Annotated in this window: 56 protein-coding genes and 4 pseudogenes (1 of these 60 only partly in view); 29 read left to right on the top strand and 31 right to left on the bottom strand. The window is 40.6% G+C overall.

Annotated features, from left to right (window positions below; genetic code table 11):
• A pseudogene (locus tag F944_RS17270) lies at window positions 1-179 on the top strand (hypothetical protein); its annotated part reaches 108 nt to the left of the window's first position; the annotation flags it as partial.
• A gap of 5 nt (window positions 180-184) precedes the next feature.
• Here the strand turns inward: F944_RS17270 and F944_RS07500 are convergent.
• A protein-coding gene (locus tag F944_RS07500; protein ID WP_104794772.1) for an IS3 family transposase occupies window positions 185-1344 on the bottom strand; the annotation gives its coding sequence in 2 pieces (ribosomal slippage) (window positions 185-1098 and window positions 1098-1344; 1161 coding nt in all).
• 71 nt (window positions 1345-1415) lie between these two features.
• Here F944_RS07500 and F944_RS07490 point away from each other — a divergent pair.
• Both F944_RS07490 and F944_RS07485 read left to right on the top strand, forming a co-directional pair.
• The gene (locus tag F944_RS07490; protein WP_004988869.1) at window positions 1416-1862 is read left to right on the top strand and encodes a hypothetical protein; all 447 of its coding nucleotides are present in this window, start codon (window positions 1416-1418) and stop codon (window positions 1860-1862) included.
• 6 nt (window positions 1863-1868) lie between these two features.
• Window positions 1869-2372, top strand: a complete 504-nt coding sequence (locus F944_RS07485; RefSeq protein ID WP_010588881.1) for a hypothetical protein — start codon at window positions 1869-1871, stop codon at window positions 2370-2372.
• Between the two features lie 148 nt (window positions 2373-2520).
• Here F944_RS07485 and F944_RS07480 read toward each other — a convergent pair whose 3' ends face one another.
• The 4 genes from F944_RS07480 to ribF form a co-directional block, all read right to left on the bottom strand.
• Window positions 2521-3003, bottom strand: coding sequence for an FKBP-type peptidyl-prolyl cis-trans isomerase (locus F944_RS07480; RefSeq protein WP_004988866.1), 483 nt, complete (start codon window positions 3001-3003; stop codon window positions 2521-2523).
• Window positions 2996-3535: a signal peptidase II gene (lspA, locus tag F944_RS07475; protein WP_004988863.1), complete on the bottom strand. Its 540-nt coding sequence runs from the start codon at window positions 3533-3535 to the stop codon at window positions 2996-2998. The genes F944_RS07480 and lspA overlap by 8 nt, the downstream gene beginning before the upstream one ends.
• Complete coding sequence (gene ileS / locus F944_RS07470; RefSeq protein WP_004988862.1) at window positions 3528-6365, bottom strand: isoleucine--tRNA ligase; 2838 nt, start codon at window positions 6363-6365, stop codon at window positions 3528-3530. The genes lspA and ileS overlap by 8 nt, the downstream gene beginning before the upstream one ends.
• Before the next feature lie 65 nt (window positions 6366-6430).
• Entirely contained in the window at window positions 6431-7432 is a 1002-nt protein-coding gene (gene ribF, locus F944_RS07465; RefSeq protein WP_004988860.1) for a riboflavin biosynthesis protein RibF, read from the bottom strand.
• A 204-nt stretch (window positions 7433-7636) separates the two neighbouring features.
• Here ribF and F944_RS07460 point away from each other — a divergent pair, with 204 nt between their 5' ends.
• From F944_RS07460 to rutD, 3 genes are all read left to right on the top strand, one after another.
• Window positions 7637-8776 (top strand): TDT family transporter, encoded by a 1140-nt coding sequence (locus tag F944_RS07460; RefSeq protein ID WP_004988858.1) that lies wholly within the window; start codon window positions 7637-7639, stop codon window positions 8774-8776.
• A 53-nt stretch (window positions 8777-8829) separates the two neighbouring features.
• A complete protein-coding gene (locus tag F944_RS07455; RefSeq protein ID WP_372463886.1) occupies window positions 8830-9411 on the top strand; it encodes a 5'-methylthioadenosine/S-adenosylhomocysteine nucleosidase family protein in 582 nt (193 codons plus the stop codon).
• A gap of 78 nt (window positions 9412-9489) precedes the next feature.
• Window positions 9490-10281, top strand: a complete 792-nt coding sequence (gene rutD / locus F944_RS07450) for a pyrimidine utilization protein D (protein ID WP_004988852.1) — start codon at window positions 9490-9492, stop codon at window positions 10279-10281.
• A gap of 92 nt (window positions 10282-10373) precedes the next feature.
• Here rutD and F944_RS07445 read toward each other — a convergent pair whose 3' ends face one another.
• Window positions 10374-10994, bottom strand: a complete 621-nt coding sequence (locus F944_RS07445; RefSeq protein WP_010588879.1) for a TetR/AcrR family transcriptional regulator — start codon at window positions 10992-10994, stop codon at window positions 10374-10376.
• Window positions 10995-11447: 453 nt separating this feature from the next.
• On the opposite strand from F944_RS07445, the gene rutA reads away from it, so the two are divergent.
• The 6 genes from rutA (at window position 11448) to F944_RS07415 (ending at window position 16608) form a co-directional block, all read left to right on the top strand.
• Window positions 11448-12557, top strand: a complete 1110-nt coding sequence (rutA, locus tag F944_RS07440; protein WP_004988849.1) for a pyrimidine utilization protein A — start codon at window positions 11448-11450, stop codon at window positions 12555-12557.
• Complete coding sequence (gene rutB, locus F944_RS07435; protein ID WP_004988846.1) at window positions 12554-13291, top strand: pyrimidine utilization protein B; 738 nt, start codon at window positions 12554-12556, stop codon at window positions 13289-13291. Before rutA ends, rutB begins: the two co-directional genes overlap by 4 nt.
• Before the next feature lie 12 nt (window positions 13292-13303).
• Window positions 13304-13684 (top strand): pyrimidine utilization protein C, encoded by a 381-nt coding sequence (rutC, locus tag F944_RS07430; RefSeq protein ID WP_004988842.1) that lies wholly within the window; start codon window positions 13304-13306, stop codon window positions 13682-13684.
• Between the two features lie 82 nt (window positions 13685-13766).
• Complete coding sequence (rutF, locus tag F944_RS07425) at window positions 13767-14333, top strand: NADH-dependent FMN reductase RutF (protein WP_004988841.1); 567 nt, start codon at window positions 13767-13769, stop codon at window positions 14331-14333.
• A 28-nt stretch (window positions 14334-14361) separates the two neighbouring features.
• On the top strand, window positions 14362-15726 hold the full coding sequence (rutG, locus tag F944_RS07420; protein WP_004988840.1) for a pyrimidine utilization transport protein G: 1365 nt from the start codon (window positions 14362-14364) through the stop codon (window positions 15724-15726).
• Window positions 15727-15741: 15 nt separating this feature from the next.
• Entirely contained in the window at window positions 15742-16608 is an 867-nt protein-coding gene (locus F944_RS07415; RefSeq protein ID WP_004988839.1) for an NAD(P)-dependent oxidoreductase, read from the top strand.
• A gap of 46 nt (window positions 16609-16654) precedes the next feature.
• Here F944_RS07415 and F944_RS07410 read toward each other — a convergent pair whose 3' ends face one another.
• The 12 genes from F944_RS07410 to ubiG all read right to left on the bottom strand — a co-directional run bounded on the left by F944_RS07410 (window position 16655) and on the right by ubiG (window position 27131).
• Entirely contained in the window at window positions 16655-17458 is an 804-nt protein-coding gene (locus F944_RS07410) for an ABC transporter ATP-binding protein (RefSeq protein WP_004988838.1), read from the bottom strand.
• An 18-nt stretch (window positions 17459-17476) separates the two neighbouring features.
• Window positions 17477-18280 (bottom strand): aliphatic sulfonate ABC transporter permease SsuC, encoded by an 804-nt coding sequence (gene ssuC, locus F944_RS07405; RefSeq protein ID WP_004988837.1) that lies wholly within the window; start codon window positions 18278-18280, stop codon window positions 17477-17479.
• Window positions 18277-19452 carry an FMNH2-dependent alkanesulfonate monooxygenase gene (ssuD, locus tag F944_RS07400; protein WP_004988836.1) on the bottom strand — a complete coding sequence of 392 codons (1176 nt, stop codon included), beginning with the start codon at window positions 19450-19452 and terminating at the stop codon, window positions 18277-18279. Before ssuD ends, ssuC begins: the two co-directional genes overlap by 4 nt.
• Window positions 19453-19526: 74 nt before the next feature.
• Window positions 19527-20534, bottom strand: a complete 1008-nt coding sequence (locus F944_RS07395) for an aliphatic sulfonate ABC transporter substrate-binding protein (protein ID WP_004988835.1) — start codon at window positions 20532-20534, stop codon at window positions 19527-19529.
• A gap of 24 nt (window positions 20535-20558) precedes the next feature.
• Window positions 20559-21533, bottom strand: coding sequence for a sulfonate ABC transporter substrate-binding protein (locus F944_RS07390; RefSeq protein ID WP_010588878.1), 975 nt, complete (start codon window positions 21531-21533; stop codon window positions 20559-20561).
• A 361-nt stretch (window positions 21534-21894) separates the two neighbouring features.
• Entirely contained in the window at window positions 21895-23250 is a 1356-nt protein-coding gene (gene argA / locus F944_RS07385) for an amino-acid N-acetyltransferase (RefSeq protein WP_004988831.1), read from the bottom strand.
• Window positions 23251-23370: 120 nt separating this feature from the next.
• Window positions 23371-23715, bottom strand: coding sequence for an RcnB family protein (locus tag F944_RS07380; RefSeq protein ID WP_004988829.1), 345 nt, complete (start codon window positions 23713-23715; stop codon window positions 23371-23373).
• Between the two features lie 198 nt (window positions 23716-23913).
• Window positions 23914-24309 carry an RcnB family protein gene (locus F944_RS07375; protein WP_004988827.1) on the bottom strand — a complete coding sequence of 132 codons (396 nt, stop codon included), beginning with the start codon at window positions 24307-24309 and terminating at the stop codon, window positions 23914-23916.
• Window positions 24310-24604: 295 nt separating this feature from the next.
• On the bottom strand, window positions 24605-24760 hold the full coding sequence (locus tag F944_RS17080) for a hypothetical protein (RefSeq protein ID WP_004988825.1): 156 nt from the start codon (window positions 24758-24760) through the stop codon (window positions 24605-24607).
• Between the two features lie 160 nt (window positions 24761-24920).
• Complete coding sequence (locus F944_RS07370; RefSeq protein ID WP_004988824.1) at window positions 24921-25667, bottom strand: YciK family oxidoreductase; 747 nt, start codon at window positions 25665-25667, stop codon at window positions 24921-24923.
• 43 nt (window positions 25668-25710) lie between these two features.
• On the bottom strand, window positions 25711-26406 hold the full coding sequence (locus F944_RS07365; protein WP_026039966.1) for an HAD family hydrolase: 696 nt from the start codon (window positions 26404-26406) through the stop codon (window positions 25711-25713).
• Window positions 26407-26414: 8 nt separating this feature from the next.
• Complete coding sequence (gene ubiG / locus F944_RS07360; RefSeq protein ID WP_004988822.1) at window positions 26415-27131, bottom strand: bifunctional 2-polyprenyl-6-hydroxyphenol methylase/3-demethylubiquinol 3-O-methyltransferase UbiG; 717 nt, start codon at window positions 27129-27131, stop codon at window positions 26415-26417.
• A gap of 199 nt (window positions 27132-27330) precedes the next feature.
• Here ubiG and F944_RS07355 point away from each other — a divergent pair, with 199 nt between their 5' ends.
• Window positions 27331-27948, top strand: coding sequence for a thiol:disulfide interchange protein DsbA/DsbL (locus F944_RS07355; RefSeq protein ID WP_004988821.1), 618 nt, complete (start codon window positions 27331-27333; stop codon window positions 27946-27948).
• Between the two features lie 63 nt (window positions 27949-28011).
• Here F944_RS07355 and F944_RS07350 read toward each other — a convergent pair whose 3' ends face one another.
• Window positions 28012-28659, bottom strand: a complete 648-nt coding sequence (locus F944_RS07350; RefSeq protein WP_004988820.1) for a TetR/AcrR family transcriptional regulator — start codon at window positions 28657-28659, stop codon at window positions 28012-28014.
• Between the two features lie 124 nt (window positions 28660-28783).
• Complete coding sequence (locus F944_RS07345; protein ID WP_004988819.1) at window positions 28784-29419, bottom strand: TetR family transcriptional regulator; 636 nt, start codon at window positions 29417-29419, stop codon at window positions 28784-28786.
• Window positions 29420-29608: 189 nt separating this feature from the next.
• Here F944_RS07345 and F944_RS07340 point away from each other — a divergent pair, with 189 nt between their 5' ends.
• From F944_RS07340 to F944_RS07320, 5 genes are all read left to right on the top strand, one after another.
• Window positions 29609-30631: a flavin reductase family protein gene (locus F944_RS07340; RefSeq protein ID WP_004988816.1), complete on the top strand. Its 1023-nt coding sequence runs from the start codon at window positions 29609-29611 to the stop codon at window positions 30629-30631.
• Window positions 30632-30669: 38 nt separating this feature from the next.
• Complete coding sequence (locus F944_RS07335) at window positions 30670-31821, top strand: fatty acid desaturase family protein (protein ID WP_004988813.1); 1152 nt, start codon at window positions 30670-30672, stop codon at window positions 31819-31821.
• A gap of 105 nt (window positions 31822-31926) precedes the next feature.
• Window positions 31927-32643, top strand: coding sequence for a ribonuclease PH (gene rph / locus F944_RS07330; protein ID WP_004988810.1), 717 nt, complete (start codon window positions 31927-31929; stop codon window positions 32641-32643).
• 297 nt (window positions 32644-32940) lie between these two features.
• The gene (locus tag F944_RS07325) at window positions 32941-35106 is read left to right on the top strand and encodes a phosphocholine-specific phospholipase C (protein ID WP_004988800.1); all 2166 of its coding nucleotides are present in this window, start codon (window positions 32941-32943) and stop codon (window positions 35104-35106) included.
• A gap of 183 nt (window positions 35107-35289) precedes the next feature.
• Entirely contained in the window at window positions 35290-35490 is a 201-nt protein-coding gene (locus F944_RS07320; protein WP_004988797.1) for an ABZJ_00068 family colistin stress protein, read from the top strand.
• Here the strand turns inward: F944_RS07320 and nadC are convergent.
• Window positions 35487-36332, bottom strand: a complete 846-nt coding sequence (nadC, locus tag F944_RS07315; protein WP_004988796.1) for a carboxylating nicotinate-nucleotide diphosphorylase — start codon at window positions 36330-36332, stop codon at window positions 35487-35489. The two genes, F944_RS07320 and nadC, sit on opposite strands and share 4 nt — an antisense overlap.
• Before the next feature lie 161 nt (window positions 36333-36493).
• Between nadC and ampD the strand changes: the two genes are divergently transcribed.
• Window positions 36494-37063 carry a 1,6-anhydro-N-acetylmuramyl-L-alanine amidase AmpD gene (gene ampD, locus F944_RS07310; RefSeq protein WP_004988793.1) on the top strand — a complete coding sequence of 190 codons (570 nt, stop codon included), beginning with the start codon at window positions 36494-36496 and terminating at the stop codon, window positions 37061-37063.
• Window positions 37064-37133: 70 nt separating this feature from the next.
• On the top strand, window positions 37134-38687 hold the full coding sequence (gene murJ / locus F944_RS07305) for a murein biosynthesis integral membrane protein MurJ (RefSeq protein WP_171063258.1): 1554 nt from the start codon (window positions 37134-37136) through the stop codon (window positions 38685-38687).
• A gap of 135 nt (window positions 38688-38822) precedes the next feature.
• On the opposite strand, the gene F944_RS07300 is transcribed toward murJ, so the two are convergent.
• From F944_RS07300 to F944_RS07280, 5 genes are all read right to left on the bottom strand, one after another.
• On the bottom strand, window positions 38823-39512 hold the full coding sequence (locus F944_RS07300) for a BamJ family beta-barrel-assembly machinery protein (protein ID WP_004988787.1): 690 nt from the start codon (window positions 39510-39512) through the stop codon (window positions 38823-38825).
• A 318-nt stretch (window positions 39513-39830) separates the two neighbouring features.
• Window positions 39831-40538: a BamJ family beta-barrel-assembly machinery protein gene (locus F944_RS07295; RefSeq protein ID WP_004988785.1), complete on the bottom strand. Its 708-nt coding sequence runs from the start codon at window positions 40536-40538 to the stop codon at window positions 39831-39833.
• Window positions 40539-40728: 190 nt separating this feature from the next.
• Window positions 40729-42921 (bottom strand): polysaccharide biosynthesis tyrosine autokinase, encoded by a 2193-nt coding sequence (locus tag F944_RS07290; RefSeq protein WP_004988781.1) that lies wholly within the window; start codon window positions 42919-42921, stop codon window positions 40729-40731.
• Between the two features lie 21 nt (window positions 42922-42942).
• Entirely contained in the window at window positions 42943-43371 is a 429-nt protein-coding gene (locus F944_RS07285; protein ID WP_004988779.1) for a low molecular weight protein-tyrosine-phosphatase, read from the bottom strand.
• A gap of 12 nt (window positions 43372-43383) precedes the next feature.
• Window positions 43384-44487 (bottom strand): polysaccharide biosynthesis/export family protein, encoded by a 1104-nt coding sequence (locus F944_RS07280; RefSeq protein ID WP_026039965.1) that lies wholly within the window; start codon window positions 44485-44487, stop codon window positions 43384-43386.
• A 208-nt stretch (window positions 44488-44695) separates the two neighbouring features.
• On the opposite strand from F944_RS07280, the gene tviB reads away from it, so the two are divergent.
• The 9 genes from tviB (at window position 44696) to F944_RS07235 (ending at window position 53992) form a co-directional block, all read left to right on the top strand.
• Complete coding sequence (gene tviB, locus F944_RS07275; RefSeq protein ID WP_004988771.1) at window positions 44696-45973, top strand: Vi polysaccharide biosynthesis UDP-N-acetylglucosamine C-6 dehydrogenase TviB; 1278 nt, start codon at window positions 44696-44698, stop codon at window positions 45971-45973.
• Window positions 45974-45994: 21 nt separating this feature from the next.
• A complete protein-coding gene (gene rfbB / locus F944_RS07270; RefSeq protein WP_004988769.1) occupies window positions 45995-47065 on the top strand; it encodes a dTDP-glucose 4,6-dehydratase in 1071 nt (356 codons plus the stop codon).
• A gap of 18 nt (window positions 47066-47083) precedes the next feature.
• Complete coding sequence (gene rfbD / locus F944_RS07265; protein WP_004988768.1) at window positions 47084-47989, top strand: dTDP-4-dehydrorhamnose reductase; 906 nt, start codon at window positions 47084-47086, stop codon at window positions 47987-47989.
• A gap of 1 nt (window position 47990) precedes the next feature.
• Complete coding sequence (rfbA, locus tag F944_RS07260) at window positions 47991-48884, top strand: glucose-1-phosphate thymidylyltransferase RfbA (RefSeq protein WP_004988767.1); 894 nt, start codon at window positions 47991-47993, stop codon at window positions 48882-48884.
• 67 nt (window positions 48885-48951) lie between these two features.
• A complete protein-coding gene (rfbC, locus tag F944_RS07255) occupies window positions 48952-49515 on the top strand; it encodes a dTDP-4-dehydrorhamnose 3,5-epimerase (RefSeq protein ID WP_004988766.1) in 564 nt (187 codons plus the stop codon).
• 6 nt (window positions 49516-49521) lie between these two features.
• Window positions 49522-50814, top strand: a complete 1293-nt coding sequence (locus tag F944_RS07250) for an oligosaccharide flippase family protein (RefSeq protein WP_004988764.1) — start codon at window positions 49522-49524, stop codon at window positions 50812-50814.
• Window positions 50815-50822: 8 nt separating this feature from the next.
• Complete coding sequence (gene glf / locus F944_RS07245) at window positions 50823-51968, top strand: UDP-galactopyranose mutase (RefSeq protein ID WP_004988763.1); 1146 nt, start codon at window positions 50823-50825, stop codon at window positions 51966-51968.
• 1 nt (window position 51969) lies between these two features.
• A complete protein-coding gene (locus tag F944_RS07240; RefSeq protein ID WP_004988762.1) occupies window positions 51970-52968 on the top strand; it encodes a hypothetical protein in 999 nt (332 codons plus the stop codon).
• Between the two features lie 97 nt (window positions 52969-53065).
• Window positions 53066-53992, top strand: coding sequence for a glycosyltransferase family 2 protein (locus F944_RS07235; RefSeq protein ID WP_004988761.1), 927 nt, complete (start codon window positions 53066-53068; stop codon window positions 53990-53992).
• Window positions 53993-54161: 169 nt separating this feature from the next.
• On the opposite strand, the pseudogene F944_RS07230 reads toward F944_RS07235, so the two are convergent.
• The 5 genes and pseudogenes from F944_RS07230 to F944_RS16730 form a co-directional block, all read right to left on the bottom strand.
• Window positions 54162-54917: pseudogene (locus F944_RS07230) on the bottom strand (IS5 family transposase); the annotation flags it as partial.
• Between the two features lie 73 nt (window positions 54918-54990).
• Complete coding sequence (gene istB, locus F944_RS07225) at window positions 54991-55764, bottom strand: IS21-like element ISAba8 family helper ATPase IstB (protein WP_001053379.1); 774 nt, start codon at window positions 55762-55764, stop codon at window positions 54991-54993.
• Complete coding sequence (gene istA, locus F944_RS07220) at window positions 55764-56783, bottom strand: IS21-like element ISAba8 family transposase (protein WP_004988759.1); 1020 nt, start codon at window positions 56781-56783, stop codon at window positions 55764-55766. The genes istB and istA overlap by 1 nt, the downstream gene beginning before the upstream one ends.
• A gap of 63 nt (window positions 56784-56846) precedes the next feature.
• Window positions 56847-57053: pseudogene (locus F944_RS16735) on the bottom strand (transposase); the annotation flags it as partial.
• Window positions 57054-57178: 125 nt separating this feature from the next.
• Window positions 57179-57605: pseudogene (locus F944_RS16730) on the bottom strand (transposase); the annotation flags it as partial.
• Between the last annotated feature and the right edge of the window lie 66 nt (window positions 57606-57671).

Below are 57671 nucleotides of genomic sequence, written 5' to 3'. Positions count from 1 at the left end.
AGCAGAACGTATAAATTTAAAAAACAACCAATCTTTGTAGAGCCGATGATGGTTATTTAACGGTATGTAGTGGATGGGAAAATTTAATCAAAGTGAAGAAAACAGTCCCGTATACTTTTTGTATTCCTCAACATCTTTGGGACCATATTAAAAATAGGCAACCCTTTGAATATGATATGTGATCCTAGACAGTATCGTGGACAACATATCCCTCTAAATTCTTAAAATATTTATGTTCAAAGGTTTCAGGACTTAACCAGCCGTTTGCAGAATGTCGTCTGATTCGATTGTAGTAAACTTCAATATATTCAAACAAGACAGCATTGGCTTCTTTTCGAGTGGCAAATACACTGCCATGTATCACATGACCTTTCAATGTATGAAAGAAGCTTTCAGTCACCGCATTATCCCAACAATTCCCCCTACGTGACATGCTTTGAATACAGTTATTCGCCAATAATAGTGCTCTAAAATCACGACTACAGTACTGTGAGCCTTGGTCCGAATGCACCATGACACCTGTTGGATACCCCTGACGTGCCATTGCATAATTAAATGCATCACATACCAATTGACGATCTATCCGATGGCTGGTTTGCCAACCTATAATACGACGACTAAATAAATCTAGCATCACACATAAATACAGCCAACCTTCTTTGGTTCGGATATAGGTGATGTCTGTTGTCCAAACTTTATTTGGCAGAGTGACTGTAAACTGGCGATCTAATAAATTCGGTGCCGTCGGCAAATGATGATTTGAATCAGTCGTATGCTTATATTTACGTCCAATCTTGCTGCGTAAACTGAGCTTTTTCAGCATCCTTCCAACTGTACGTTCACTCATGCAGTAACCTAAATCATGCATGTCGTGCACCAATGAAGGTGCTCCTAAGCGAGCATGGTGTTGCCAATATACAGCTTTTAAATCAGTGTACTTCTGATTGACGTAAATCTGTCTCTTTCGCCAAGCATAGTAGCCCGAAGTGCTGACACCTAGGCATTTACAGGCAGAAGAAACCGTAATTTCAGTCACAGCTAGGCCTTGGATTACCGTGTACTTTTCTTGGCATGATCTGTCAGGAAGTACACATGCGCCTTTTTTAAAATATCATTAGCTTCCCTGAGTTGTTTGACTTCTTTTTCTAAATCGAGAATACGCTGTTGTTCTGGCGAGAGCTGTCTTTTGCTGGAACCAGTGGGGTTGGTCTCACGAATCCATTTATCTAATGTTGAATAACCCACACCTAATTTCTGGGCGATAGCAGCCACAGATTCGTGCGAGTTTGAAAGTGCATAATCAATTGCTTGTTGTTTAAATTCTGGACTAAAGCGTTTAGCCATTTTTACATCTCCAAAGTTAATGTTACGTTATCTTTAGAGGGAATCATTGTCCATTATTTTGGCTAGGATCAATGGCTTTACGATTTGGTCTTGAATTTGATTTGAAAGAAATTGAAAAAAATAGTCCAGGGTTAATCTATACTGAATATTTTCATACAATGATGTATTTAAGATTTGCTAGCTATTTATATAGAATTTCAAGAGATAAGGCTCTTATTGTGGCGACAGAACTTTTGAAGGATAGTTTTAGTATTAGAGTGGCAGCTCACTATAAGAATCTGGAAGATATTATACAGCTTAGTCCTACTGGATACGGTATTTTTGATAGTGCTAGATACACAGCATTGGCTATGAATACTAGAAGAAATAGAGGCCCATTTATGATTGGACAAAGGCTTTATCAAATGATTTTTAATAAAAAATGGAATACGCAAGCTTATGAACTTTGCCGAACAAAATACAGTTATCAAGTGCCAATTTCGGAAGAGGAAGCAACCTTTGATAGCACTGAATGGTGAATATCGATGAAAAATTTAATTATTTTATTTATGAGCATGCTAATGGTCGGTTGTAGTCATGCAGATAGTGGAAATCAGCAAAAACGAAAAATTGAAATAAGTAATGAACTTAGATCAAGAACTATCAGTATTGCTGATGATATAAGCCAGTCAAGAAAATTATATATAGCGGCATATAATACTGTTAATAGTAAGTCTGAAATGAATAATGAGTTATTTGTTTATACAGTTCGTAAAGTAGAAAATTTAATAGGTACTTATGAAGTAGATAATGATAATTTTGAAAATGATATTAAACACAATAAGAAAATAACTCTGGAAGCCGTTGATGGTCTTTGTATAATGAATAAATTTATTCAGAAGTATTCAATATTTATAGATTTGGAAAAAATTCCAGAAAGTCTTCAGAAAGATACAAAAAAAATACTAAAATACCAAAATCTTTATATTCAACGTCTTAATGAAGATAAAGACTATTTAAATCAATTAAAATGTTTGAATCTAAAATAATTTAAAATTTTACCTATTTATTCGAAGAAAGTTATTTAAAATTTTAGATACAGATGATTATCGTCAATAAAAACCTCATTTATTAACCTTCCTCCTAAAGTTGGACGTTGTTAGTCCAACTAGAAGGTTCAAATCATTTACATGGGTATCACATCAACTTGATCCCTTGCTGACCAGCAGGGGTGACTTTAAAGATTTCAACTTCAAAACTAATATTTTTACCTGCAAGCGGATGATTAAAATCCACTTCGGTAATATCATCATTGACTGATGCCACAACACCAAATAATGATGCTTTGGCTTTATCTTCAAATTCAATCATATGACCAACGATAGGACGCTGTTCAAATTTAACTGTATCAAACTTTTGAACATTTTCAGGGTTCCACGGACCAAAAGCATCTTCTGGTGGCAAATGCACGGTACGACGGTCGCCTGCACGTAAACCAAATAAAGCCTTTTCAAAACCCGGTAATAAATTACCATCACCAATGGTTAAGCTGACTGGTTGTTCGCGACTACGCGTATTATCAATCTCGACGCCATTTTCCAGCGCTACAGAAAAATGTAACTCGACCTGAGCGCCTTCTTGAATACGAATTTCTTCATTTGGTTGAATAATTTCAGTCATGTTTCACTTCTGCACGTTGGATACGTTTCTTTTCAAGAAAAAAAGTATCAATTAACAAGAGGATGGTTCCTAGCGTAATGGCACTGTCGGCAATATTGAATGCAGGAAAATGGTGGTCTTTATAGTAGACATGAATAAAATCGACCACATAACCCAAGGTCATACGATCAATTAAATTGCCTAAAGCACCGCCTAGAATCAGAGCAATGGCCGCAGGCAAGATGATACTGTGTTTAGGCATACGCATCAGCCAAAACACAAAAATAATCGAGACAATACCTGCTAGCCCTGTAAATAAATAGTGCTGCCAACCGCCTGCATCCGAGAGAAAACTGAATGCTGCGCCATAGTTATGCAACAGCGTCCAGTTTAAAAATGGTAAGACAGGTACAGGATCGGCATAATTCAGATGAGTACTGGCGATCCATTTGGTCCATTGATCTAAAATGATGGCAAGGACAGCCAGTCCAAGCCAAATCAGATTATGTGGATAAAACTGGAATAAGCCTTGTTTTGTTTGGGTCTTAGGCATATTTTCTCACTTCGCCACGACCTGTGACGTTTACGATACAACGACCACATAAACCCGGATGATCAGTATGGGTATTCACATCTGGCAATACATGCCAGCAACGCACACATTTTTCACCTTCTGCTGCCGAAATTTGCACGCGTAAGCCATCCATCTCGGTTGCTTCACCTTGTTCAGCGAATGGATAGACATTGACTTGAGACGTAATGAGAACAAAACGTAATTCATCACCTAATTGGTTCAATACTGTTTGCAGTTCATCTTTGGCCCAAATCTCAACTTTGGCAGACAAATTACTTCCGACCAGCTTGGCATTACGTGCCGCTTCAATCTGCTTGTTGACTGCTGATTTAACCTGAATCAAGGTTTGCCAATCGGCTTCAGAAATCAGGTTTGCTGTGGATGCGACAGGCAAATCATACCATTCAGCCGTAAACACATATTGTTCGGTTTGCTCTGGGATCAATGGCCATGCTTCTTGTGCAGTAAAGCTCAAGATCGGTGCCATCCAGCGAGCAAAGGCTTGAACTAAGTGATACAGTGCAGTTTGTGCAGAATGACGCGCCTGTGAATCCGCTTTGGTGGTGTACTGACGATCTTTAATGATATCGAGATAAAAACCACCCAAGTCATTGATACAGAAATTGGTCAAAGCGCTACATACGATATGGAAGTTCATATCTTCATAGGCTTGTTGAATCGTTTTTTGAACCTCAACAGCACGTTGCAGGATGTATTGATCCAATGCAATCAGTTGATCAACTGGCAGGGCATCGGTTGATGGTTTAAAGCCATTGAGGTTGGCCAACAAGAAACGCAAGGTATTACGGATACGACGATAACCGTCTGATGCACGACTGAAAATTTCTTTACCCGCAGTCATTTCATAACGATAGTCGCTCGAAGCAATCCAGAAACGAAGACCATCGGCACCCATGTCTTTGATGATGTCTTGTGGCGTGATGATATTGCCCAAAGACTTCGACATTTTGCGACCTTTTTCATCGACCACGAAACCGTGTGTGAGTAGACCTTTATATGGCGCGCGTTCGTTGATGGCAATCGAAGTCAATAAAGATGACTGGAACCAGCCACGATGTTGATCTGACCCTTCTAAATACAAATCGGCAGGATCGGTGAGTTCTTCACGTTGACGTAATACGGCATAGTGGGTTGTACCTGAATCGAACCAGACATCGAGCGTATCACGTACCGCATTGTACTGTTCGGCATCTGCACCGATAAAGTCTTTGGCTTCACGATTGAACCAAGCATCAATGCCTTCTTTCTCAATCAACTCCGCTACTTCTTCGATCAGTTCAGCCGTACGTGGATGCAGTTCATGCGTATCTTTATGCACAAAGAACGGAATTGGAACACCCCAAGTTCGTTGACGTGAGATACACCAGTCTGGACGACCTTCGATCATCGACTCAATTCGGTTTTTACCCCAGTCAGGCACGAAGCTGATGTCATTTTCAATCGCATTTAAGGCACATTCACGTAAACCCTTGGCATCCATGCTGATAAACCATTGCGGTGTGGCACGGAAGATAATTGGGGTTTTGTGACGCCAACAATGTGGATAGCTGTGTACGATCGGTTGATGCGCCCATAAACGGCCTACAGCGCCTAATGCTTCAATAATTTGCGGATTGGCTTTATAGATATGTTCGCCTGAAAAAATGGGCGCAGTCGGTAAATACACGCCATTGCCACCGACAGGATTATCCACTTTTAGGTTATAGATCAGACCCACTTTATAGTCGTCTGCACCATGACCCGGCGCGGTATGTACAGCACCCGTACCACTGGTCGCAATGACGTGTTCACCTAAAATCACAGGCACTTGACGATCAGCCAACAGGGGATGCTGTAAGCTCAGATGCTCAAGCACGGCACCTTTGAAATCTGCCAAAACAACAGGATTTTCTAGTTTATAACGGGCAATCGCAGATTCAACCAAGTCTTTGGCTAAGATAAAGTTCTGAGTACCGCGGTCACTCTGTACCTGTACCAATTGATAGTCAATTTCGGCATGTAATGCAACCGCTTGGTTGGCAGGTAATGTCCATGGCGTCGTCGTCCAGATCACGATATCGGTTGGTGCAGTCACCTCTACATTCAAGCGTTGACCAAGATCATTTAGATCAACCACACCAAAACCGACATCAATTGCATCGGACTTTTTATCTTCATATTCAACTTCGGCTTCTGCCAGTGCCGAACCACAATCGATACACCAATTGACAGGTTTTAAGCCGGGCTCGATATGACCTGCTTTTTGAATTTCACCTAGAGCACGGACGATATCCGCTTCTTGTTTAAAATTCATAGTCAGGTACGGATCTTGCCAATCCCCAAACACACCCATACGGATAAAGTCTTTGCGCTGTAAATCGACCTGACTCATGGCGTATTCACGGCAAGCTTTACGGAAAGTTGAAGCATCGACCTTTACACCAACCTTACCGACTTTTTCTTCGACTTTGAGTTCGATGGGTAAACCGTGACAGTCCCAACCCGGTACATAAGGCGAATCAAAACCATCCATCACACGGCTTTTAACAATAATGTCCTTTAAGACTTTATTGACCGCATGACCCAAGTGGATCTGACCATTAGCGTAAGGAGGGCCATCATGTAAAACATATTTTTTCTTGCCAATACGCGCTGCACGAATCTTCTGATAAATGTTGTCGGCATACCACTCTTCTAACCATTTGACTTCGCGCACAGCCAGATTGGCTTTCATGGCAAATTCGGTGCCCGGCAGGTTGAGTGTGGCTTTATAATCCACGGCATTTTCAGGAGTTTGCTTATCGCTCATGCAAGTTGTCTTCCAGTTCGATCAGCGTTAAAGCTGACGTGTTTTAGCATCAAAAAAATTCAAGATTAAAAAGGGAATTGTGGGTGTTGCTCTCGAAATTCAAGTAAATCTTCCACATCTTGGTCAATTCCAGCTTTCAGCGCGTCCAGCGATGGATAGTTTCGTTCACCATGTAAAAAGTTTAGAAACGTCACTCGCATTAACAGGCCATACAGATTAGCAGAAACTTGCGGGAAATGTACTTCCAATCGCCATTCGGGATGTTCCTGTTGAATCGCAGGGCGTGTTCCGACATGACCTGCACCAAATAAACTGTCGAGATGATAGCCCTCAATGCCTTTTTGTGTAGGATCATCACTTTGCACTTTATCGCGTAGAGACCTGCTTTCACAGACCACATCTACCCCATAAATACCGCTTAAACACGGTTTATGCCGATTTAAACGCACATTAATGGTCGGGAAGTTAATAGTGCGACCAATCTGATCGCCATATTGCACTCGACCTATAATGCTGTAAGGACGACCCAACAGCTGTGCTGCCAGAGCTAAATTACCTTCGGCCAAAACCTGACGAATACGAGTAGAACTCACCCGTTCTCCATGGTATTCAATGGTGTCTAAATTGGTGACTTGAAAGCCATAATCACGTAAAAACGCGCTATTGCCCTGACGGTTTTTACCAAAATGAAAATCATCGCCCAAAATCAGTTGCTGTGCATTGAGTTTAAAATGTAGTAAATCTGCAAATTGTTGTGCGCTTAGACCGCGAAATTGTTCATCAAATTTGGCAATAGCAATATAGTCCACGCCTAATTCAGTCAAATATTCGACTTTTTCTCGAAGCGAACTAATCCGTGGTGGCGCGTCAAAGCCTTTAAAATATTCAAGGGGTTGGGGCTCAAAGACCATCACCAGCGTTTTTAAGCCGTTTGATTGTGCAATTTTTTTGAGTTGCGCGATCATCGCCTGATGCCCCAAATGGACACCGTCAAAGTTGCCAATCGTCACCGCAGTCGCAGGCAACTTAAAATTTGGCGATAAGGCATTCAGGCGGAGCAGTTTCATGGATGTCAATGAAGCTAATTTTTGAAAGTCCTCTATATTGCCATAAACTGAGGGCTTGGTGCTATTGTTGCGTTTTTATGCAGGCAAAAAGCACGATCTTTTTTCTTATTATAGATAATACTTATAATTAAATTAAAAATAAATCAATTTTTCTTATTTTAAACTTTGATTATGATGCTTCTATCAGACGATGAGATAAATTGAATGAATATTCTATTTGATCAAATGCAATTGAAGCAAAAATTGATTCGGGAATTTACCCCAAATTGGTTTGCGGTGGTCATGGGTACTGGTGTGGTCGCCTTGATTTTGGCGCATTTTCCTTTCGCGTCCAGTTTATTTTATCGTCTTGGCATGATGTTATGGATATTCAATAGCGCATTGTTCATTGTTTTTAGTGTGCTGTATCTGGCGCGCTGGTTTTTTTACCCTGAAGAAGCCAAGCAGATTTTGAGTCATCCGACGATGAGTTTGTTTCTGGGTACGATTCCCATGGCATTGGCCACGGTTCTCAATGGTTTTTTGAGCTATGGCGTGCCTCTTTTCGGTGAATTGGCTGTGCTGATTGCGCTTAAACTTTGGTATCTGGATGTGCTATTGGCGATTTTGGTGGGATGGATTGTGCCATTTTGTATGTTTAGTCGTCAGCAACATACACTACCGAGCATGACCGCAATGTGGTTGCTTCCTATTGTCGCCGCAGAAGTTGCCGCAAGCTCTGGGGGCTTAATTTTGAATGTTGCGCCAGATTTACCCAATGCTGTTGCAATCTTGTGGGGCAGTTACATTCTCTGGGGCACGTCTGTATTACCTGCTTTTTTAGTTTTGGCCATTTTGATATTGCGATTGGCTTTACATCAAATCCCCCCAAAAGAATTGGCGATTTCAAGCTGGTTATCGATTGGCCCGATTGGAACGGGAGCACTGGCAATGCTGTTACTTGGACAGGCTGCTCCACAGGTTTTGCAACAGCATAATTTACAACTGCTTGGGCCTTTTTTGCAGCATAGCGGTCTATTCATTGCTCTGGTGTTTGTGGGAGTCGGTATTTGGTGGTTAGGCATTGCGATTTTTGCAAGTTTGCATCATTTGCGACAGGGCATTCCATTTAATTTGGGCTGGTGGGGATTGACCTTTCCTTTAGGAGTGTTCATCTTGGCACTGCAACAATTGGCGTTACAATTACAATGGAGTAGTTTGACGGTGATTGTCCACGGTTTGATGATGTTGTTATTGGGTTTATGGGTGTTGGTCACTTTAAAAACCATTCGTGGGGCATATTCAGGACAATTATTTTTTTCTCCTTGCTTACAGATTTGGAAACAGCAGCAGGAAAATCATTAATTCTTTTTAGATAAAGTTGTATATGTAAAATTGATCAGCTTAAATGCGCTGTAATGAAACGGAGAGAATACAACATGAAAGTTGCGCTGATCATGGCAATTCCTGATGAATCCAAAGGTCTATTTGAGCAGGCGGGTATTCGTGTTCACTATAGCGGTATTGGCAAAATCAATGCCGCCTTTAGTGCATTTGACGTGATTCAAAAAACGGGCTGTGATGTGCTGTTGAATTTGGGGAGTGCAGGCAGTGCTACGTTTGATGCACATACATTGGTTGAAGTCAGTCAGGTGGTGCAACGTGATATGGACGTTTCTCCTTTGGGCTTTGCGATTGGAACTACGCCTTTGGATCAGGACTTTCCTGCTGCAATTGAACTTGAACCCTTTTTTTCAGAATTGCCAAAAGGCATTTGTGGTACAGGTGATTCTTTTGAAACCGGTGTACCCAAGCTCACCTGTGATCTGGTGGATATGGAAGCGTATGCGATCGCCAAGGTGTGTAAAAAACTAGGTGTTCGCTGTATTTCCGTTAAATACATTAGTGATGGTGCCAATGATACGGCGCATTTGGATTGGGAAGCCAATTTACTTTTGGGCGCACAGAAGTTACTGGCCTTATATCAGCGCCATTTCTAAAATAGTGAATTAGGTTTGAAGAAAAAGGCATAAATCTTGCTGGGTGATTGATAACTTAATTTGACCAAATGGTTTAAAATGAACTATCAGCTTTATCCTGCTTTCAATGCCAGTCAGGAATATGTGGTTTTTTCTTCGGGTCTGGGTGGACACGGCCAGTTTTGGCAGCCACAGATTGCTGCTTTTCAGCAAGCTTATAATGTTTTGATTTATGATCATGAAGGCTGTCATGCTGATAGTGCCTTATTGTCAGAAACTTATTCTTTTCAGGATTTAGCCGAGCAAATTAAAAATCTATTGCTACAACTGAATATTCACCAGTTCCATTTTGTTGGTCATGCGATAGGCGGATTTATTGGGCTGGAATTAACTCAGTTGCTTGCTACATCTGGATTAAACATGCAAAGCTTAACCGTGATTAATGGGTGGGCAGCGCTAGATCCACACACTTTAAAATCTTTCCAAACCCGATTGGCTTTACTCGAACATGCGGGAGTTGCGGCGTATATTGCTGCACAGGCTTTATTTTTATATCCGCCAAGCTGGATTTCTCAGTATCATCTTGAAATTGAGCAACAAGAACAAAAACAGCAAAAAGATTTTCCACCAATTCAAAATGTTATACGACGTATTTCAGCATTAATGCATTTTCAGATCACACCACAGCATTTGACTGAGCTTGCGCAAAGGCCCGTTCTTTTGATTGCAAATCAAGATGATATGTTGGTGCCATATCATCAAAGTTTAAAACTGTGGAAATTAGTAGCTCAAGCCGAACTCTATTTGATGGCAGATGGAGGGCACGCTTCAACGGTAACGCAAGCGGCTTTGGTCAATCAGCGGATTTTAAGATTTTTACAGCAGATTTGATCGATCTTTATCACCATTCAGATGGTAGTAAAATGCGCTGTGACGAGTCTCGTCAATTTTAATCTTCTAAAGCTGATTAACACCGATAAAGATCAAGCTGAAGGACGTGGCAATACGCCGTAAAGCATCATATGTACCGTATGCTCAATGGCACGTTGCTGCATACTACGATTACGCAGGGTTTTGCCTGTGACCATTTCCATTTGAATACTAAAGTCAGCATAATTTTGAGTGACCGCCCAGATGTTTAAAATCAATAATTCTGGATCAATGTCGGCAGAAATCTTGCCTTGTTCCTGCCATATTTGAATCACTTTGGCCTTGCGTTTAAACAGTTTTTTTAATGGCCCTTTTAAAATTTCCAAAATATGCGGTGCACCTTGAATAATCTCTAAAGCAAAAAGCTTAGAGGCTTTAGGTTGAGTCCGTGATACTTCTATTTTTTGAATCAAATAATGCGCCAGTGCTTCTGTCGGTTCGAGTTCAACTTCCAGTGTTTGTAAAGGTGCCAGCCATTTTTGTAAAACCGTGGTCAGCACTTCCACATAAAGCGCTTCTTTATTTTCATAATAATAGAAAATATTGGACTTATGCATATTTGCCAGTTGAGCAATTTCATCCAGACTTGCCCCGCTAAAACCGTAAGTTGAAAAGACATCCAGTGCAGCACTGAGCAACTGATTTCGTTTTTGCGTACTCTTTTTTTGTTCCATTGGCATAACTAGTCTAGACGGTTCAGAAGGATTGTAAGGTAAACCGCGCGATTTGTGCACAGCCTAAATTTATTTTTCTGCCCGAGAAGAAAAAATAAGTACTTCATCTTGCGGGAGTTGTTTGAAATTCCAGCATCTTTTTGTTCAAAAAGCAAACAAATTATATAAATTTTAGTCGAATGTCATGATGATGGTTTTGCTGTTTTTTTGCACGTTATTGACTCGCGTTTCACTCAAATAGTGCATTGTTGTGCGCCATAATTTTACTAAACGGTAAAAACAATTTGACCATATGTTTTATTCAAATGCTTATAAATTATGAATAAAACAAAGTTGGCATGGCATATGCATTAGAAAATAACAAGAAATGGCCATTCTTAAAAATTGAATCGATGAGTTTTAGCGATTGCTCAAGTCATCCATGCATTACATCTTCCCAAGAGGATTGACCAAATGAAAATAGGTGTTTTTTGTCCCATCGGAAACAATGGCTGGCTGCTTTCAGAAAATGCGCCACAATATATGCCCACTTTTGAACTCAACAAGCAAATTGTACAACGCGCTGAACATTATGGTTTCGATTTTGCCCTGTCCATGATCAAGTTGCGTGGATTTGGTGGAAAAACTGAATTTTGGGATCATAACCTCGAAACTTTTACCCTGATGGCAGGATTGGCTGCGGTTACCAGCAAAATTAAGATTTATGCAACTGCGGCAACATTGGTCATGCCGCCAGCGATTGTGGCTCGGATGGCTTCGACCATTGATTCAATCTCCAATGGACGCTTTGGTCTGAATGTCGTGACAGGTTGGCAAGCCCCTGAATATAGCCAAATGGGGATGTGGCCAGGCGATGAATATTTCGGTAAGCGTTATGAATACTTATCTGAGTACGTTCAAATTTTGAAAGAACTTTGGGCGACAGGGCAGTCGGATTTTAAGGGCGAACATTTTCAGATGGATGATTGCAGGGTGAGCCCGCAACCACAAAGTGAGATGAAAATTATCTGCGCAGGACAATCCGATACAGGGCTCGAATTTTCCGCCCAACATGCCGACTATAACTTTGTATTTGGTAAAGGATTGAATACACCAACGGCATACGCAGAAATTAATGATCGTTTAAAACATTTTACCGACCAAACAGGTCGTGATGTTCAGACCTATGTGTTGTTTATGGTGATTGCGGCAGAAAACGATGCAAAAGCAATGGCGAAATGGCAAAGCTATAACGACGGTGCCGATGTAGAGGCGATCAATTGGCTGATGAATCAGGGCGGCAAAGATACTAAATCAGGCACAGATACCAATATTCGTCAAATGGCATCCAGTGTTTCACCCGTCAATATCAACATGGGAACGCTAGTTGGTTCGTATGAGAAGGTCGCCGCCATGCTGGATGAAATTGCTGAAATTCAGGGGACAGAAGGCATCTTGCTGACTTTTGATGACTTTGTACAAGGCGTTGAAGACTTTGGCGAACGGATCCAACCGCTGATGAAATCGCGTCAGGAGGTGGTTGCTGAGTATCAACCCACTCAAACTTTGGAGAAAAGCGCATGAATACCGTGATTGCAGATTTTACCGAACGCGCAGGTACAGGTCGTGTGTTGAAAGCAGAACCTGAAGCGATCCAACTTGTGCCAGAACAGACCGCTCTCATCGTAATTGATATGCAAAATGCCTATACCTCGATCGGAGGTTATCTGGATCTGGCAGGTTTTGATGTGTCCAAAACCAAACCTGTGGTTGCCAATATTCAAAAAGCGATTACAGCAGCCCATGCTGCGGGCATTCAAGTGATTTACTTTAAAAATGGTTGGGATGATCAATATGTCGAAGCGGGCGGTGCAGGTTCGCCTAATTTTCATAAATCCAATGCGCTGAAAACCATGCGTAAGCAGCCTGAGCTACAGGGTAAATTACTGGCAAAGGGCGGTTGGGATTTTGAACTCATTGATGAGTTACAACCTACAACACAAGATATTGTGATTGAAAAACCACGATATAGCGGTTTCTTCAATACCGCACTGGATAGCATGTTACGCGCTCGCGGGATTCGCAATTTGGTGTTTGTCGGGATTGCCACCAATGTCTGTGTGGAATCGACTCTGCGCGATGGTTTCTTCCTCGAATATTTTGGGGTGGCTCTGGATGATGCCTGTTATCAAGCAGGTCCGCCAGAAATGCATACGGCCAGTATGTACAACATCAAAACCTTTTTTGGCTGGGTGTCAGATACGCAAAGTTTTGTCGACACATTTCAACATAACCCAGAGTTTGCCAAGACCGCTTAAGGGAGTATCGTCATGCCTAAACAGATTATTTTACCAGCAGGAACACCACCGCCTTTAGCACCGTATGTGCCTGCAACCAAAGCCGATAATATCGTATATGTCTCAGGCATTTTAGCGCTGGATGAAAACAACGATGTGGTGCATGTAGGCGATGCTGCTGCACAAACCCGGCATGTGCTGGAGACCATCAAGAGCATCTTGAGCAATGCAGGTGGCAGTTTAAAAGATGTCACCTTTAATCACATCTTTTTGCGTGACTGGGTCGATTATGCTGCGATCAATCAGGTTTATGCGGAATATTTTCCAGATGAACGTCCCGCCCGTTACTGCATTCAGGTGGGATTGGTCAAACCCGATGCGCTGGTTGAAATCGCCTCAGTGGCGCACGTTTAACTACACCAAAACCAATTTCTTATGCTGTTAAATAGCATACGTGAATCCTCATGACGTTGATGTTTTGAGGGGGAGATCAGCAATGACTGTATTAACACACACCACAAATCAGCTTAAAAGCTTGCTTGAAAAAATTACACCGTCTCATCGTTCTACGCATTTGCAGGTCGATCAACAGGCCTTTCGACAGGGGATGTCCAATCTGGGCGCTGCGGTTAATGTGATTACCACCGATGGTGTCGCTGGGAAATCAGGTTTTACGGCTTCCGCCGTGTGCAGTGTTACCGATAGCCCACCGACATTATTGGTGTGTTTAAACCGTTCTGCTTCTGTATTTGAAACTTTTCAGAAAAATCAGGTGCTCTGTGTCAATACGCTGGCGGCGCATCAGACCACCCTATCTAATCTTTTTGGTGGCAAAACACCAATGCCTGAACGCTTTGCTCAGGGAGAATGGCAAACATTGGTCACACAGGCGCCTGTTTTAGAAGATGCCTTGGTGTCGTTTGATTGTGAAGTGGTGCAGAGCCTATCCGTCGGTAGCCACGATGTTTTTTTCTGCGAGGTCAAGGCGATCCAGTATGGTCAGGGGCAAAACCCCCTAATGTATTTTAACCGCAACTATTGTGAACCCCATTATGTAGCTTAAATCTCATGTGAAATGAGGAGAAATAGCGATGTCGAGTCAAGAACCGTGGTTTGTCAAATTTAAACCTTATCAAGGCAATCTGGATCAAAATCCTGTTCAGATTGATGAATATCTTCCCGCAGGAAAAAGTGTTGTACTGGGTTTACAACATGCTTTTGCCATGTTTGGGGCAACCGTGCTGGCACCGTTATTGATGGGTTTTGATCCCAATCTGACGATTTTTATTACTGGTTTTGGCACCATTTTATTCTTTTTAATTACAGGTGGGCGTTTACCCAGCTATTTAGGTTCAAGTTTTGCGTTTATTGCAGCAGTTGCCGCGGCAACGGGCTACAACGGTATTGGAGCAAACCCAAATCTGGCTTTGGCTTTGGGAGGAACAGTTGTCTGCGGAATAATTTATGCGCTGATTGGTTTGGTGGTGATGCGTACAGGTACGGCATGGATTGAAAAATTGATGCCACCGATTGTCACAGGTGCCATCGTCATGATCATCGGATTAAATCTTGCTCCAGTGACGATTAAAGGCGTTTCTAGCAATGGTTTTGATACATGGATGGCGGTTCTCACTATTCTATGTATTAGCGCAGTAGCAGTATTCACCAAAGGCATGCTTCGACGTTTGCTATTACTGGTCGGGTTATGTGTGGCTTATTTTGCCTATTTTATCTTCGCCAATGTATTGGGATGGGGCAAACCCATTGATTTTACCCCCATTGCGCAAGCGGCTTGGTTTGGCTTACCGACCTTCCATACGCCCGTTTTTCAAGCCAATGCGATTTTGCTGATAGCCCCTGTTGCCTTGATTTTAGTAGCAGAAAATCTGGGGCACTTTAAGGCGGTTTCTGCCATGACTGGACGCAATCTTTCGCCGTATATGGGGCGTGGATTTTTTGCTGATGGCGTGTGTACCACCATGTCTGCCTCAATTGGCGGGACAGGGATGACCACCTATGCTGAAAATATTGGCGTGATGGCGGTAACCAAAGTTTATTCGACGACCGTATTCGTTGTTGCGGGAATATTTGCCATTTTACTGGGTCTTTCACCTAAATTTGGTGCCGTGATTCATACCATTCCGGTTGCTTTACTGGGCGGCGCTTCGATCGTGGTCTTTGGTTTGATTACCGTGGCAGGGGCTAAAATCTGGATTGATAATCGGGTTGATTTTAGTCAAAACAGTACCCTGATTATTGCCGCAGTGAGTTTGATCATGGGGGCAGGAAATTTCAGTTTACATATCGGTTCGTTTGATCTGGGCGGGATTGGAACTGCGACGCTGGCTGCGATTGTACTGAATTTATTACTGAATCGAAATCAAAAGACTTTAAACCAGACAGACACTTCAGCACATGATGATCAAAATATTCAACCGCTTAGCCCGCGGTCTTAAGGAGTAAATCTGCTGATGCGTATCGGATTTATAGGTCTAGGCGCGATGGGATGGCATATGGCGGGGCATTTAACTCAGCTCGATGCCACGGTCATGGTATGGAATCGAACTCAACGTAAAGCAGAGGCACATGCAGCCCAATTTGCAACAGTTGCAGTTGATCTGGATGTGTTAGTACAGGCCGATTTTATTTTTTCCTCCCTTCCAACAAGTGCAGAGGTGGAAGCGATGATTGCTGCACATCCACCTCAATCTGGCAGTATCTGGATAGATTGTACCAGTGGTGTTCCTTGCTCGGCACAACACTTGAGCCATTCGTTAAAACAGCGGAATATCGAGTTTTTGGATGCGCCAGTTTCAGGACAAACCATTGGTGCAGAACAGGGAACATTGACTGTAATGATTGGGGGTGATGCCACTGCTTTTGAACGAGCCAAAGCTGTGATTCAGGCCTTTGCGGGAAAGATTGAACATGTCGGAGAAAGTGGAGCTGGCTTTGCGGTCAAGGCGATTAATAATAGCTTGATGGCTGCTAATCTTTGGGCATTAAGTGAGGGGTTGTCGGTACTCAAGGCGCGTGGGGTCAATTTAGAAGCTGCTTTGGCATGTATTAATCACTCCAGTGGTAAAAGTACCATGTCTGAGACGGTGATGCCGCAAAAAATCATGAATCGGCGCTTTAATAAAACGTTTGCGCTGCATTTATTGCAAAAAGATATCGGAATCGCGCTTGATCTGATCGCAGAGACTCAGCAGCAGGGACGTTTATTATATGCTGTACAACAGTTGTATGCTCAAACCGATCGACAAACAGCAGAGCACGTCGATTTTTCAGCGGCTATTCAAGTGCTTGAGCAATCTCATCAAGTATTGTTGAATTAAATAGGTAAATTCTTGAATGAATAAAAGCCGCAGATTGCGGCTTTATTTATGTGGCCAAAACAGCCTCTAATACACGTTGTTCTAATTCTGCAAATTCAGCCCCTTTTTTGCGTGGTCGAGGTAGATTGACCTCAAAACTATGCGCAATATGACCTTTATCCAGCAAAATAATTTTGTCCGCGAGTTGGACTGCTTCACTGACATCATGTGTGACCAAAATGGCGGTAAAACCTTGTTCTTTCCACAAGCGCTCAATCAGATTTTGCATTTCCAGACGGGTCAAAGCATCCAGTGCGCCTAAAGGTTCATCTAAAAGCAGGATACGTGGTGAATGCGATAAAGCCCGAGCCAGCGCTGTACGTTGGCGTTGACCTCCCGATAGCTGTGATGGCCATTGATCTGCTTTGTCTTTGAGTCCGACTTTTTCCAAGAGTTGTTCAGCAATATCACGTTTATCTTTGGCTAATCCTAGCTGTACATTCTGTAAAATACTTTTCCAGGGCAAAAGACGTGGATCCTGAAACATCACCCGAATATCATCACTGGTAATGCCTTCACGAAAATTTCGTGCAGATTTAAACTTAATCTCGCCATAACTGGGTTGTTCCAAATCTGCAATTAAGCGCAGCAGCGTACTTTTGCCACAGCCACTTCGACCTACAATCGCAACAAACTCACCCGGTCGAATATGCAGATCAAGATCTTCTAGAACCTTCACCTGCCCATAAAATTTATGCAGCTGTTCAATACTGATTTCGGCACCTATCGGTGCATCTTCAACCTGAACAGACGTTTCAAGAGGTCGGTTCGCTGGTTTATCTGGATATAACGGTAAATTTAAATTGGTCATGATCAAAGCCCTCGAAATTTATGGTTGATAGCCTGCATGCCAGCGCAAGAAATAGCGCTCAAGCCCCTGTGCCAGAACATCAGCAAGTTTGCCCAATAAGGCGTAAAGTAAAATCCCGACCAGCACCACATCGGTCTGTAAAAATTCACGTGCATTCATAGTCATATAACCAATACCAGACTGTGCCGAAATCGTTTCTGCCACAATCAACAGTACCCACACCAGACCCAGTGCAAAGCGTAATCCGACCAGAATGGACGGCATCGCACCCGGTAAAATGATGTCTTTATACAGTTGCCAGCGGGTCAAACCATAGCTTTTTCCCATTTCGATCAATTGTGGATCAACTGAACGAATACCATGATAGGTATTGATATACATTGGGAAAAAAACACCGACTGCGACCAGAAATAATTTGGCAGATTCATCGATGCCAAACCACAGGATCACCAAAGGAATTAGCGCCAATGCAGGAATATTACGAATCATCTGTAAGGTCGTGTCGAGTAGCGTCGAGGCGGTTTTGGATGAGCCATTGAGTAATCCTAACAGCAGTCCTAATCCGCCCCCAATTAACAGACCGAGCAGTGCTCGACCTGCACTGACTTTGACATGATGCCAAAGTTCACCACTGACCAGCAGATGCCAGAATGCACTAATCACCGCCGTTGGCGCAGGTAAGACGCGGCTTTGCAGGATTCCTGTGCTGGACGCGAGTTGCCAGATCAGGATCAATGCGATTGGAAACAGCCACGGTAAGCTGCGTTTAAAAATCGCTATTGTTCCACGTGAAACAATAGAGGAGGCTGTATTGAAACTCATACAGGCTCCTTGACCACTTTTTCTTTCTTGGTCTGATCAGGTGCATAGTTATTGGCAATAATTTCACCGAAAGGTCCTGTAAGGTTCGGTTGCGCCAGTTTTTCACGGGTTTTGAGTGGAAGTAGTGGAAACACCAGTTCAGCAAAACGAATCGATTCTTCCAGATGAGGGTAACCAGAGAAGATAAAGGTGTCGATCCCTAAGTCGGCATATTCCTGAATGCGCGCAGCAACCGTTTCTGGATCACCCACCAGCGCGGTACCTGCTCCACCACGAACCAGTCCAATGCCTGCCCATAAGTTTGGCGAAACTTCAAGTTTGTCACGTTGACCACCGTGTAGAGCCGCCATGCGTTGCTGACCAACCGAATCCATTTGTGCAAATTTCTTTTGTGCTGCGGCAATGGTGTCATCATCCAGATATTGAATCAGTTCGTTGGCTGCTGCCCAAGCCTGTTCATTGGTTTCACGCACAATCACATGCAAACGGATCCCATAGTTCAGAGTGCGTCCTTTGGCAGCAGCTTTTGCTTTCATACCTTCAACTTTCTCTTTAACCGCCGCAGGAGGTTCACCCCAAGTCAAATAGGTATCGACTTGTTCAGCCGCCAGTTCTGAAGCAGCATCGGATGAACCACCAAACCATAAGGGTGGATAAGGTTTTTGAATCGGTGGATAGAGCAGTTTGGCTTCATCGACGCTCAAACGATCACCATGAAAGGTAAATGCTTCGCCTGTATGTGAGCGCGTCAGGATTTCACGCCAGATTTTAACGTATTCACTGGCGGTCTGATAACGGGTTGAATGGTCTTCATACAAGCCATCACCTTTAAGTTCTTGTTCATCACCGCCTGTCACCAGATTAAGCAATACGCGACCGCCAGATAAACGATCAAAGGTGGCGGCCATACGGGCTGCCAGTGCAGGGGTGGTAATCCCCGGACGTAGCGCCACCAGAAATTTCAAATGCTTGGTTGCATCAATCAGGCTGGCCGCAGTAATCCAAGGATCTTCACATGAACGTCCCGTTGGAATCAAAACACCGCTATAACCCAGATTATCCACCGCCACCGCAATTTGTTTCATATACGCATGATCCACCTGACGCGCACCTTTGCTGGTTCCTAAATAGCGACTGTCACCGTGAGTGGGAATAAACCAGAAAATATTCATATTAACCTTCCTTTAAATGCGTTTTCATCAAATTGCGTGAGTGTTAAGAAACTCAGTATTCATTAACTTAAAAATTAAGAAGCCTTGGGTGATTTGGCTGTCCAGATGGTTTGACTCACCTGAATACTTTTAGGAATCAGTTGAACTTGCAGAAATAGATCGGCAATATTCTGTTGGGCTTGGGTGACTTCAGGCGTCACAGGTTGTACAGGTGATGGCTTAAGTCGCTTGTCTAGTACTGCTTTGGCGACTTGGGTATCCAGTCCAGTGCTTTGTGCATAAATACTTAAACCTTCATCTTGATGTTTCACAAACCATTGATCTGCTTGGTTTAAGCCAGTTAATACTTTTTGCGCAGCATCAGGATGCTGTTGGATAAATTTTGGATTACCAATATAGAAAGAATAGGTAGTTGGGAAAGCTGTGCCATCGATCAGCGATTTAGCATGACCTTTAAGCTCAGTGGTACTTAAGTACGGTTCCCAGATTGACCAAGCATCGATGGCACCTTTGTCAAAGGCGGCACGGGCATCGGCAGGGGGGAGCCAGACGGGTTGAATGTCCTGCCAGCTTAAACCTGCTTTTTGTAGCACCTTGGCAAGCAATTCATGCGCACTTGAACCCTTTTGTACCGCGATACGTTTTCCTTTAAGGTCTTGAATCGATTTGATTGTGCTATTGGCTGGAATCAGCAAGGCTTGAGAATTGGCAGGGACCACTTCATAACCGACATAGCTCAGATCTTTATCAGCGGCTTGCGCAAAGATGGGCGGTGTATTGCCGACTGCACCAAAATCTACGGCACCTACAGCCAACGCTTCAAGCATTTGTGGGCCAGCTGGAAATTCACGCCATTCAATTTTGGCATTTGGAAATTCCTGCTCAAATATTTTTTGCTGTTTAGCAATCAAAAAATTCAGTGAAGATTTTTGAAAACCGATGGTTAAGGTTTTCACTGGCGCGGTCTGGGTTGTGCCTGCCTCTTTTTGTGCTTGCGCATGAGATTCGGTTTTCTGGCAAGCACTGAGCCCCAATCCAAGACTTATAGCGCCAATCGCACTCCACTGTTTTAAGCTAATCATCAGTTATTATCCTATTGGTTTTATTTATTTAATTTCGCCAGTTAAGATGGCATCTTGAATTTTTAATGGCTGTGGAATTAACTTTTGTTGATAAAAAGCATCGGCCACTTGTTGCTGTTCGTTAATCACTTGTGGCGACAATGGCGTCACGCCAAAGCCCATGCGGGAAATTGAGGTTTTTAGAATATTGAAATCCAGTGCAGTCGGTTTTTCTAGGAGTTTGGCAGCATCATCCTGATGAGTCTTAACCCATTCCGTACTTTGATTCAGTTCATTGACCAATGTTTTCAACACATCTGGGTGGTTCTGGGCAAATTTACGATCTGCCAGATAAAATTGATGGTTGCTGACCAGATTTTGTCCAGTGGCAAGGACACGTGCACCAATTTGTTGTTCTGCCGCAGCAAAGAATGGATCCCAGATCACCCATGCATCGACGGCACCTTTTTCAAAGGCAGCACGGGCATCGGCAGGCGGTAAGTACACCACTTGGATGTCATTCAGGCTTAGTTGGTTCTTTTCTAGGACTCTAAGTAATAGATAATGCACATTGGAGCCTTTATTGAAGGCGATGCGTTTACCTTTTAAGTCCTGAACGGATTGAATTGTAGAATTTTTAGGCACAATCAGCGCTTCAGCATTGGGTGCAGCAGGCTGATTGGCGACATAGACCAAATTCGAATTGGCTGCTTGAGCAAAAATAGGAGGCGCTTCACCTGCCTCGCCAAACACCACACTTCCGACATTTAAACCTTCCATAAGCTGTGGACCCGCAGGAAATTCCACCCACTTGACCGTAATCCCCTGATCTTTTAACGCTTTATCTAGTACGCCACGCTCTTTGACTATCGGCAATAAACCATATTTTTGAAAACCGATATTTAAGGTGGTGAGATCCTGAGCTTCTTTTTTGGCACAGCCACTGAGCATCATGATTCCTGCGATACTCGCCGTCATCACTGAAAATTTGAACCACGAAGAAGAAAGGATGCGTGTCATGAGGTGTATTGCCCTAAATCTAAAAGTAAGCTTTGAGGGCACACCTTAAAACCATTTCTATTGCATAAAAAATAAGTTTTTTGACATTAGTTATGAAAAAAATGGATAAATAAAAAAGTGCTAAGGATATGCAAAAAGGAATATTTAAAAGAAATAGCAAAGATCAAAACATATCTATTAAATATTTGATCTTAAATATTTTATTGAATAAGAATAAGTTTATGAAAATAATTAATAATCTTGTTAAAGCGCAACAGAAGTTTTATGACTAAGCTTAGTTAGAATAAAGATATACACCGTTATGCTAAAGCCAGCCCATTATGCTCAATGGACTGGCCGCTCAAAAAAAGAACATCAGGATTTACATCAACATTTTTTTAAATACCAATGAATTTCGTTGATAGTTATACAACTCTTGCCGTGCATTGGGGAGATCGTCGACACTGGCAGTCTGAAAACCTTGTTCCAAGAACCAGTGCGCGGTGCGCGTGGTGAGTACAAATAATTGTAAGATGCCGTTTTGTCGGGCTTTTTCTTCTAAGAAATGTAGGATTTGACTGCCACGGTTCGACTTGCGATAAGCAGGATCCACTGCGACACAGGCGATTTCAGCAGAACGGATTTCATTTTTTGCTGTTGGAATTGGATAGAGCGCAGCACAGGCTAGAATCATGCCATCGCGTTCGATCACGGCAAATTGTCCAATTTCACTTTCTAATCGTTCGCGGGAGCGATAGACCAAAATACCATCTTGTTCCAGTGGACGTAGTAGATTGATCAGTCCACCAACATCCTGAATGGTTGCCATACGGACTTCTTCATAATGTGCATCGGTAATCATGGTGCCGATACCATCACGAGTAAATAACTCCTCAATTAAAGCACCATCGTAGGCATAAGAGATCAAATGCACCCGATGTACACCTGACAGTGAGGCGCGCTGCGCTCCCTGTAAATGCAAGGCCATTTCATCATCATCTTGCTGAAATTGCTCAATATAATGGTCTAACTGATGTGAATTGAGTTCCCGTAATACTTTGCCCTGATCATCCAGTAAGCCTTGTTTATTACCCAAAAAAATCAGTTTGTCGGCTTGTAGGGCGATTGCAGTTTTGGTGGCAACTTCTTCTGCCAACAGGTTAAAGACTTCGCCTGTGGTGGAATAGCCTGTTGGCCCTAGAACCACAATATTATGATTATCCAAATGGCGCTGAATGGCATCGGTGTCGATACTGCGAACTTCTCCCGTGAGTTGAAAATCCACGCCATCACGAATTCCATAAGGTTTAGCGGTGACAAAGTTGCCAGAAACAGCATCAATACGCGCACCAAACATGGGTGAGTTAGCCAGTCCCATTGATAACAGGGCTTCAATTTCCAGTCGGATAGAACCCACCGCATTCATGACACAACTTAATGATTCACGCGTGGTCACACGACGATGCAGGTGAATCGGGGTTTGAATCTGTTTTTCTTGCAGATTTTGATTAATTTGTGGACGTGCGCCGTGGACTAAAATCAGTCGGATACCCAACGAATGCAATAACGCAATATCATGAATAATATGTTGAAAATTAGGGTGTTGAACGGCTTCACCGCCGAACATTAAAACGAAAGTTTTATTTCGATGTGCATTGATATACGGTGCTGAGTGACGAAACCAACGCACATAATCTTGCGTGGTGCTAGAAGTAGACTCAGTCTCGTGTAATTGCATAATCGACTCAAAAATAGAGAAATATAGACTGATTTTAAACAAAATTCGTTAAAGGGGAATGCCTGATGCAAAAAAACACCCTAATCATCATCAGGGTGCTTTAAAAAAGCTTAGACGTGATCAAAGCATTTTTAGAATTTTATGATCATGTTGAGAGACGAGAACATAGTGTCCATTCAACTGATACCATTGCTGACCACGTTTGGGCTGCGCCAAGTGTTTGTGGCTACGGTAATCAACCTGATAGCGCGATGACTGGTACTGACGTGGTAGGGTATGACCAATCCGCCAGTCACGGCTCGGATCCAGCTTTTTATCCATCTCATGTTTGGGTTGATGAAGTTCTGCCTGATTTTGATGGACATAATGTTTTGAATGCGGATCTTGTGGAGCGGCCATGGCGCTGGTTGCCAGTAATCCACTCATGCCCAAAACCATTGTACTGATCCATTTATTCATCTGCATAATGTACCTCTATCATGTTTCAACTTATCTTTGATGGTTTTAACTTAACGTCAAATTTGAGAGAAAACGTGAAGAGTGCATAGCAAATTGTGAAAGATCGGGATGGATTAAGAAGAGCATGTGAACATAGGGTTAAAAAAAGCCCAGATTTGGAATCTGGGCTAGAAAAAAGTAATATTTTTAATAAAAGTAAATCGTTTAAAAACCTACAATCCGAATAATATCATTGGTATCTGAGTTGACTAAGATATAGTCATTGTTGATTTTATACCATTGCTGATTTCGGTCAGGTTTCGGCAGATTATGATCCCGATATTCAACTTTATAGCCATTGCTGCGATAGTGTTGAGGCATGACATAACCAGGTTGCCAGCGATGCTGTTTTAAGCGTTGTACGCCACGTTCTTCACGCATACGGCGTTGTTCTGAGCGCATCTGTTCATTGTCATCATTATGATTGCGATCATAACCACGCTCTTTACGTGCCTGAGGAAAATCATGGCTATTATCGCGATCAAAATACGGTCCAGCCACTGCAACCGTACTCATTAGTGCAGTCAAAGATAATGCCAGAACTGTCAAAATCTTTTTCATCATGCTTCCTCGGTGACGTACTTCTTTTTCATGGTTTTAATGTACAAAAAAAATGCAGAGAAACTGTGAAGATTGCGCAATAATTCAATTAAAAATATGAAGATAAGACTGATCTTTTTGCCTAGGCATTTTGCACTGTTTTAATTTGTTTTGTCCAGTCGGATAAGTCTTAAGTCTGAGGGATTTGAAGCTTAATACATCTATAAATAGCAGATATAGCAATAACAGAGCTTGAGTAATGTATTTCAAAGCGAATTTTCCATACGTTTCACATCCTTAGCGAAGTGAAACGGGTTTAATGCCATTGTTCAGAAAAACGCTGCAAGGAATCTAGCATGACGATGATGTCTGTTGCCTGTTGAGCATCATCTAGTGCAATCACAAGGGTTTCTGAAAGTTGTAAATGACGAATCGATTGAATAATTTGTTTCTTATGAATGGAATCCCGCATGACTGTTCTCCTTAAGGATCAATGAAAATATGAAGGCAGTTTAAATGGGGTTGTATAATTTGTAAAAACGAATAATTTTCTTATTTTAATTTAAAAATACGATTATTGTGTTAGAAAAAAGCATCCCGAAGAATGCTGATCTTTTTCTTTAAGAGTAGGTTCAGTCTTGCGCATCGATACTTTGACCATCCAGATGCAAACTATCATCACCCATCAGATATAAATAGGCCGGCATAATCGATTCTGGAGTAGGTAAGCTTAATGGATCTTCATCAGGATAGGCTTTTGCACGCATGGCGGTGCGGGTTGCACCCGGATTAATACAATTAAAACGAATATTGGGATGGATATGCTCTGCGGCAAAAATTTTACTGACCGCTTCGATGGCGACTTTGGAAACAGAATACGCCCCCCAAAGCGCTCGTGCTTCACGTCCGACACCAGAACTGGTAAATACCACCGAAGCATGTTCTGACTTTTGTAAAAGGGGTAATAAAGCCTGAGTCAGCATAAAGGGCGCACGTACATTGACGGCCATGACATCATCCCAGATTTGGGGTGAATAATCGGCTAGAGGAACACGTTCACCTAACATTCCTGCATTATGCAAGATTCCATCCAAACGACCAAATTGCGATTCAAGGGTATTCACCAACAATTCATAATCACGCACCGATGCGCTGGAAAGTTGTAGCGGTAAAATCGCAGGTTGCGGTGCGCCTAGACTTTCGATTTCATCATAAATCACTTCAAGTTTATTCAGGGTTCGACCATGTAATACCACAGTTGCGCCATGTAGCGCATAGCTCATGGCAGCAGCACGACCAATGCCATCACCCGCACCAGTAATTAAAATAATACGGTCTTTTAATAAATCGGTACGAGGCTGATATTCTGAATATTTCATGGTGAACCTCCCTAAAATTTGATTCAAATTATAATGATACTGCTCACATGCTAACGGGTTTTTGTGAACTTAACTGTAGTAATTGGCGTAACATGCAGTGTAATTCAGTAACATCCTGCACGATGGCATCGGCTTGCCAAGCGTCCAGATCATCCTGATATTCCAGCGGCAAATACCCATAGGCGGCCAAAATCGTATACATCTTGGCAGCGCGACCTGCATCGATATCACGTGGATGATCGCCCACATAAACGATGTGTTCGCTAGGCAAATTTAACTGTCTGGCAGCCAGATACATCGGCTCAGGGTCGGGCTTGGTCTTGCTGACATCTTCAGGACACACCAGTACACTGCATCGTTCAGTTAAATTCAGTTCAGCCAGTAACAACTCACTTAAGCCACGCGGTTTATTGGTGACAATGCCCCATGGAATTTGATGTGCCTCTAGTTCTTCAAGTAATGGATACATGCCTGAAAATAAATCGGTATCCACCACAATTTGCTGGGCATACATATCCAAAAAACGCTGACGATGCTGTAAAAATACAGGGTCATCTAGTTCTAACTCTGGATAGACCAATTTCACCATCGCACGTGCGCCTTCAGATACCTGAGTACGAATCAGATCAGCCTCAACGACTGGGCGTTGTTCTTCACGGCACATGGCCTGAATAATCCGAATAAAATCAGCAGCGGTATCGATTAAGGTACCATCCAGATCAAACAGAACGGCTTTCATGTCTGCACTCATACTGCGACAGCCTTGACGGTATGTACCATATAGTTGACATCCACATTCGGTGCAAGCCAATAATGTTTGGTCAATGGATTGTAATGTAAGCCCGTCATTTCTTTTAAGGTCAGACCTGCTTCACGGATATCCTGTGCCATTTCTGAGGGACGGATAAATTTGTGATAGTCATGCGTGCCTTTTGGCAATAAGCGTAAAACGTATTCGGCCCCAAGAATGGCAAACAAATACGATTTTGGATTACGGTTAATGGTTGAAAAAAACACATGACCGCCGGGTTTGACCAAAGTCTGACAAGCCTTAACGATAGAGGCTGGATCAGGCACGTGCTCCATCATTTCCATACACGTTACCACATCGTATTGTCCTGCTTGCTCCAGAGCCAATTGTTCAACAGGAATTTGACGATATTCGATATTCTTAACATTGTCCTGCTGTGCGTGTAAACGCGCGACGTTCAGCGGCGCTTCACCCATATCAATCCCCAACACATTTGCGCCGCGACGTGCCATGCTTTCGGCTAAAATACCGCCGCCACAACCGACATCCAACACTTTCTTGCCTGCAATGCCGCCTGCGTGTTCATCTATCCAGTTTAAACGCAATGGATTAATCTGATGTAGCGGACGAAATTCGGAATGCTGATCCCACCATTTGGCTGCGAGTGCTTCAAATTTTGCGATTTCTTGTGGATCAACATTCAGTTGCGACATGGTGTCACCTCTTTTATAAGTGTTTTCATCAATCGTTAAGTTTGGTTTACTAGTGTTAGTGTAACCAGAAATCGGAAAAAAGCGACCAGCTTGCTAAAAGATATGCTAAAAATCTTCACACAAGCAAAACGAATTTAGCATATTTGTTTTATATTTAGAGCATAAACTCAACACAATGATTTAGAGGAAAAAACAGCGAATGAAAAAGTTTGTATTTGGTGGTCTGTGTGCCGCGATGATGGCAATTTCTGGCACAGCTATGGCGGCTGATTTTGTAGCAGGAAAGGATTATACGGTTGTTGCCAATCCTGGCAAGGTAGCGGTACCCGGGAAAATCGAAGTGCGTGAGTTTTTTTGGTACGGTTGCCCGCACTGCTTCAAGCTTGAACCTTATATGCAAACTTGGTTAAAACAGATTCCAAAAGATGTAAACTTTTTGCGTACACCTGCTGCTATGAATAAGGTTTGGGAACAAGGCGCGCGTGCGTATTATGTTTCTGAAGCGCTTGGCGTGCGTAAAAAGACCCATTTGCCATTGTTCCATGCGATTCATGACCAAGGGCAGCAAATTTTTGATCAGGCATCTTTAGCGAAGTTCTACGCAGGTTATGGCGTTCCAGAGCAGAAATTTAATAGCATGTTTAACTCATTCCCAATTACCGCAAAAATTGCAGAATCCAATAAATTGGCACAGCAATATCAGCTCACAGGCGTTCCTGCGGTGGTGGTGAATGGTAAATACGTGGTTCAGGGTGAAGATGGTAAAGTGACTCAAGTTATTAACTATCTAATTGAAAAAGAACGTAAAGGCAAATAAGCCTTAATGTCATAAAAGCCCCTCTATTGTTTAGATAAAGGGGCTTTATTTTTATTTATCTTTTTATTTGTTGAGTTCATCGAGTTTAATTTCTAGTTCAAAAGCATCCAGATTGATGGATTGCGTTGGTAGAGAAAGTGCCTGATTGACATACAGATTAATCAATTTTTGCCGTGAACCAATCGAACGTTGATAATAACTTGAATTGAGCAGTAACGCCGCGCCATAGGTCAATGACCAGATATAAGACAGATAATCGCGAATCGACATATCGTAATTGACTGATTTTAAATAGGCTTCAGTAATGTCTTTAATCGCCAAAATGCGTTCCTGACGAATGTCATACAGTTCTTTAAATAAATGATTAAGTTTGGACTCGCTCATGGTTAGATTTTCTTCGAGCTGATGCAGCAAAATAGTTCGCGCTGGCGCAAGCAAGTGATGCAGCATATAAATTGGGGCATATTCCTTAAAATTATTATTGTGCTTTTGCGAGATTTCTAAGAGTTTTTTCTCATTTTCAATGACCAGTTCCAGTAACAGCTCATTTTTACTTTTAAAATGTTTATACAGCGTCCCTTTGGCAATATCCAGTTCAGCGACGAGTTCATCCAGCGTGATTTCCTGATTGTTTTCCAACAATAGTTTTTCTGCAACGCTTAAGATACGTTCCTTGCGAATTAAAAATTGTTGATGGCGATCTGGATTCATAACCCTTCCTATTACAGCAGTACATACACGCATGTACTGACATTAAGCCAAATTGGTAAATTCGCCAAGCTGATTGCAGGAATTTACTGATATTTTTGCTATCAAATGGTGTTTGGCATTGGCCTTATTCCCAGTTGGCAATACCACGGAAAATCAAACGAACTTGTGTAGAAGCATTTTCGATAAAAGCCTGTTGCTGCTGGTGTAGCGCTTCGCCTTCGTATTGTCGCGGTAGACTGAGCCACGTCATGGCCCATGTAAATGACATATTAATCAAAATCGTAGAAAGCACTTTAAGATCCTGATTGTCCTGAATATGCTCAAAGGTCGGCAATTTACGCAGGTCTGTGGTCAAGGCTTCGGTCAAATCTTCAATTTCACGGGCAATCGCATAGCGAACAGTAGCAGATCCACCCCAACGTTCAGCAATCATAAATTGCCATTCCAGTGGACTGTGATTGACTGCCTGCACAAATAATTCGATGCTGCTTAAAGGGTTGGCTTTGGCTTGATGTAAATAACTTTGTCCGAGTTGATGAATCAGATTTTTAATATGCAGCGCCACTTGATCAACCAATTCCTGACCTAGCGCATCCATGTCCTGAAAATGTCGATAAAACGCGGTAGGAACTAAACCGACCTCACGCGCGACTTCACGCAAACTAATACTGCTAAATGAACGTCCAGCAGTACTCAGTTGCAATGCTGCATCAAGTAATGCTTGGCGACTTTGTTGTTTACGTTCATCCCGTATCGACATGCAACTGACCTATGTTAAACCAGCCATGAGTCTACCAAAAACTGTCCTGCTTTCAAAAAAATAAATCAATCAATAAAAAATCAGTGAACACCTGTTGACTGAATTAAAAAAAAAGAATAATGTGTACACATGTTCACTGAAAGAACATTTGTTCACTCATATAAATAGCCAGATACAAACGAGGAACGTATGAACATTGCAGCCAATTATCAGCCTCAATGGATTCGCGAAGATTTTGTCGATTTCATATTGGAAAAAGTTAACCCAATGTGGACTTGGAAAAAAGTCAAAGCTCAGGTAACTTCAGTGACCGCGATCACGCCTGAACTTTATCAAATTTGTTTACAACCCAATAGCAACTTTGCCGCACACAATTTTAAGACAGGTCAAAGTGTTCTGGTAACGGTGGTAGTGGCAGGCGTACGTTATCAGCGTAGTTATTCTGTGATGCAGATCGATGCTCAGGGCAATCTGTATTTGGGCGTTAAAGTTCAAGGTGTCGTTTCACGCGCTATGAGCCAATTACACGCGGGTGATGTGATTGAGATTTCTCAAACTCAGGGTGAGTTTTGTTTGCATCAGGATCAAAGCGCTGCGCTACTGATTGCATCAGGCAGTGGCATTACCGCGATTTATTCCTTATTACAGCAAGCGATTAAACAACAATTACCGCAAATTGATGTGATTTACTTTAGTCGTGATGCGGCGTTTCATCAAGAATTACAAAGTTTAGCTGATCATCATCCATCAATTCATTATCACCACATTGATACCACTCAGCAAAAACAGCATTTAACTGTAGATTTGTTAAATAAGCTAATTGGCGATTTAGAGCAAAAGCACACGTATTTGTGTGGTGCATCGAACATGATGCAAGCAGCCAAAACGATTTTTGCAGAGTTAAATCTGAGTGATCGTTTGCATATGGAGTATTTCCAGCCTGTAGTCGATGAAACGCTTGAAGCGCAACCCGTCACTTTTTTGCGCTCGCAGCAAGCATTTGAAGCCAATACCAATTTACTGGAAAGTGCTGAACAAGCGGGTTTACGTCCAGCACATGGTTGCCGTATGGGAATCTGTAATACCTGTACCTGTACCAAAATCAGTGGTTCCACCAAAAATATTCTGACGGGTGAAATTGATCATGGCAATAACACCCAAATTAAACTGTGCGTCAGTCAGGCGATTAGTCCTGTCACGATCAATCTTTAACAATCGTCAGTCCATTTGAATAGATTCGGAGAAAAATAATGAATATGTCCGTAAAATTTCCATTAAACAGTAAATCTAACTACTTAACCCCAGAACAGGTTGAGGAATTTGGTCGCCGTGTCGAAGAGATTCGCCGTGAAGTCATGGATAATCTGGGCGAAGCCGATGCCAAATACATCTACAAAATTCGTAACTTTGTCCGTTATAGCGAAATCGCATCACGCGGGATGTTAATGTTTGGCGGCTGGATTCCACCCGTATGGTTAGTCGGTACAGGTTTACTCGGTATTTCCAAAATTGTAGAGAACATGGAGCTGGGTCATAATGTCATGCATGGTCAGTTTGACTGGCTCAATGACCCAAGCTTAAACGGTGCCAATTATGACTGGGATACCATTGCCACAGGGGATGACTGGAAACATACCCATAACTATGTCCATCACACCTATACCAATATTGTCGGTAAAGATCATGATGTCGGTTATGGACTATTGCGCGTCAGTGAACAACAAAAATGGGAACCCCGCTTCTTATTGAATGTTCCAATGGCAATGCAACTAATGGTGTTTTTTGAATGGTATGTTGGGGCGCAGAATTTACATTTAGAAGATGCCATTGTATACAAAACCAAATCATGGAAAGAGGTTTGGAAAGATTCGGCTAAATTGCGCAAAAAAGTAGTGCGTCAGGTCGGTAAAGATTATGTGTTTTTTCCATTGATTGCTGGACCAAATGCCATTCCTGTCTTTTTGGGTAATGCTGTAGCAAATGTCATTCGTAGTTTATGGTCGTCTGCGGTGATTTTTAACGGTCACTTTACTGAAGATGCTGAGACTTTTGAAGAAGATAACACTGAGACTGAAACCCGCGCGCAATGGTATTTACGTCAAATTCGGGGTTCAAGTAACTTTAGTGGAACTCAAGGTTTACATATCTTGAGTGGTAATTTGAGCCACCAAATTGAACACCATTTATTTCCTGATATGCCCGCAAATCGTTATTCGGAAGTTGCCCCTAAAATCAGAGCATTGTGTGAAGAATATGGCGTGAACTATAACGAAGCCAACTTTATGAAACAGTTCTGGAGTGTTTGGGTGCGTTTAGCTAAATGTTCATTACCCAATGGCTATAGCGATCAAGTATCCAATACGATTCAAAAAGTGAAAAATCTATTTTCATTTGCAAAATAAGTGCTTTTGTAAAAAGACAAGATTGGGCCAAATTCGGCCTAATTTTATTGAGGGCTTTTGCTATACTATGTTGCAATCTTATTAGCGGCAAAGAAAGGATAGATGATGCGTCTTGACCAACGAGCACTTGATCAATTACGTGATGTAAAAATTACGCGAAATTACACCCGTTATGCTGAAGGTTCGGTTTTGGTCGAATTCGGTCATACCAAGGTATTATGTACCGCAAGCGTTGATCACTCGGTACCACGCTTTTTAAAAGGGCAGGGACAAGGCTGGGTGACAGCAGAATATGGCATGTTGCCGCGTTCTACGCATACTCGTAGTGACCGTGAAGCGGCTCGTGGCAAACAAAGTGGCCGTACCCAAGAGATTCAACGTTTGATTGGTCGTAGTTTACGTGCGATGGTCGATTTGAAAAAATTGGGTGAAAATACCATTACCATCGACTGTGATGTCATTCAGGCCGATGGGGGGACACGTACCGCAGCGATTACAGGTGCGGCAGTGGCCTTGATTGATGCCATGAATGTGTTATTAGAAAAGAAGAAAATCAAGCAAGATCCTCTTAAAGGTCTGGTTGCTGCGATTTCAGTCGGGATTTATCAAGACCAAGTTTTACTGGATTTGTGCTATGAAGAAGATTCAAATTGCCAAACCGATATGAATGTAGTGATGACCCAAGCGGGCGAATTTATCGAGATTCAGGGCACGGCTGAAGAAAAACCATTTACTCGTACTCAAGCCAATGACATGTTGGAAGTGGCTGAAAAAGGCATTCAAACCCTGATTCAAAAACAACAGGAAGCATTGGGCTGGTAATCTTTTCTTGAGTGGAAATATTTTAAGTGAAAACGCATCTTCGGATGCGTTTTTTTATGTCTTCATCTAATCGACATCAAATCATCATATTGTTGTAATTTTCAAGCTTTTTACTAGTCTCCATTCTTCAATGGAGAGACCCATGTCTAAATTCTTTTGTTTTTTTCTCATGATTAGCACTGTCATGCTCAGTGCTTGCAAGGACGATGACTCATCGACCCAGCCGACACAACCGCCTAAAAATAATTGCACGATGCACTGTGCGCCATAATAAAAATCATAAATAAGGATTAAATAATGAACCGTCGTGATTTTGTACTGAATACTGCCAAGACTTTATTTGGCACTGCTGCATTATCCAGTTTTCCTTTGAGTATCCAGAAAGCACTCGCCATTGATGCCAAAGTAGAAACAGGTAGCATTCAGGATGTTAAACATGTGGTGATTTTGACTCAGGAAAACCGATCTTTTGATAACTATTTTGGCACCTTAAAAGGCGTCCGTGGTTTTGGTGATCGTTTTAGCATTCCATTGAGTCAAAAGCGTAAAGTCTGGGAACAGTATGATGCCAAGCAAAATAAAATCCTGCCTTATCATTTAGATAGTCGTTTAGGCAATGCTCAGCGTGTTTCAGGTACACCGCATTCATGGTCAGATGGTCAGGATGCTTGGAATCATGGGCGCATGGGGGACTGGGTGAAATTTAAAAAACCGCAATCCATGGGATATTATAAAAAACAGGAGGTTGAGTTTCAGTTTGCTTTAGCCAATGCCTTTACGCTGTGTGATGCTTATCATTGTGCCATGCATGCAGGAACCAATCCCAATCGCATGTTTATCTGGACAGGTACCAATGGCCCAGCGGCGGGTGTCGCTGCGGTGGTGAATGAATTTGATGGTTTGGGTGCATCTTCAAGCGGTTATGAATGGACGACTTATCCTGAACGTTTACAACAAGCAGGGGTTAGTTGGAAAGTTTATCAAAATATGCCCGATAATTTTACGGATAATCCATTGGCGGGTTTTAAGCAATATCGTCGTGCCAATGAATTGTCAGGTCAACCTGTCAGCCATGATGATCTGATTAGTCCTGCCTATGATGAAAAAATTGATAGCACTCAACCTTTATACAAAGGGATTGCCAATACCATGCCAGATGGGGGTTTTTTAGGGACATTCAAGCAAGATCTTGCCACAGGGAAATTACCGCAGGTCAGTTGGCTTGTAGCACCAGCCACTTATAGTGAGCATCCAGGCCCTTCTAGTCCAGTACAAGGCGCGTGGTATATACAGGAAGTGCTCAATGCACTTACCGCAAATCCTGAGATTTGGTCACAAACCGTGTTACTGATCAATTTTGATGAAAATGATGGTTTCTTTGACCACGTACCATCACCAAGTGCGCCATCTAAAGATGATGCAGGCAAGATATATGGTAAAACCACATTGCCTGCTGAATCACTCTCACCAGAGTATTTTAGCCATCCTGCGGTGGCGACAGCCAAATCTCAACCTAAGCCAGATGGTCGAGTCTACGGGCCGGGGATTCGTGTGCCGATGTATGTGATTTCACCGTGGAGTCGGGGTGGTTGGGTCAATTCACAGGTATTTGACCACACGTCGATTATTCAATTTCTTGAACAGCGTTTTGGTGTAAAAGAGCCGAATATCAGTGCTTATCGTCGTGCAATTTGTGGTGATTTAACCACTGCCTTTGATTTTAAAACCCCAAATAGCGCACAGCTTCCAGAACTTGAAGGTAAAAAAGCCAAAACTGAAGCAGATGCAATTCGCTTGGCGCAGTCGTTATTGCCACAAGTCGCTGTTCCGAGCCAACAAGCCTTCCCACAGCAAGAAATGGGGATTCGTCCATCCAGAGCATTACCGTATATCTTGCATACCAGCGCCAAGGTCAATCCATCGGGACAAAGCGTACAGCTTTTATTTGCCAATACAGGTAAACAAGCAGCAGTTTTTCATGTCTATGATCGTTTAAATCTGGATGCGATTCCTCGCCGTTATATGGTTGAAGCAGGCAAGCAATTACAGGATGAATGGAATACGCAACAAGGTCTCTATGATTTATGGGTCTTAGGTCCAAATGGTTTTCATCGTGCATTTACAGGCAACCTGAATCAAAGTTTACAGCGGCAAGCTTTACCTGAGATTCGGGTGTGTGTGGAAGACTGTGAAGCTAAGCTGTTTTTAAAAGTTCGTCATGATGGACAATCGAGTAGTAAACTCAAGGTAAAAGCCAATGCTTATTTACCCAATCAGCAATGGTCAATTGAAACCATGAACTCAGAAAAAGAACTGGCTTGGGATATGACTGAATTTGGAGGATGGTACGATTTTACAGTCTATATAGAGTCTGACGCGAGCTATAGTCGGCGATTTGCAGGACGTATTGAAACCCAGAAAGATTCAATTTCTGATCCCTATATGGGCTATATTGAAAACTAATTGAATTGGAAATGAATGAAGAAAAAGGATGCGATCAGGCATCCTTTTTACACAAACCTCAACTATTTCACAAACGATAACTTTTTACATTCAGCTTAAAAACAAAGCCTGCTCAAGTTGGTCATGATTAAATTTTAAAGTAGCGAATAATTTTTATCGTTCTATGAAATTGGGGAAATCTATATGCTACAAGGTTTTATTGTACTGTTTGCCATTATTACATTTACCATTATGGCCTGTGATCCACGCCCAAATGAGACATCACGCAATCCATCCGCATGGCAGGCTCAAGCCAAAACTTCAGAAGTTTTGACCCAGCCTAAGCATGCGACCAAGATTGAAAATCAAACCACAAAAACAAATATTGAAACCGAGCAGACTTAAGCATTAAACCGCATCGAAAGATCAACAGCGCTCACATCTTTGGTGAGTACACCCATCGAAATATAATCTACACCAGTACTTGCGACTTCACGGAGGTTGTCTAAGGTAATATTACCAGAAGCTTCTAACTTACAACGACCTGCCACGTGTTTAACCGCATCGATCATTTGTTGTTGGCTAAAATTATCCAACATGACAATATCTGCGCCAGCTTCAAGTGCCTGATTGAGTTCATCCCAAGTTTCAACTTCAACTTCAACGGGTTTATTCGGTGCAATTCGATGCGCCTGAGCAATGGCTTGGGCAATCCCGCCTGCGGCCATGATATGGTTTTCTTTAATGAGAAACGCATCAAATAAACCTAAACGATGGTTTTGACCGCCACCAATGGCAACCGCATATTTTTGGGCAATACGTAGGCCGGGTAAGGTTTTACGCGTGTCTAATAACTTGGTCTGAGTGCCTTCGAGTTGTTTTACATAAAAAGCAGCTTTTGTAGCAACCGCAGATAAAGTCTGAATAAAATTTAGCGCAGGGCGTTCAACGGTTAATAGGCTACGTGCTGAACCCGCCAGTTTTAAAAAAGCCTCACCTGCATTAACCGAGTCACCGTCTTCTTTTAACCATACAATTTGCACAGTTGGGTCATATTGCGAAATCAGTGCATCGACCCACGGACGACCTGCCAACACCATATTTTCACGGCTAATAATCGTTGCGGTCGCCTGTTCATTTTCTGGTGTCAATAGCGCAGTAATATCGCCATCCCCAATGTCTTCAGCCAGTGCTTGTTGTACATTGATTTGAATCGATTGTTCTAGCAAAGATTGAGGAATGCTCATACTTGATACCCAGTATTAACCCAGAAAATTGAGCGATATATTAGCACTGTCCCTCTCAAAATTCACAAACGATTGTCATAAATATGCCATCAACACCGTTTTAATTTTTGAGGAGTCGATTAAACTAGAAGCATTCAAAACCAGATGGGATCATCCTAACCATGCCATTAAGCACAACATATCGAGTTGAACATGGGCAGTTGATTGGTGCCAGACAGATTGCGTCTCCAAACTATAATCAGCGTCCTGAATCTGCTGAAATTCAACTGATTGTGGTGCATAACATCAGTTTGCCACCGTCTCAGTTTGGTGGCGGATATATTGAACAGTTTTTTCAAAATCAATTGGATGGGTCAATTCACCCTTATTTTCAAACGATTGAGGGCATGCAGGTTTCCGCACATTTGTTGATTTTAAGAACTGGTGAAGTAATTCAGTTTGTCAATTTTCATGATCGGGCTTGGCATGCAGGACGTTCCAGCTATTTGGCACAGGTCGAATGCAATGATTATTCGATAGGAATAGAGCTTGAAGGCAGTGATGACCTCGCTTTTGAGGAGATACAATATCAAGTATTAGCGGAAATTACCGCCGTTTTGCAGCAAAATTATCCCAAGATTCAGCAGCATATTGCAGGACATTCAGACATTGCACGTGGTCGTAAGACTGATCCCGGCTCATTTTTTCAGTGGCCTTATTTCCGGCGACTGTTGAATGCAAAAAAAATGTAGGCTAGACATCATTTCACAACGAAATAAATTTTTACTTTCATTACAATATCGGCTTTGTATTTAGCCGTGGGTGGATGCGATGGCATTATGGCGATCAACTTTTATTGTCAGTGCTATGACGATGTTGTCTCGTGTACTGGGACTGGTTCGGGATATGGTCTTGCTCAATGTGTTTGGCGCAGGGAAGGATTTCGATACTTTTGTGGTTGCCTTTCGTATTCCCAATTTTTTTCGGCGACTGTTTGCTGAAGGGGCATTTTCACAGGCCTTTATTCCAGTCTTAACTGAATATAAAACTGGACGGGCGCATGCCGAAGTTCAGATTTTGATTAGTCGAGTCTTTGGTTGCTTACTTTTGGTCATGAGTTTATTGACCTTAGTAGCGATGATTATCGCGCCTGTCATCATTTATGCTTATGCGCCCGGTTTTCATCATGATCCTGAAAAATTTGATCAGGCGGTGAGTCTATTTCGTCTGACCATTCCATATCTGATGTTTATGTCGTTGACCGCTTTTGCCAGTAGTATTTTAAATAGCTATGGTTCGTTTGCCTCACCTGCATTTTCTCCCGTGTTACTCAATCTCGCCATGATCGCAGGAGCGTGGTGGTTGACGCCGTATATGCAACAACCGATTATGGCTCTGGGTTGGGCTGTATTGGGCGCGGGTATTTTACAGCTTGCAGTGCAGATTCCTGAACTGTGGCGTAAAAAACTGCTCATTCCACCCAAAATTGACTTTAAACATGAAGGGGTAGAACGCATCATGAAATTGATGTTGCCTGCCTTGTTTGGTGTATCGGTCACTCAGATCAATTTATTACTCAATACCATCTGGGCATCCTTTATGCAGGATGGTTCAGTGTCATGGCTGTATAGTGCGGAACGGATGACCGAATTACCGCTCGGTCTCATTGGTGTGGCGATTGGTACGGTAATTTTACCTTCACTTTCAACACGACATGCAGAACAGGATCAGGCTAAGTTTCGCGGCATGTTAGATTGGGCTGCGCGTGTCATTGTCTTGGTGGGATTACCTGCCAGTATTGCGCTCTTCATGTTATCTACCCCGATTATTCAGGCATTGTTCCAGCGTGGCGAATTTGATCTACGGGATACCCAGATGACCGCTCTGGCATTGCAGTGTATGAGCGGTGGTGTGATTGCGTTTATGTTGATTAAAGTCTTTGCCCCAGGTTTTTATGCGCAGCAGGATACCAAGACACCTGTGCGTGTTGGGTTGATGGCAGTGGCTGCCAATGCGATTATAAACGTGGTGTTGATTGGCTTTTTTAAATTAATCAATTGGCATGCCGAGCATATGGCATTGGCATTGGCTTCATCGGGTTCCGCCTTGGTGAATGCAGGATTACTTTATTTCTATTTGCATAAACGCAATATTTTTCGATTTGGTGGGCATTGGAAAAAACTGGCAGTTCAATATGCCATTGCCAATATTGCGATGATTGCTGCATTATGGTTTGGTTTGCACTGGTATGATGGTCAGTCTTCACAGTGGATACGGATTATTGAAGTGGCTGTTTTATGTGTATTGGGCGTGATTGCTTATGGTGTTGCACTGTTAGCCACAGGATTTCGACCACGCGACTTACGCCATGAGTGATGAGCTTGCTAAATTGAACTTGATGTTTTTGCTGTCATGAAATCTTTAATAGAGAATAAAAAAGCACAGCCCAAATCTGACTGTGCTTTAAGTAAAAAAGGATTGTATGCTTTTTGAGATCGCATAGATCATAAATTAGGGTAAAACTTGTAGCAGTTCAATATCAAAAATTAAAACGCTGTTGGGACCAATCGCATCGCCCGAACCGACATCACCATAGGCTAGATTCGCTGGAATAAAGAAGCGCGTTTTTCCGCCTTCTTTCATGGTTTGTACGCCTTCTGTCCAGCCTTGAATGACTTGACTGAGCTGAAATTCAACAGGATGATTACGTGCGATCGAGCTATCAAATACTGTACCGTCCAATAAGCGACCTTCATAATTCACTTTAACTTTTGAATTTGCTTTTGGCGATTTACCTGTGCCTGCTTGAAGTACTTGATATTGTAAACCTGATTTAGTGGTGATGATGTCTGATTTTTTAGCATTTTCGGTTAAAAAAGCCTGACCTTGTTTTTGATTGTCTTGTGCTAATTTTTGAAATTCGATCAGTTGTTTGGATTCAACCTGTTTTTTATATTGACTTAGGGCTTTAGCCATATCCTCATCGCTTAAAGAAGAGGCTTTGCCTGTAGAACCTTCTTTTAAACCTTGAATAAACGTTTCTAAATTTAAATCTTTTAGCGTATCTGCATTGGTACGTCCCATGACATAACCATAGCTATAACCCAATTGGTCTTTTTGTGGGCTTTTTGATGTGACAGGAGCAGCAAAACTGGTCACCGTCATGCTAAGTAATAAGAGTGCTAAACTGGTTTTTTTCATTGTGCTTCCTAAAATAAAAGAGGAGAGTATTCAGGGTCTGTTGACACTTCAGCCATGCCTTGCGTTATTCGCTAAAACAACTCAAACGAGGCATGAAACGCAGGCAATGGCATCTCCCTTGTCTAATTTCATAACGAATTTTGAGGCAGTTTTAGCTATAACCCTGCGGGACAGGGACATTTTTTGCCGTTACTGCGTTATGCCTTATTCATTTAGAATGACTAAATTTCATAAGTCATGCCTTGTACCGTCTAAAAAATGTCCTCTGTCGCACGCATCTGTGAAATGTCAACAGACCCTGCTCTCCTTCCTTACGAATTATTTAACTTCTAACAGTTCTACATCAAAAATTAAAGTGCTATTTGGTGGAATCATACCCGGCACACCTTGTTCACCATAGGCCAGTTGCGCAGGAATATAGAAAGTTGCCTTTCCACCTTCTTTAAGCAACTGTAAACCTTCTGTCCAGCCAGGAATTACCTTGTTTAATGGAAATTCAACTGGTTCTCCACGATCATAAGAACTGTCAAACACTTTACCATCGGTCAATTGGCCTTTGTAATGGACTTTGACGACAGAGGTCGCTGTCGGTTGCTTACCTGTACCTTCTTTAATAATTTTATATTGCAAACCTGAAGCCGTGGTTTTAACGCCGTCTTTGTGAGCATTTTCAGTTAAGAAGTTCGCATTAGAAGATTCGGTTTTTTTCGCATCTTCCAATTGTTTTTGTTGCATTTGCTGTTGAAACTCTACATAGGCAGCTTGAAGTTCCTGTTCAGTATAAGCCGCAGGTTTCTTGTCATGACCATCACGAATCCCACTAACAAAAGCATTAACATCAAGTTCTGGTGGCGTTTGATGGGCAACTTCATAGCCCAGTGCATAGCTGATTTTTTTAACAGGCGAGGCATTCTTGTCTGCCTTTGAACCAACCTCTGCCACTGGATGTTGAGATGCATAGTAAACGGGAATAAGTGCAGCACCGCCTAAAATTACAGCGACAGCAATGGGTAAGGCTTTACTCATGAGTGTTCCAAATGTTGTTTATTTAACCAAATATCAATCGCATGCAATCTTAGCATGGCTACCTTAAGCATATCCTGTTTAATAAAAAAAATAACAGGATTTTTATCTAATTTCACACCAATCCTGAATTCTGCATAAAAAAATCGAACCCGTAGATTCGATTTTTTAACGATACAGAGCTTAAGAATGATTAATCATCTTTGGCCGCTTTATAGGCATAAGCATAGTTATAGCCATAACTACCGCTAGCCGAACGCTGAATATCATTAAGAATAAAGCCATTCACTTTGGTTCCAGCCTGCTCGAAACGATTGAGCGTTAATTCAAGCTCTTTCATTTGCGTCTTGGCATGACGCGCCACAATCAGATTTACGCCAGTATATTGTGAAATAATAATACCATCTGTGACCGCAAGTACTGGCGGTGTATCCAGAATAATATGATCATAGTGCTGAGAAAGTTCTTGCAATAAAGTTTGGAACTTTTGAGAACTGAGTAGCTCAGAGGGATTCGACGGACTCTTACCACGACTGATAAAGCTTAAATTTGGCACTTCAGTTGAATGCGTTACTTGCGTCAAAGTTGCTTGATCGGTTAATAATTCGGTAAGACCAGGTTGAGTCTCCAGATTAAAATATTTATGCAAATAACCACGACGTAAATCGGCATCAATCAGTAAGACTTTTTTGTCACTTTGAGCAAAAATCGTTGCCAAGTTGGTCGAGATAAAGGACTTACCAACTTCTGGCGCAGGACCACTGATCATAATGATATTATTTTTGGCACCTGAAAGCGCGAAATGAATCGCAGTACGAATACTACGTAAGCTTTCAATGGCAACATCATCACTGTGTTTAACTGCAAGAATAGGAATATTCTTTTTCTTTTTCAAAACAGCCAAACGGTTTTCTTGTACTGGAGAACGAGGCACAGTAGCGTATACAGGAAGTTCAAGTTCATTTTCAATTTGGGCAGAATCTTTAATACCTGTACGCAACATATTACGGGTTAAAGCAATCAGTACCCCAATAAAACCACCGACAAAAATAGACAGAATCAGAACGATCAGCTTTTTCGGTTTAATCGGTTTAATCGGCTCAACTGCATTATCGATAATTCGTACATTACCAATTTCACCCGCTTCAGAAATTTTAAGTTGCTGATAACTATTAAGTAAATTCGTATAAAGTTCAGTATTGACCTTGACGTCACGATATAACTGTAAATATAAGCGTTGTAGTTCTGGTAAACGTTTCAAGGTTCCATTCAGTTCACCCAGTTTTTTATTAACGGTCGCCACCTGCGCATTAATTTCAGCCATTAATGGATGGTCAGGCGTGTATTTTGCAGCCAGCTCAGCTTGTTTCTGTTGTAATTCAATTCGCATGGTTTCAAGTTGAATATTTTGCTTAAGCAATAATTCTGACTCTTGAGTGACATCAACGGTATTATGTTGTTCACGGAACTGGTTGAATTTCTTTTCAGAATCTTCCAATTGTTTGCGTAATTCAGGTAATTGTTTATCCAGAAAACTCAAGGTTTGTTTAGATTCTAAGGATTTTCTTTCAATATTTTGCGCATGATAAACCACTAAAATATTATTCAGAACTTGAGTAATTTCTTCCTGATCTTGTCCTTGATAGGTCAGACCAAGCACTCCCGTCATCTTGCCTTTTTCAGCCACACTGTAATTTTCAGTTAAATTTTTAACCGCTGTTGGTAAAGCAAATTTGGTGATTTTGAACGCATGTTTAAATGGTGTAGTGCTATTGATGCGGATTTTCCATTGACCTTTATTGGTGGTTAAAAGGTTATCCTGATTTAAATGACCTTCAGCAACAATACTGTCTTTATAACTCAAACTAAATTGATTTTGCTTAAATTGAAGGGTTAAAGGCTTATCTAAAAAGTAATAAGGCACTTCAAACTTTTCAACAAAAAAAGACTGTCCGTTTTCTTTAAATAAAACGCCTGATTGAGAATAATCCAGTTTACGCTTTGATTCTGATACGAGACGATTAAACAACGTATCTTGTGTATCTTTAATCTGAATATCCAGATGCAAATTCTGAATGACCTGACCCAAAACGAGTCGCGAATTCAGGATTTCCCGTTCTGCATCGGCAGGTGATTTTTGTCCGCCTACTGCACCTGCAACACTGCTTAACTCGCCTAATAAAGCAGCTGAAGCAGCACTCTTGCTGTCTTCAACCTGTACCATGGCATCGACTGAATAAATATCAGGCGTAACGCGAAGATAAAGCAAGGCACAGATTAAACTCAAAATAATGCACAGCGCGATAATTTTCCATTGCGCAATCAAAGAGAAAAATAGCTCTTTTAAATCAATGGTGTCTTCAGTTGTTGTTGAATTTTGACTCATGGGTATGCAACTACTTAAAAATTAAATATGTGATTTCCAGTCAGACACGTAAGCCTGAATATTACGGCAGGTTTCATCAAAAAACGCCTGATCGTGTTGATAGGGATCAGGCACATTTTTATGTTGCCAATGTCCAAGTCGAAACACTTTACCTTTGGCAAAAGGCCAAGTCTGTTCTAGATGTTTTTGTTGATTTAAGCTCATCACTAAAATTAAATCAGCTTTTTTGATTAAATCACTATTTAGTTTACGTGCAACATGTGGACGCATATCAATGTTGATTACATCCATGCACTGAATAGCCTTGGCATCTGCGACTTCGCCAATCAAGCCAGAGATCCCTGCTGACTCGATGTTGAGATGTGGATACGTTTGTTTTAATAAATACTCAGCCATTGGGCTACGGCAGATATTTCCAACACAAACCACCAAAATATTTTGTATTTGCATTCGTTTATTCGCTTAGTTTTTACCCAATTGGTCAAATGTATAAAGTGCGCTAGAGAACGGTACAATCTGGTTCATAATACGCTGCCAGCGAGTTAAACCTGTTGCATCGATATAAACAATATCATTTTTTTGCATTTGAAATTGATTGGCCAACGCTAGGTTTCCAATACTGCTGAGATCCAAATGATAAATGGTTGAGGTACGCGTTTGTAAATTAGTACGCATCACATAAATTCGCGCTGCGCTGGCTGAATATGGATTGATCCCTTCACTTTCACCCAATACATCACTTAAAGTCATGCCTTGATCACGTAAAGACAGCGCCTGACTTTTACTCGATTCACCCATCACATAGAGTTTCTGGTTTTGTTTGGTGTTGACATAAATCGTATCATTGGGCTGGATGAGGAGTTTGTGTAGGGAATAGCCCTGTTTTTCTAGACTCACCGCGTTTAGATCAAACGTTTTACCATTACGAATCAGTTGAATCGAGGTATTATCACCAGTTTCGGTATTGACACCACCCGCCATACCCAGTGCGGTATAAATACTAATCGGTTGGTCATTTAAAGTGTATTGACCACTTTTCATCACCTGACCATTGACAAAATAACGATTCCCTTCGTAAGAAAGCACCCGAACCACAACATCAGGGGTTTTTAAATAATGCGCAAATTGAGCTCGAAGGTTTCGATTCAGTTCAGACACGGTTTTGCCAGCAGCGTGAATTTTACCGACAAGTGGTAAATAGATATTGCCATCGCTATCAATCGGATAGCCTGAAGCTTTGATATTGGCAGAATCTTGTTGAAGAGGAGGAGTTAGTTCTGGATAAGCCCAAAGCTGTATCGACAGTACATCACCTGCACTTAAGCGGTATAAGGTATGCTGCGAACGAAATAATGATGCTAAATCAGAGGAGGTCACATTCGCTGCGGTTTGTAATGCAGGAAGATTCGCCTGATTAAGTTGAACGACAGACACATCTGCGCCTTGGTCTGTTCTAAAATGACCTTGTTCTGGTAAATCGTAGGTCTGTAATCCGGAAGTAACAGCACATCCTGAAAGGCTTAAAATACAGATAGATAATAAAAATGAGGTGCTTCTCAACTTCACAGCAAAACCCTTTGTTTGTAATTCGTTGTAACTTTGAATCAAAATTCTGTCAGAATTGTAGACCATAATGAAAATAAGATGTAGGTTTTTAAATGTTAAATTGTATAATTCAAACATCCGTCATGTAAGATCTGCTATATTTTGTAACATGTAAAGATCTACTTTCGTAATATACTTCGCAGATTGCTTCGTCATTATCAGGTTTCTTATGTTTCAGCTTGAACAGCTCAGTATTGCAATTATTGGACTAGGTTATGTTGGGCTGCCACTAGCCGTTGAGTTTGGCAAGCAAAAACCCACCATTGGTTTTGATATTAATCAACAACGTATTGCTGAACTGCTTGCTGGGCATGATCATACGCTAGAAACTTCGGCAGAAGAATTAAAACAAGCAGTCAATTTGCGTTATACCCATGATTTTACTGCATTAAAGCAATCCAATTTCTTTATTGTGACTGTTCCAACACCGATTGATGATTTTAAACAACCTGATTTAACCCCATTGATCAAATCTTCTGAAACCATTGGTCAAGTCCTAAAAAAAGGCGACATCGTAGTCTATGAATCCACAGTCTATCCAGGAGCCACTGAAGAGGTTTGTATTCCAGTTTTAGAAAAGGTTTCAGGCTTAAAATTTAATCAGGATTTTTTTGTGGGTTATAGTCCTGAACGTATTAATCCAGGTGATAAACAACGACGTGTGACCAATATTTTAAAAATAACCTCGGGTTCTACGCCTGAAGTCGCTGATTATATTGATCAAGTTTATCAGTTGATCATAGATGCAGGCACGTATAAAGCACCAAGTATTAAGGTCGCTGAAGCAGCAAAGGTCATTGAAAATACTCAGCGTGATGTGAATATTGCGTTGATTAATGAATTGGCATTAATTTTTAATAAACTCGACATTGATACTGAAGAAGTGCTGAAAGCGGCGGGCACTAAGTGGAACTTTTTACCGTTCCGTCCTGGCTTAGTCGGTGGGCATTGTATTGGTGTCGATCCTTATTATTTAACCCATAAAGCACAATCGATCGGTTTACATCCAGAAATTATACTCGCCGCTCGACGTTTAAATGATCGAATGGGCGAATATGTGGCGACCCAATTGATTAAAGAAATGGTCAAACAACGGATACAAGTGGTGGGTTCAAAAATCCTCATCATGGGACTGAGTTTTAAAGAAAATTGTCCTGATATCCGTAATACCAAAATTGTAGATATGGTCAAAGCTCTGAAAGAATATGATCTTGATTTAGATATTTATGATCCTTGGGTGGATGATACAGAAGTCCAACATGAATATGGCCTAGCACCTATTAAAGAATTACATCAAGGGCAGTATGATGCCATCGTGCTTGCGGTGGCACATGACCAGTTTAAAAGTATGACAATTGATCAATTTAAACAATTAGGCAAAGAAAAACATGTTTTATATGATTTAAAATATGTTCTCGATAAAGCGCATAGCGATATTCGTTTGTAATTTAGAAGTGATATTTAAAAGATGAAAATATTAATTACGGGTGGTGCAGGTTTTATTGGTTCTGCGGTGGTGCGCTATATTATAAATAATACAAACGATGAAATTTTAAATGTGGATAAATTAACCTATGCAGGGAATTTAGAATCTTTAAAAGAAATTGATCAAAATGAAAGATATCAATTTTCCCAAACCGATATTTGTGATCGTGCTGCTTTAGATCGACTTTTTTTGGATTTCCAACCCGATGCCGTTATGCATTTGGCTGCGGAGTCACATGTGGATCGTTCAATTTCAGGTCCAGCTGATTTTATAGAAACGAATATCATCGGTACCTATCAGTTACTGGAAGCAGCACGATATTATTGGAATACCCTAGCAGAAGATAAAAAATCAGCATTTCGTTTTCATCATATTTCTACTGATGAAGTCTATGGTGATTTAGAGGGTACAGAGGATTTATTCCTGGAAACCACGCCTTATGCCCCAAGTTCACCTTATTCTGCAAGTAAAGCTAGTTCGGATCATCTCGTCCGTGCTTGGTATCGTACTTATGGTTTGCCTGTTGTATTAACCAATTGTTCTAATAATTATGGACCTTATCATTTCCCAGAAAAACTGATTCCACTGGTCATTTTAAATGCGCTTGCTGGTAAGCCATTACCAGTCTATGGGAATGGTGCACAAATTCGGGACTGGTTATATGTTGAAGATCATGCACGTGCACTTTATAAAGTTGTTACTGAAGCTAAAGTAGGCGAAACATACAATATTGGTGGTCATAATGAGCAGAAAAATATTGATGTAGTCAAAGCGATTTGTGAACTTTTAGAAGAACTTGTACCTAACAAGCCAGAAGGTATAGCACAGTATCAAGATCTGATTACTTATGTTACAGATCGGCCAGGTCATGATCTACGCTATGCGATTGATGCCACTAAAATTAAACAAGATTTAAATTGGGTACCTGAAGAGACATTTAAAACAGGTCTGCGAAAGACAGTACAGTGGTATTTAGATCATCAGGATTGGGTGCGGAATGTACAAAGTGGCGAATACCAGAACTGGGTTGAACAACAGTATGCCAATGCCTAAAACAGTGAGTGAATAGAGATGAAGCTGTTAATCTTAGGTAAAAATGGGCAGGTCGGTTGGGAGTTGCAGAGAGCATTACAACCCTTAGGTGAAGTATTGGCTCTAGATCGCTATCAAGATGCGAAAACTCAGTATTGTGGTGATATCGTAAACTTTGATGCCATCGCTCGAGTCATTACACAATTTCGTCCGAATATTGTAGTGAATGCAACCGCATATACTGCGGTGGATCAAGCTGAAACTGATCTTGAACAGGCAGATTTAATTAATCATTTGGCGGTAAAGCATTTGGCCGAACAATGTAAAATAATGAATGCATTGTTGATACATTATTCAACTGATTATGTGTTTGATGGTCAGGGACAAATTGCATGGCAAGAAACTGATGAGAAAGCTCCTCAAAATGCTTATGGACATACCAAACTAGCAGGTGAAATTGCACTAGAGCAAAGCAAGGCTAAATTTATTAACTTTAGAACCAGTTGGGTTTATGGTACGCATGGCAATAATTTTATTAAAACCATGTTGAAACTCGCAAAAAGTAAAGATGAACTGAATATTATTGCGGATCAAATTGGTGTACCGACAGGTGCAGCTTTGATTGCGGATGTCACAGCTCAAGTCATACGATATTATGATTTTAATCCAGATCAACACCATGATTTACATGGGCATTATCATCTTGCTCCACAAGGTGAAACCTCATGGTATGACTATGCACAATTTATTTTTGAAAAAGCACGTCAAAAGGGTATTGAGCTACAGATTAAGCAGGTAGAAGCAATTCCGACAACTGCTTATCCGACGCCTGCCAAGCGTCCACTTAACTCCAGATTAAATACCCAAAAATTACAACAGACTTTTTACATCCACTTACCAGAGTGGCAACAGGGTGTAGAACATGCGATTGCAGAGATGATTTAATATGACAGTACAAAAAAATCGTAAAGGTATTATTTTAGCGGGTGGTTCTGGAACACGCTTGTATCCAATCACGATGGGTACATCGAAACAATTACTCCCTATTTATGATAAACCAATGATTTATTATCCATTGTCTGTTTTGATGTTGGCAGGGATTAATGAAATCTTAATTATTTCGACACCAGAAGATTTGCCAAACTTTGAGAAATTATTGGGTACAGGCCAAGAACTCGGAATTAAGTTGTCTTATAAAGTACAACCATCACCAGACGGACTTGCCCAGGCATTTATTTTGGGTGAAGAATTTATTGGTCAGGATAATGTCACACTGATATTGGGTGATAATATTTTCTATGGTCAACATTTCAGCGAACAACTCAAACGTGCAGCAGTCCAAGATCAGGGCGCTACAGTATTCGGCTACTATGTGAATGATCCTGAGCGTTTTGGTGTAGTCGACTTTGATGCATCGGGTAAAGCTTTAAGTATTGAAGAAAAACCAGAGCAGCCAAAATCGAATTATGCAGTGACGGGTTTGTATTTTTACGACAATTCGGTGGTTGAGATTGCCAAAAATATTAAACCATCACATCGCGGGGAGCTTGAAATTACCGACGTAAATAATATTTATTTACAGCAACAAGCACTAAATGTAGAAGTACTTGGCCGAGGTTTTGCATGGCTAGATACAGGTACACATGATTCACTGATTGAAGCGAGTCAGTTTGTACAAACCATTGAGCATCGTCAGGGTTTAAAAGTTGCCAGTTTAGAAGAGATTTCTTTTAACAATGGCTGGATCGATTTAAACCAACTTAAAGCACGTGGTGAATTTTTTAAGAAAACTGGATATGGTCAGTACTTGTTAAAATTGCATCAAGAACATTCAAAATAAATGTAATCAAGTCATTATCTAAATCAACATGATGCCTTGCATATAGACTACACTGGATATTGTCGTAATGAATATTATTGAAACTAAAATCAATGGTTTACTCATTTTAGAGCCGCGTGTATTTGGTGATGACCGTGGCTGGTTTATGGAAAGTTTTAACCAAAAAAACTTTGAGCAGGCGCTTACTGAGCGTGATTTAGATGTGCCACAATTTGTACAAGATAATCACTCGTTTTCACAAAAAGGCGTATTGCGCGGTTTGCATTATCAGCTTAATCCGCATGCGCAAGGGAAGCTAGTGCGTGTAGTACAGGGCCGAGCGTGGGATGTGGCAGTAGATATCCGTGAAAACTCCCCAACATTTGGTGAATGGGTAGGGCTTGAGCTTACAGGCGATAATCACAAACAGTTTTGGATTCCTGCTGGTTTTGCACATGGCTTTATTGCACTCGAAGATAATACTCAGTTTTTATATAAAACCACAGATTATTACTCTAAAGAGTGTGAAAGAAGTATTGTATGGAATGATCCAGATCTTGCGATTGATTGGCCTGTTGAAGAAGGAACGTCATTAAAGCTAACTGAGAAAGATGAAAATGCAAGTAGATTAACAGATGCTGCGTTGTTTTAATCTTCTATGAAAACAAATAAAATTCTGAAAAATTTTTCTTATTTAGGTGTAGTTCAAATATTAAACTATGCCTTACCTATTATTACAATTCCTTTGGTTTCTAGAGCATTAGGTGTAGAAAAAATTGGACTGATAAGCTATATATTTTCGTATATATCTTATCTTATTTTATTGGTGAATTATTCTTTTTCATTAACAGCTATCCGAAAGCAAAATCAACTTAATGACTTGAGTCTCACATTTAGCTTGGTTTTTAAGAGCCAACTTCTTTTACTCGTCCTAACATTACCTTTCTTACTAATTGCACTATTATTTATACCAGATCTTAAGTATAACTGGTTTTTAACATGTATTTCGTATATAGCAGTACTAGGTGCTTTTTTTGATAAAAATTGGATTTTTCAATATAAGCAAGATTTGAAATTAGTTGCGATTGTTAATGTATTACTTAAGATTATAAGTGTTGTATGTATTATACTTTTCATAAAAGAGAAAGAAGATTATCTTCTTTATGCTATAATTTTATATGGTGTTATCTTTTTTACGAATATTATCCTATTTTTTATATGTGTAAAAAAATACGAAATTAAAATTTTAAAAGTTAGATTAAAAGAAGTTATTAGTTTTTTGAAAGAAGGGAAAATGTTGTTTTTCTCTTCAGTTGTAATCAGTTTTTATACATCCACTAGTACGCTATTACTTGGAATTTATTGTAGTAATCGGGATGTTGGGCTCTATAGTTCTGCGATGAAATTGATTGATATCGCGAAAGTATTTGCAATTATGCCAATAACACAGCTTATCTATCCAATTGTCTCGCAAAAAATATCTGAGAATGTTGATGAGGGAATTCTTTTTGTCAAAAAATTGATGCCAATTTTTAATTTTATGGCGATTCTTTTGTTTATTGGAGCGATTATAGTGGGGCCGTTTATGCTTCATCTTCTATTCGGGTCACAATTTCTTGATGCAATTCCAATTTTATGGATACTTAGCTTTACTTTAATTTTAATTCTTTATAGTACTGTCTTTGGCGTGTTGTTGATGGTTAACTTGGGGATGGATCACTTATTCTTTAAAAATCAACTATATGTTGCTATTTTAAGTGTTTTACTTACAATTTTAATATTACCGTATGGCGCTGGAATGACATCTGCTATTATATTGGTCATTAGCGAGATATTGATAACAGGATATCAATACTACTGTCTTAGATTAAAAGGTTATAACCTATTTTATTTAGAGATGTTTTCTAAAAAAGCTTTTTTAGAAGCAGTTAATGCAATTAAAACCCATTAGGATCAAATATGAATTTTTTAATTGTAGGCGCAGGTTTTACTGGCGCGGTTATTGGGCGAGAACTCGCTGAAGCGGGACATCATGTTAAACTAATTGATCAACGTTCGCATATTGCAGGTAATTGCTTTACTAAGCGGGATGAACAAACTAATGTAATGGAGCATGTGTATGGTCCGCATATCTTTCATACTAGTGATGAGGAGGTATGGGAATACATCAATAAACATGGTGCGTTCATGCCATATATCAATCGTGTAAAAACAACTTATCAAAATCAAGTCTATTCTTTGCCTATTAATTTACATACGATTAATCAGTTTTACAAAAAATGTTTTAATCCGACTCAAGCAAAAGAATGGATTTCAAGTATTGCAGATCAATCGATTGAGGAGCCACAAAACTTTCAGCAGCAAGCTTTAAAATTTGTAGGCAAAGATTTGTATGAAGCATTCTTTAAAGGATATACCAAGAAACAATGGGGCTGCGACCCAACTGAGCTGCCAGCAAGTATTTTAAAACGTTTACCAGTACGTTTTAACTATGATGATAATTATTTTTCACATAAGTATCAGGGTATTCCAAAAGATGGTTACACACCTATTATTGAGTCTATTATTACTCATGAGCAAATAGAGATTCAATTGAATACAAGCTTTAATAAGAAACTACTTGAACAGTATGACCATGTGATTTGGACTGGACAACTTGATCAGTGGTTTGAATATTCAGAAGGGCGATTAGGATATCGTACACTTGACTTTGAAAAGCATATTACAGAAGGTGACTTTCAAGGCACAGCTGTAATGAATTATGGCGATGAAACAGTGCCTTACACGCGTATTTCTGAACATAAGTACTTTACTCCATGGGAAACGCATAACAGCACAATATACTTTAAAGAATTTAGTAGAGCTTGCGGTGAAAATGATATTCCTTACTATCCGATACGATTAGTAAACGACAAATTTTTATTAGAAAAATATATTGCTTTAGCTGGAAAAGAAAGAAATGTGACTTTTGCCGGGCGGCTTGGAACGTATCGCTATATGGATATGGATGTCACTATTAAAGAAGCAATTATATTGGCTAATCAAATTTGTTGTGATATTGAAAATTCACAGCAATTAAAAAGTTTTTATCATAGTGAGGTATAAAATGATTAAAGATTCTAAAACAATATATATATGTGCTCCTGCAGGATATGCTTCAGGAGGCCCAGAAGCATTACATCAATTAGCACATGCCCTACTAAATTTAAAAAGAAAAGTTATGATGTTTTACTATGGTGCTAAAAAAGATAAGATAACTCCAAGACATCAGAATTATAAAATATATGATATACCATATATTACTGATATTTCAGAAATTAAAAATGATCCCAGTAATTTAGTAATTATACCTGAAGCCGCTTGTCAAATTTTGAATGAAAAAAAAATTGACAAAACTAGTAAAAGTATATGGTGGTTAAGTGTTGATTTCTTTTTTAAAAATATGCAAAGTCATAATAAAAATCATATATTAAAAAAGATTTTAAGAGGTGATAAGAAATTCCCATCTTTTGATCAGATAAAAGAAATGAAGGAAATAATTCATATTCCTAATTCATACTATACGCAAAAGTTTTTAATTGATAATAAATTGAATCATACAAGTGTTATCTCTGATTATTTAAATTTTAATTATTTAACTGATAATTTTTCTGATGAGGAATTAGATAAAAAGCAAGACTTAATTATTTATAATCCAGCCAAAAATGGTGATTTTTTAAATAAAATCAGATCTAAAACTTCTGAGCTTGAGTGGGTGCCTATTCAAAATATGACTCAAGTAGAAGTCAAAAAATTAATGAATTCAGCAAAAATATACATTGATTTTGGTTTTCATCCAGGTAGAGAGCGTATGCCTAGAGAGGCTTGTTTAGCAAAGTGTTGTTTAATTATTGGTAAGGATGGTGCCGCAAAATATAAGCAAGACATGCCTATTATGGATTATTATCATTTTGAAAGTAAAGATGAGAATATAGAGGATATAGTTAAGGTTATACATGATTGTTTGAACAACTATCAAATCAAGATAAAAGATTTTAACACTTACGAAGTCGATATTAGGAATGCGGAAGCTAGGTTTAATAAAGAAGTAAAAGAGGTTTTTTGAATAAACCTTATTGAGGTTTCTTGAAATTTAAATGTATGTGACTATATATTTTATAGTCACATAACTAATCTTAATTATTAATTTTTGTGAGTTTTTTGTGAATTATATTATAGTGTTAAATTGGAATTCTGAAAGAGAAACTATAAAATGTGTAGAAAGCTTGCGTAATCTCGACAATTTTTCTAATTGTAGAGTGATTGTTGTTGATAATAATTCTCATAAAAAATCTTATGATTCAATTCTTGAGTACTTCATACTCAATTATGAAAATGAATTTATTGAGATAGGTGAGAAAGAAGCAGTATCTTATAATATTGATCATAACTTATACTTGATTAGAAATGAAGGAAACTATGGATATGCTGGTGGAAATAATATCGGTATCAAATTTGCTTTAAAATTTGAAAGTATGTCGTATGTTTGGATTTTAAATAATGATACAATTGTTCAAACTAATAGCTTAAAATTTATGCTTCATAAGTTCTTAGAAAATAATAATTATGGAGTTGTAGGTTCAAGATTAGTACAGTTGGAAAATAAAAGTAATGTACAGGGTGTAGGTGGTATAATTAACTCTTGGCTTTGTACTACAAAAGAAATTGGTAGTGATCTCAATATTAATGATGCTATTGATGAAAAAAAATTTGAAGAAAAAATTGACTACGTAATTGGTGCATCACTACTTATATCTCGTGATTGTTTGGAAACTGTTGGTCTATTATGTGAAGATTATTTTTTATATTATGAGGAAATTGATTATTGTAACAGAGCCAAAAGTAAAGGTTTTTTAATTGGTATAGCATCTAAAAGTGTAGTTTTTCATGCCCACGGTGCTTCAACAAATAAAGGTAAAAGCTTGATTGCAGATTATTACTCTGTAAGAAATAGAATTCTGATTACTAGAAAATTTTATCCTAATAAACTAATTTTTGTTAAATTGTCTATATTTCTAGTTTGTTTTAATAGAATGAAGAGGTTTCAATTTTCTAGAGCATTTAAATATCTGAAATTTATGTTTATCTGAAAAACTTACTACTTGTCTAAGTTCTAGTTATTACAGAATACTATCTTTGCTTTTAGTAAACTCTATTCTGACCATAATTTTTGAAATTAGATTCTTAAAATATTTAGACTTTGTTGTGGCTTTGTTGCATAAAGATTTTAAAGAAAGAGCTTTCCTAAGTTACTCAAATTCAAGTGACCACTTGGGTATGAGGTCTACCTAATTCTGTGAATTTATTTAATACGGCTACGCGTGCATGAATCTCATTTACTTGGCTGTCAAAATTCCTTGAGTAAAGTTTATCTCCTAATAATTTGATGCAATGCATCTTGGTTTCAACCAAGCTTCGCCGATGATAACCTGACCATTTTTTCCATAGTGTCCTGCCCAAACGTTTAACCGTTCGAAGTGGTTCATTTCGTTCTCGTGAATGAACTTTTATATCTTTCCAGGGCTTTGCATTTTTTCTGGGTGGAATCACTGCATGTGCTTGACGATCTGCAATGACCTGACGGCATCGTTTCGTGTCATAAGCACCATCTGTATAGATAGAATCGATTGGTTCATCTAAAGAAATTTGATCAAGTAAATCTTTGAGTACCTGTGAATCACTGACATTATTTGTGGTGAGTTGTACAGCACGTATTTGAAGAGTCTCAGCATCTATAGCAATATGAAGCTTACGCCATTGGCGACGATATTCAGGTCCATGTTTTTTATATTTCCATTCACCTTCACCTAAACATTTTAACCCCGTAGAGTGAACGAGTAGGTGTAACCCATCACGACTTTTTTGATAGCCAATTGCAATATCAATATGCTTTTGTCGTCTACAGAGGGTGGAGTAATCTGGTGCTGTCCAATCTAATCCGCAAAGCTTAATCAGACTTTGGACAAAGCCAGTCACCATGCGTAAAGACAGACGAAATAAGGATTTAATCATTATGTCAACGGCATTCTAAAATTGACCCCTTTTACCTTACAAATGGCAAAGTAAAATTGACCCCTTTGATCTCGTATTAAGTTTCAACCTGGGGCTGAATCCCTATTCTTTTTTTATCCTTCAAACGATAACTCTCACCCGATATTTGTACCACATGACAGTGATGCAATAACCGATCTAACATCGCAGCGGTCAACGTGACATCATCTGCAAAGGATTTGGACCACTGGCTAAAGGGTAAGTTACTCGTCAATATCGTACTGCCTTTTTCATAACGCTTGGCAATCACATTAAAGAACAGATTCGCTTCTTCACGTCCAAACGGTAAATAACCAATTTCATCGATAATCAGTAACTTTGGTCCCAGTACCGCACGTTGCATATAGGTTTTCAGTTTACCTTGCTGATAGGCTGTACTCAGTTGCAGCATTAAATCCGCTGCGGTAATGAACTTGATCTTAATGTTGTTCATGATGGCCTTATAGCCTAATGCCATAGATAAATGCGTTTTTCCTACTCCGCTAGCCCCCAGAAACACCACATTTTCTGCTCTAGCAATAAAGCTCAGATTGAACAGTTCAATCACCTGTGATTTAGGGGCCCCTAGGGCATAATTAAAATCATAGTCTTCCAGGGTTTTGACTTGAGGCAGGCCTGAGAGTTTCATCAGTACCTGCTGACTGCGCTGTTGCCTGGCAGCATATTCATGCGTCAAGATCGCTTCAACAAAGTCGGCATAACTTCCATCCTGACCTAATGTTTGTTGTGCATGATGTGACCATTGTGATGCGATGGCAGGCAGATTGAGCTTTTGGCAAAGCTGCTCTATACGGTCGTATTGCAGATTCATCAGGAAACTCCCAGCAACTGGTCATATACAGATAAGGGATGCTGCAAACTCTCGTAGGGCATGACATGCTGAGCTGCTGCAACAGGTACAGTGCTAGAACCTGTATCTGATTGCGGTAATGGCGTAAATTTTTGCTGCTCCTGTTGCAGTCGAACAGCCGGTTTTTCTTGCGTGGTGGCATGAATCCGCTGATTGGCGGTTTCATGCAGCCACCGGCCAATATGGGCATTGGCGACATCAACATCTAACAGTAAACCCGAAGTCTTCAGGCTTGCTTTCAATGGCACAATAAAGCTTGATTTGAGGTATCCATTAAAGCGTTCAACTTTGCCTTTGGTCTGTGCACGGTAGGGCTTACATACGCGAGGACGAAAGCTGTATTTCTTGGCGCAGTCGAGCAGTTTGGGATTCCATTTATGCTGCCCCTCCTGATAGGCATCCCGTTCAATCATGATCGTTTTAGCGTTATCAAACAGGATTTCCTGAGGTACTCCTGCAAAGAACTGAAATGCATTTTCTAGACCATCGATCCATGCACTGGTACGTTCATGATCATAAAATTTCACGAAAGTCGCTCTGGAATAGCCTAATGTTGCGACAAAGGCTTTCAAAGTCGTGTTGTTGCGTCGAATCGTGGTGAAATCCACCTGCATTTGTTGACCAGGTTGGGTTTCAAAACGAATGATCGGTTCCGGTTTGGCAACTGGTTTTAATGTTGCAAGATATTCCCTCAAGATCCTGATCTTTCCTGGATATCCCAACCTTAAAATTTCCTGGTAGAGCACAACAGCAGGAATCCATTCAGGATGAGCTGCGTTTACACGTTGGAGTAAATAGGGTTTATATGGGTCAAGGATACTTATTCTAGGCTGTATACGCTGATACTGAGGTGTGGTGTTTTGCCGTAAATATTTACGCACAGTATTTCTGGACACCCCCAGTTCACGAGTAATGGCTTTAATAGATTTACCTTGCTGATGAAGTATTTGGATTGTCACTGCTTGCTCCAAAGTTAACATGTTGAGCAGTCCAAAATGACCGCTATATTAACCAAGGGGGTCTGTTTTTAAATGCCATTAGGGGGTCATTTTTACACTGCCGCTAACAATTAAACAGCATTGGATGGCTGTATCGGAATAAGTTTGATTTCGACCATGCCTGCCTTGCGGTTGCGCATACCATTGAGTCTTGGGATCGAACCAAATTGTTAGATGACCACGATTGATCAAAGCGCGATTGTAGGATGACCAATTGGTTGTACGATAGATTTTAGATATGGGCTTATTCATTTGTGAATTATATTGCCGAATATGACTTTATTGGTAGGTTTGTGCAACAAAGCCCTCCTATGCAAAAAGAATAGACGATATTTGTCTAGGAGAGTGGTGGCAGTCCAATGAAGTTTGCGCCATTAGCAAGAATAATCAGGCTGATGTTTCTTACGCTTCCATTCGCCTTCACCTAAAAATTTTAACCCTGTAGAGTCGATGAGTAGGTGTAACCCATCACAACTTTTCTGATAGCTTATCGCAATATCAATATACTTTTGTCTTCTGAAAATATTTGAATAATTTATCATCGTCCAATCTAGCGCACACAGTTTAATAAGACTTTAAACAAATTCCATGTTCATATTTAAAGAAAGACGAAATATAGATTTAATTATTAAACAGCATTACGTGACTGTATCAGATTAAGCTTGATTTCGTCCGTGCCTACCTTGTGATAGTGCATATTATTGAGTTTCAGAATCAAACCAGATTGAAATATTTACTCGCTTGATTATATGAGGAACAATTGGTTGTACGGTAGATTAGAGGTGGATCAGGAAATTTGAACAACACTTATAAGTGATATTTTGCTCCCCAAATGATGTTATAAACATCAATATATGGAGTATTTTATGG

The organism is Acinetobacter ursingii DSM 16037 = CIP 107286 (assembly GCF_000368825.1).
In the GTDB taxonomy this organism is placed as follows: Bacteria; Pseudomonadota; Gammaproteobacteria; order Pseudomonadales; family Moraxellaceae; genus Acinetobacter; species Acinetobacter ursingii.
The sequence above is the reverse complement of the archived record's forward strand: the minus strand, read 5'-3'. Positions and strand labels throughout refer to the sequence as shown.

Bases quoted from the DNA above. Each gene is read 5' to 3' on its own strand.
- F944_RS07490 (WP_004988869.1), top strand. From the start codon at position 1,416: ATGGCTTTACGATTTGGTCTTGAATTTGATTTGAAAGAAATTGAAAAA.
- F944_RS07485 (WP_010588881.1), top strand. From the start codon at position 1,869: ATGAAAAATTTAATTATTTTATTTATGAGCATGCTAATGGTCGGTTGT.
- F944_RS07480 (WP_004988866.1), bottom strand. From the start codon at position 3,003: ATGACTGAAATTATTCAACCAAATGAAGAAATTCGTATTCAAGAAGGC.
- lspA (WP_004988863.1), bottom strand. From the start codon at position 3,535: ATGCCTAAGACCCAAACAAAACAAGGCTTATTCCAGTTTTATCCACAT.
- ileS (WP_004988862.1), bottom strand. From the start codon at position 6,365: ATGAGCGATAAGCAAACTCCTGAAAATGCCGTGGATTATAAAGCCACA.
- ribF (WP_004988860.1), bottom strand. From the start codon at position 7,432: ATGAAACTGCTCCGCCTGAATGCCTTATCGCCAAATTTTAAGTTGCCT.
- F944_RS07460 (WP_004988858.1), top strand. From the start codon at position 7,637: ATGAATATTCTATTTGATCAAATGCAATTGAAGCAAAAATTGATTCGG.
- F944_RS07455 (WP_372463886.1), top strand. From the start codon at position 8,830: ATGAAACGGAGAGAATACAACATGAAAGTTGCGCTGATCATGGCAATT.
- rutD (WP_004988852.1), top strand. From the start codon at position 9,490: ATGAACTATCAGCTTTATCCTGCTTTCAATGCCAGTCAGGAATATGTG.
- F944_RS07445 (WP_010588879.1), bottom strand. From the start codon at position 10,994: ATGGAACAAAAAAAGAGTACGCAAAAACGAAATCAGTTGCTCAGTGCT.
- rutA (WP_004988849.1), top strand. From the start codon at position 11,448: ATGAAAATAGGTGTTTTTTGTCCCATCGGAAACAATGGCTGGCTGCTT.
- rutB (WP_004988846.1), top strand. From the start codon at position 12,554: ATGAATACCGTGATTGCAGATTTTACCGAACGCGCAGGTACAGGTCGT.
- rutC (WP_004988842.1), top strand. From the start codon at position 13,304: ATGCCTAAACAGATTATTTTACCAGCAGGAACACCACCGCCTTTAGCA.
- rutF (WP_004988841.1), top strand. From the start codon at position 13,767: ATGACTGTATTAACACACACCACAAATCAGCTTAAAAGCTTGCTTGAA.
- rutG (WP_004988840.1), top strand. From the start codon at position 14,362: ATGTCGAGTCAAGAACCGTGGTTTGTCAAATTTAAACCTTATCAAGGC.
- F944_RS07415 (WP_004988839.1), top strand. From the start codon at position 15,742: ATGCGTATCGGATTTATAGGTCTAGGCGCGATGGGATGGCATATGGCG.
- F944_RS07410 (WP_004988838.1), bottom strand. From the start codon at position 17,458: ATGACCAATTTAAATTTACCGTTATATCCAGATAAACCAGCGAACCGA.
- ssuC (WP_004988837.1), bottom strand. From the start codon at position 18,280: ATGAGTTTCAATACAGCCTCCTCTATTGTTTCACGTGGAACAATAGCG.
- ssuD (WP_004988836.1), bottom strand. From the start codon at position 19,452: ATGAATATTTTCTGGTTTATTCCCACTCACGGTGACAGTCGCTATTTA.
- F944_RS07395 (WP_004988835.1), bottom strand. From the start codon at position 20,534: ATGATTAGCTTAAAACAGTGGAGTGCGATTGGCGCTATAAGTCTTGGA.
- F944_RS07390 (WP_010588878.1), bottom strand. From the start codon at position 21,533: ATGACACGCATCCTTTCTTCTTCGTGGTTCAAATTTTCAGTGATGACG.
- argA (WP_004988831.1), bottom strand. From the start codon at position 23,250: ATGCAATTACACGAGACTGAGTCTACTTCTAGCACCACGCAAGATTAT.
- F944_RS07380 (WP_004988829.1), bottom strand. From the start codon at position 23,715: ATGCAGATGAATAAATGGATCAGTACAATGGTTTTGGGCATGAGTGGA.
- F944_RS07375 (WP_004988827.1), bottom strand. From the start codon at position 24,309: ATGAAAAAGATTTTGACAGTTCTGGCATTATCTTTGACTGCACTAATG.
- F944_RS17080 (WP_004988825.1), bottom strand. From the start codon at position 24,760: ATGCGGGATTCCATTCATAAGAAACAAATTATTCAATCGATTCGTCAT.
- F944_RS07370 (WP_004988824.1), bottom strand. From the start codon at position 25,667: ATGAAATATTCAGAATATCAGCCTCGTACCGATTTATTAAAAGACCGT.
- F944_RS07365 (WP_026039966.1), bottom strand. From the start codon at position 26,406: ATGAAAGCCGTTCTGTTTGATCTGGATGGTACCTTAATCGATACCGCT.
- ubiG (WP_004988822.1), bottom strand. From the start codon at position 27,131: ATGTCGCAACTGAATGTTGATCCACAAGAAATCGCAAAATTTGAAGCA.
- F944_RS07355 (WP_004988821.1), top strand. From the start codon at position 27,331: ATGAAAAAGTTTGTATTTGGTGGTCTGTGTGCCGCGATGATGGCAATT.
- F944_RS07350 (WP_004988820.1), bottom strand. From the start codon at position 28,659: ATGAATCCAGATCGCCATCAACAATTTTTAATTCGCAAGGAACGTATC.
- F944_RS07345 (WP_004988819.1), bottom strand. From the start codon at position 29,419: ATGTCGATACGGGATGAACGTAAACAACAAAGTCGCCAAGCATTACTT.
- F944_RS07340 (WP_004988816.1), top strand. From the start codon at position 29,609: ATGAACATTGCAGCCAATTATCAGCCTCAATGGATTCGCGAAGATTTT.
- F944_RS07335 (WP_004988813.1), top strand. From the start codon at position 30,670: ATGAATATGTCCGTAAAATTTCCATTAAACAGTAAATCTAACTACTTA.
- rph (WP_004988810.1), top strand. From the start codon at position 31,927: ATGCGTCTTGACCAACGAGCACTTGATCAATTACGTGATGTAAAAATT.
- F944_RS07325 (WP_004988800.1), top strand. From the start codon at position 32,941: ATGAACCGTCGTGATTTTGTACTGAATACTGCCAAGACTTTATTTGGC.
- F944_RS07320 (WP_004988797.1), top strand. From the start codon at position 35,290: ATGCTACAAGGTTTTATTGTACTGTTTGCCATTATTACATTTACCATT.
- nadC (WP_004988796.1), bottom strand. From the start codon at position 36,332: ATGAGCATTCCTCAATCTTTGCTAGAACAATCGATTCAAATCAATGTA.
- ampD (WP_004988793.1), top strand. From the start codon at position 36,494: ATGCCATTAAGCACAACATATCGAGTTGAACATGGGCAGTTGATTGGT.
- F944_RS07300 (WP_004988787.1), bottom strand. From the start codon at position 39,512: ATGAAAAAAACCAGTTTAGCACTCTTATTACTTAGCATGACGGTGACC.
- F944_RS07295 (WP_004988785.1), bottom strand. From the start codon at position 40,538: ATGAGTAAAGCCTTACCCATTGCTGTCGCTGTAATTTTAGGCGGTGCT.
- F944_RS07290 (WP_004988781.1), bottom strand. From the start codon at position 42,921: ATGAGTCAAAATTCAACAACAACTGAAGACACCATTGATTTAAAAGAG.
- F944_RS07285 (WP_004988779.1), bottom strand. From the start codon at position 43,371: ATGCAAATACAAAATATTTTGGTGGTTTGTGTTGGAAATATCTGCCGT.
- tviB (WP_004988771.1), top strand. From the start codon at position 44,696: ATGTTTCAGCTTGAACAGCTCAGTATTGCAATTATTGGACTAGGTTAT.
- rfbB (WP_004988769.1), top strand. From the start codon at position 45,995: ATGAAAATATTAATTACGGGTGGTGCAGGTTTTATTGGTTCTGCGGTG.
- rfbD (WP_004988768.1), top strand. From the start codon at position 47,084: ATGAAGCTGTTAATCTTAGGTAAAAATGGGCAGGTCGGTTGGGAGTTG.
- rfbA (WP_004988767.1), top strand. From the start codon at position 47,991: ATGACAGTACAAAAAAATCGTAAAGGTATTATTTTAGCGGGTGGTTCT.
- rfbC (WP_004988766.1), top strand. From the start codon at position 48,952: ATGAATATTATTGAAACTAAAATCAATGGTTTACTCATTTTAGAGCCG.
- F944_RS07250 (WP_004988764.1), top strand. From the start codon at position 49,522: ATGAAAACAAATAAAATTCTGAAAAATTTTTCTTATTTAGGTGTAGTT.
- glf (WP_004988763.1), top strand. From the start codon at position 50,823: ATGAATTTTTTAATTGTAGGCGCAGGTTTTACTGGCGCGGTTATTGGG.
- F944_RS07240 (WP_004988762.1), top strand. From the start codon at position 51,970: ATGATTAAAGATTCTAAAACAATATATATATGTGCTCCTGCAGGATAT.
- istB (WP_001053379.1), bottom strand. From the start codon at position 55,764: ATGAATCTGCAATACGACCGTATAGAGCAGCTTTGCCAAAAGCTCAAT.
- istA (WP_004988759.1), bottom strand. From the start codon at position 56,783: ATGTTAACTTTGGAGCAAGCAGTGACAATCCAAATACTTCATCAGCAA.